The organism is Achromobacter sp. K91 (assembly GCF_003576205.1).
GTDB lineage: Bacteria > Pseudomonadota > Gammaproteobacteria > Burkholderiales > Burkholderiaceae_B > Achromobacter > Achromobacter aegrifaciens.
This window is the reverse complement of sequence record NZ_QWFB01000010.1, coordinates 1-47,529: the sequence shown is the minus strand read 5'-3', so window position 1 is coordinate 47,529 and position 47,529 is coordinate 1. Positions and strand designations below refer to the sequence as shown.

Below are 47,529 nucleotides of genomic sequence, written 5' to 3'. Positions count from 1 at the left end.
AGATGTGTATAAGAGACAGACAAACAACTTTACAAATACCCTACAAATATCGGCGGACTGCCCGGCGGCATGCGCCTAGCATCGCGAGTCCTCATCCGGCCGTATCCCCCATGTTCAAGTTCGCGATCCGCATCTTCGTCGTCGCCGCCATCGGTTATGTCGCGGGGTCGCAGCTGGTGGAACGCAGCTTGATGTATCTGCTGGATTCGGTCAGCGCGGATCTGTCGTACCAGGCTGTCCGGGGACAGATGCATGTGCTGCGCACGGAACTCGACAGCATTGCGCCGGCCGCTCGCGCCGAGCGCCTGCGCGACGACATCCAGCCGCTTTACGGCCTGGGCCTGGGTCTGCTGGCCGATGCCGACGTCACGCCCAGCACAGAGGAACAGCGGCAATTGGCCACGCTGGGCATCATCATGCGCGACGATTACAACGTCTATCTCGCGCCCTTGGCGGGCCAGCCCCGGCAGTGGCTGGAAGTCCGCCTGCCGCGCGCGCCGGTGCTGGAGCGATGGGTCACCGTTGGCGTCTGGACTGCGTTGAGCCTGATCGTGGGCATCATCCTGCTGCTGCTGTGGGCCCTGCCCCTGTGGCGCGACCTGGACCGGCTGCGCAACGCCACGCTGCGCATGGGCCAGGGAGACCTGGGCGCGCGGGTGCGGCTGTCGCGCCTGGCCGGCATGCGGCACGTGGGCGAAAGCTTCAACCAGATGGCCGAGCGCATTTCGGCGCTGGTCGAAAACCAGCGCAGCCTGACCAACGCGGTCTCCCACGAATTGCGCACGCCGCTGGCGCGACTGTCCTTCGAGGTCGCCATGCTGGGCCAGGACCAGCACCTGCCCAAGCGGCACCAGATACTGCGCGACATGCAGGCCGACATCTGCGAACTGGAAACGCTGGTGGCCGAACTGCTGGTCTATGCGCGGCTGGAACGCCCCACCGACGACACCGTCCGGCTGGAAACCGTGGACACCTGCGACTGGCTGGGCGAAGCGCTGGCGCAGGTGGCGCACCAGGCCGAGGCGCGTGCGATCCAGTGCCATGTGCATCGCGACTACCCGCCGCGCGTGCGGCTGCATCCGCGCTACATGAGCCGGGCCTTGCTGAACCTGGTGCAGAACGCGGTGCGCTACGCCAGCCGCCACGTGGAGGTCAAGCTCACCCAGTGCCCGTCGGGCGGCTTCGAGCTGATCGTGGACGACGACGGCGGCGGCATCGCGCCCGCCGACCGGACACGCGTGTTCGAACCCTTCATCCGCCTGGACGAAAGCCGGGACCGCGGCACCGGCGGCGCCGGCCTGGGCCTGGCCATCGTCTGGCGAGTGGCCGCCAGCCACGGCGGCGGTATCGAAATCCACGACAGCCCCCTGGGCGGCGCACGCTTCGTGTTGCGCTGGCCGGCCTGAGCATGGCCCAGGCGAAAACTCCATTTATGGCACTACCTTCCTGGTCCAAGCCGCGGCATCCTGTGGACACGAGATTCCGCTCGGCAACACGCATCGAAAAGGTAGGAACATGACCCAGCGTTTGAATTATTTCCAGGTATCCGAGGAACAGTCCAGGAAGTACCTGGAATTCAGCATGTCGCTGAAGAAGACCCCCATCGTGCAGGAGGTCGGCGAACTGGTGGATATCCGCGCGTCGCAAATCAACGGCTGCGGCTTTTGCCTGGACATGCACGTCAAGCAGGCCCGCATCGCCGGCGAGCGCGAACTGCGCCTGCATCACATCGCCATCTGGCGCGAGTCCACACTGTTCTCGCCGCGCGAGCGCGCCGCGCTGGCCTGGACCGAGGCGGTCACCACCCTGTCGGCGCAGGGCGTATCGGATGCGGTCTATGAGGACGTGCGCGCGCAGCTGTCCGAAAAGGAAATTTCCGACCTGACCCTGCTGGTGGTCGGGATCAACGGCTGGAACCGGCTGAACGTGGCATTGCGCACCGTGCCGGGTTCGGCCGACGCGGCCTACGGCCTGGACAAGGCCGGGCTGAACTAGGACTGCATCAGCTGCAGTATGCGCAGACCCAGTTCACGGGCCTGCGCCTGCGTGGCGATATTGGTGAAGCTGAGCAGCAGCGCCGATTGCCCCTGTGGGGCGGCGTGCCAGCGCGACAATACGCCCGCATACATGCCCTGCTCTTCCATCCGCCCGGCCAACGCCACGTCGCTCTGGCCGTCTTCCAGGCGCGCCACCAGATGCATGCCGCCGGGCTGCGGCTCGATCCGCAGGCGCTGCCCCAGCGCATCATTCAGGCCCGCCACGGTCGCGGCGCGCCGTTCCGCGTACAGCTTGCGCATGCGCTGGATGTGGCGGCCGAAATGGCCTTCGGCCATGAAGGCGCTCAATATGGCCTGGGTCAGGCCAGGCGCAGCGCCCGCCTGCAAGCGCGCGGACTGCGCGAAGCGTCCAGCCTGCGCCTCGGGCACCACCAGATAGGCCAGCCGCAGGCCGGGGAACAACACCTTGCTGAAGGTGCCCGCATACAACACCCGCCCCTGCGTATCCAGGCTCTTCAAGGCCGGCAGCGGACGGCCGACGTAGCGGTATTCGCCGTCGTAATCGTCTTCCACGATCCAGGCCCCGCAGCGTTCGGCCCAGTCCAGCAAGGCCTGCCGGCGCGGCAATGACAAGGACATGCTCAAGGGGCTTTGATGGGCAGGCGTCACCACCGCGCCGCGCGCCCGCCCCGCCCGCTCGATGCCGGCGCCGACCATGATGCCGTCCTGGTCCACCGGCACGGGCACGGGCTTCAAGCGCGCCTGCTCCAGCAGCGCGCGGGTTGGCGGATAGCCTGGATCTTCCATCCAGACCTGGTCGCCGGCTTCGAACAGCGTCTGCAGGATCAGCGCCATCGTGCTGTTGTAGCCGGCGGTGATGAACACCTGCGAGGGCTGGCAATGGATGCCGCGCGCCACCTGCAGATAGGCGGCGGTCGCGCTGCGCAGGGCTGGCAGGCCGCCGCTGGGCGGATAGGCCAGGTCCCCGGCCTGCAGGCCGCGCAGTTGCCGCGCGCCCAGGCGGGCCCAGAGCTTGCGGGGAAATTCATCCAGCGCCGGCAAGCCCATCTGGAACGGCCGCAGGCCCGAGGGTTCGCGCCAGCCCGGGCCGTCGCCGGGCGTCTCGGCAGGAATGGCCACGGCGGGGGGCGGCGCGTGCTGGGGCTGCAGGTCGGGCGCTACCACCGTACCGGCCTGGCCGCGCGCCTGGATATAGCCTTCCGATGCCAGCAGTGAATACGCGACCTCCACCGTGCCGCGCGCCACGCCCATCTCCTTGGCCAGCGCCCGCGCCGATGGAATGCGGTCGCCTGGCTTGAGCGTGCCCTGCGCGATGGCGCCGCGAAAGCGCTCGTAGACCTGGCGGTACAGAGGCTCGGCGCCGTCCGGCGGCATGGGCTGGTCCTGGGGCTGCGGGTTGATCATGGCATAGTCCAGAATTCAATTTATGGCCCTTCTAATTATGGCATGCGGCTCCTAAGATGACTGCACTTGAACCCTGACACCGCCAGTGCATCCATGACCGACGCCACTATGCAACACCTCGAAAGCCCGCAGGACCTGAGGGCCTGCCTGCCGCTCATGCGCGAGCTCAGGCCCCATCTGAAAAACGAAGCCGATTTCGTCGAACGCGTGAGCCGCATGCGCGCCGACGGCTACCGGCTGCTGGCCGCCATGGACCATGGCCAAGCCGTCGCGCTGGCCGGCTACCGCGTGCAGGAAAACCTGATCTACGGCCGCTTTCTGTACGTGGACGACCTGGTGGTGGCGGACGGCCGCCGCGGCGAACGCTGGGGCGCCCGGCTCCTGCAAGCCCTGGACGCCGCCGCGCGCGGCCACGGCTGCGCCCGCCTGGTGCTCGACACCGGCCTGGGCAACGCCCTGGCCCAACGCTTCTATTTCCGCGCCGGTCTGTTGACCAGCGCTATCCGATTCAGCAAATCCCTGGAAACCTCCGCCTCATGAATATCCTGCGCATCATCTGCAGCCCGCGTGGCCGCGCCTCCGAAAGCTATCGCCTGTCGCAAGCCATCGTTGACCAACTCACCGCCGCCGCGCCCGACGCGGCCGTGGTCGACGTCGACGCGACCGCCCTGTCCCTGGTCGACTCCGACTACGCCGCCACGCTGAGTGCGCGCCAGGACCCCACGGACGGACGCGAGAATCGGGGCGCGCTGGGCCGCTCAACCGAACTGATCCAGTCCCTGCAGGCCGCGACCCACGTCGTCATCGCGACTCCGATGCACAACTTCACCGTGCCGGCATCGTTGAAAACCTGGATCGACCACGTGGTGCGGGTGCGCAGCACCTTCCAGATCACGGCGCGCGGCAAGGAAGGCAGCCTGGAGGACCGTCCGGTATACGTGGCGATCTCGTCCGGCGGCGACTTCGGCTGCGACGGGCAAAGCCAGCCGGACTTTCTCACGCCTTATCTTAGGCACGTGCTGGGCACGATGGGCCTGAAGAACGTGATGTTCTTTTCGGTGCAGGGCACGGCGCGGGGCGCGGAGGCGTTGCAGGCGGCCCGCGCGCAGGCGCAATCGGAGATCGTCGCGCATCCGTTCGCGGCGGGTCTGCATCCGGAATTCGCGGCAGCTTGATCGCGCCGGGGCTGGTGCCCGCGCATCATGGCGCGCGCACCAAGCCGCCTCATGCTTAGGAATAGCGCCGGCGCCGAGCCCGCTTACGCAAGAAGTATTAGGCAATCGGGCTGCGTTGACACCCCCAAATAGCCGGCACTACGCTCTTGGCCAGAACCCTCTCGCCTGACCAGACTACGCCGTACTTCCTCATTCGGGCATGGGTGCAGGAGGCGTGCAATGACACTGACCAGTCCCGGTATTTTCCTGGCGGCCGCGCTTGCGCTGTGGGTCCTCGCCGCGCCGCGCGCCGAGGCGGCCTGCAGCGACAAGAAGATCGTGGCGATGGCCAACGACGGCCGCACGGTCAATGCCATTGCCAAAGCCTGCAGCATGCCGACGGCCAAGGTCCGGGGCGTGATCGAGCGCGCCGATGCGAACGACGAAGCGCCGCCGCCCGCGCCCAAGGCCAAGGCCGAACGCGCCGCTGTGCCGGAACTGCCCAAGAAGCTGCCGTCCGGCGCCGGCCTTGCCTCATGCGATTGCCAGGGCATGGTGCCCTATGGCGAACGGGCGCCGGACCTGCGCTGCCAGAGCGGCATGTCGATGGCGACGCCCTGCGCGGGCTATTGCTCGCCCCACGGGGTCGCGCCATGGCGTCGCATATGTAGTTAGCCCTACTGCCTGGCGCTGGGCATGAACCAGCGGTAGTAGGCGTTGTCGCCATCATCGCGCGCCAGCTTGTTCATTTCCCTGCCCCAGGTTTCACGATCCCCCACATAGGCCGCCAGCGACGCCCGGTAGAACGTGTCGAGCCGCGCCCGCTCCAGTTCCATGTCGGTGCGCAGCACGTCGGACGCGCCGGTCAGCGGCGGTTCGCTGCGCAGGGCCAGCAGCGCGGGCAGGACGCGCGCCACTTCGCGCGGGCGGACCCAGGTCGCGTACTCGATGCCCGGGCGGTCGTCGGTCACGGCCGGGGTATCGCCGGCAAAGCGCGCCAGGCCTTCCCGGTCCGTGACCCAGGTGGACAACAAGGCGGCGGCGGATGGCACGCCCACAGCCTGCAACGCGGCGGCGGTGTCGGGCTGGCCGTAGCGCGCCTGGATGCGGGCCGCGTCCAGCGTCAGCGGCTGCATGGAACCCAGCAGCAGCATTTCATGCAGTTCGCTGGTCCAGAGCTGGGCATGCGGAAACACCTGGATGAAGCTGGCGATGAGCGCGCGGGTGTCGTCTTCGTTCTGCGTGGGCAGCGGCAGCCATTGCGCCACGATGCCTTGCGGCGCCAGCCGGCTTGCGGCCAGTTGGTAGAAGTCGCGGGAATACAGATTCACCACGCCCGCGGCGGAAGGCGGCGGCGGCTCCAGCGTGATCAGGTCCCAGCGTTCGGCGCTGGCCTGCAGCTCGCGGCGTCCGTCGCGCAGCCGCTTGTCCAGGCCAGGATCGGTGGCGGCCTGGAACGTACCCTGGAAGTGCGGCGCGGCGCGCAGCACGGCTGGCAGCAGCTCGGCGACCGCCCGCTTTTCCAGCCCGCGGTATTGCGACAAGGCGCCCGCCGTGATGCCGGTGCCGTAGCCCACGACCAGCGCGGACTTGGGTTCGCCCGCATGCACGATCAAGGGCAGCAGCGCCTGCAGCCGCATGTAGCGCAGCGAAGGCATGGCGTCGCCCGAATTCGATACGCCCTGGATATAGAGCCGGTGGAAGCGGTTGCCGTTGCCGGCGCGCTCGACCACGGCCACGGTGCCGCCATGGCTTTCCTCGTAGAACACCAGGCCCGCGCCGCTCGCCCCCGGCAGTAGCCGCGCAAACTGGTCTGCCGGCAGCGTGGCGATCAGCGCCAGGGTGGCGAGGCCCGCGATGCCGGTGGCCCACCCGGTGGCGGCGCGGCCGTCCGCACGCCCGCGCCAGGCGGCAACGGCGCCCACCGCCGCGGCGATGGCCGCCAGCATGCTCAGCGTGCGTACCAGCCCCAGGGCGGGCAACAGCAGGAATCCCGTCAACAAGGTGCCCGCGATGCCGCCCAGCGTGTTGCAGGCGAGCACGGCCCCGGCTTCCCGCCCCACCTGCCGGTCGCCCACCGCGATACGCAGCACGGCGGGAAACGCCGCGCCCAGCAGCAGCGTGGGCGCCAACACCAGGCTGGCCGCCGCTACCGCGAAGCGCGCGCACATGCCGGCAAAGCCGCTGCCCGTCCATTGGTAGACCGCCGCTTCCGCCTGCGTCTGGGCCACGATCAGCCATTTGCCCAGCAAGGCCACCTCCAGCACCGCGATCAGGCCTGCGCCAGCGATCAGGAAGCCGAACACCGGCCAGGGATTGCGCACGCGATGGGCCCAGCGCGCATAGAGCGCCGCGCCGATGGCCAGCCCGGCCAGATAGGTGGCCAGCACGATGGCGAAGGCGAAGGCGCGTGTGCTCATGAAGGGCACGATCATCTGCGACCAGATCACTTCGTAGCCCAGCGCCACCGCGCCAGCCACCGCGTACAGCGCCACGGCCAGGCGCGCCTCGCCCGACAAGGGCGCCGCAGCGGCCTGCGGATTGTCGGCGGGCGTCGCGCTGTCGCCTGCCCTGCGGTCCAGCATCCAGGCGCCCAGCGCCGCCAGCACGTTGAGCGAGGCCGCGGCCAGCGCCGCACCTTGCACGCCGAAGCGCGGAATCAGGAAGAACGCGGGCAGCAATGCGCCCAGGATGGCGCCGCAGGTATTCGCGGCATACATCGCCCCGCCAGAGCGGCTCACGTCCGCGCCCTGCTGCCGGCTCACGGCGCGCAGCAGCACCGGCAAGGTGCCGCCCATCAAGAATGCGGGGACGGCCAGCAGCAGCCCTACCGCCAGCCAGGCCGCCAGGCTGCTATGGGCCTCGACCGCGACAAAGGCGGCGGCGCTGCGCGCCAGCAGCCATGTCACGGCGACGCAGGACAGCGCCACGCCCGCTTCCAGCATGGCGTAGAAGCGTACCGGGCGCCGCAACTGGTCCGCCTTGCGGCCCAACAGCCAGCCGCCCAGCGCCAGGCCCAGGAAGAATGCGCTGACAGCGCCGGCGATGGCGCTGACCTCCACGCCCACCACCAGCGACAACTGCTTGATCCACAGCACCTGGAACACCAGGGCCGCCGTTCCGGACAGGAACAGCAGCGCGGCCGGCCGGACCGCCGTCAGGGCGCGCCCTTGCGCCGCCTTGTCGTCCACATCATGTCCCTGCATCGCTGCCTCGCTTGCCCCCATGCCCATCATGCTGCTCCTGCTGCGTTGCCGGGCGGCGCGACAGGCGCCGCCCGGTACTGTCCCGGCTTGCGCCGGAACCGGCTACTTCGACTTCTGTTTCTCCATATCTTCGAAGTGTTTCTCCATAGCCTTGTTCACCCGCTCCTGCACCTGGTCCACACTGAAGCTGGCCGGCCGCTGGCTGGGCGGATAGGTAATGAAGGTCTCCAGGAACGCTGACGCCTTCATGGTGGCGATGGCCGTCAGGTAGGAGTTTTTGGCCAGCCAGTCGTTGTACTGATCCGAGGTGATGTCGGCACGCTCATACGGATCCATGCGCAGGTTGAAGATTTTCGGCACGCGCAGGCAGACGAAGGGATCCTGCCAGACGTTGAAGTTCCCCGGCGCGCGCTGTTCGCAAAACACGGCCTTCCAATCGCCCCAACGCATGCCTACCAGCAAGCCGTCGTCGTTGAAGTAGAAGAACTCGTCGCGCGCACTCTTGTCCTGCTTGCCAGTCAAATAGCCCAGCTGGTTGTAGCCGTCCAGATGCACCTTGAACTTGGTGCCGCCGGCCTGCGGCGCCCAGCCGTCCAGCAGCCGTTCCTTCACGTTGGCGTCGCCGGTGGCGGCCAGCAGGGTCGGGAACCAGTCCATGCCGGATACCATGCCGCGCTTGACTTCCCCGGCGGGAATCTTGCCAGGCCAACGGACCATGGCTGGCACGCGGAACGCGCCTTCCCAGTTGGAGTCCTTTTCGCTGCGGAATGGCGTAGTGGCGGCATCCGGCCAGGTGAAGGCGTTGGGTCCGTTGTCGGTGGTGTAGACGACGATGGTGTTGTCGGCGATGCCCATGTCGTCCAGCTTCTTCAAAAGCTTGCCCACGTCCTGGTCATGCTCCCACATGCCATCGGCGTAGTCATTGCCGGGCATGCCGCTCTTGCCCTTGTGTTCGGGCCGGATATGCGTATAGATGTGCATGCGCGTGGTGTTCATCCACACGAAGAACGGCTTGTCTTCCTTGCCGTGCTTGTCGATGTACTCGATAGCGGCGCCAACGGTTTCGTCGTCGATGGTCTCCATGCGCTTGGTGGTCAAGGCGCCCGTGTCCTGTACCTTGCCGTCGGCCGTGGCCTTGATCACGCCGCGCGGAGAAAAGTTCTTCACGTAGGGATCGTTGGGGTCCTTGGGCCAGTACGGACGCTCGGGCTCTTCTTCGGCATTCAAGTGATACAGGTTGCCAAAGAACTCGTCGAAGCCATGGCGCGTCGGCAAGTATTCGTCGCGGTCGCCAAGATGGTTCTTACCAAACTGCGCGGTGTTGTAGCCCTGCGACTTCAAGGCCTCGGCTATGGTGATGTCGCCCTTCTGCAACCCGACCGTCGCGCCGGGTGCGCCGACCTTGGACAAGCCGGTACGCAGTGGCGATTGACCCGTGATGAAGGACGAGCGGCCTGCCGTGCAGCTGTTCTCGGCGTAGTAATCCGTGAACATCGCGCCTTCCTTGGCGATGCGGTCGATATTGGGCGTCTGATAGCCGACCACGCCGTGCGCATAGGCGCTGATATTCGCCTGCCCGATGTCGTCGCCGAAGATCACCAGGATGTTCGGCTTCTTGCCCGATGCCGCCGCCTGGCCCTGATTGGCCACAGGCGCCTGGGTCTGCGCCTGCGCGCTTGCCAGTGCCATAAGGCCTGTTGCGGCGAAGAGCGCCGCGCTCAACAGTTTTCTTGCGTTCATCGCTATCTCCTGACCCTCGCGGGCGGTTCCCAATCACGTAAACGAATCACTGTGTTTCAAATGCGTATACCCTTCTCCACTCCTTTGCCATGTCTACGATTACCCAACCTTTTTGTTGCGCTTCATCCAGCGCGCGGTCCAGCCTGCCGATCTTGGAATCCCGGTCATAGGCCCATTCGCGCCGGGCGTCGGTGTGATGCACCAGGCCCGCGAAGCGCTTGCCGCTGCCCGCCGCTGTCCACTGCAGCATCTGCAGGTCGCCGTCCGAATTGCCGAAGGCGAATATGGGCTGGCGGCCGATGAACTTGTTGATGGCCACGGGCTTGCCCGGGCCGTCGTCGTTGAAGTCGAGCTTGGGCGTGCGCATCAGCACGGGCTTGCCGTCCTGCATCTGGAACTCGGTGACGAACGTGGTGCCTATCACCTGTTCGGGCGGAATGCCGTAGACGTCCTGCGCCCAGGCCCGCATGAATTCCACTTCGCCGCCCGACACGATGTAAGTCTTGAAGCCGTTGCCGCGCAGATAGTCCAGCAACTCCAGCATCGGCGCATAGATCATGCTGGTGTAAGGCTGCTTGAAGCGCGGATGGCGCGCGGTCTTGATCCATTGCCGGACCTCCGCGCCGAAGGCCTGCGTCGTCATGTTGGTATGGGTGGCGCCCACGATCTTCAGCAGTCCTTCGGTGCCCGAGGCGGCAAGCGCCTGGCGGTCGCCTTCGATCGCGGCCTTGTAGGGTTGCTCGGTCGACCATTCGGGATGCTGCGGCGCCATGGCCTTGACCTGGTCCAGCGCGAAGATCAGCTGGAAGTACAGAGGTTGCTCGCTCCATAGCGTGCCGTCGTTGTCGAACACCGCGATGCGGTCGGCCGGCGCTACATAGTCCGGGCTGCCCTCCGTCGTGACGGCTTGCACGAATCCAAGAATGGCCTGGCGCGAAGGCCCTTCGTTCCAGGAAGGCAGCGGCGTCTGCGCGTGCGCCAGCCCGGCCAGGAGCACCAGGAGCAGCAGCGCGAACCAGCGGCGGGCAAGCAAAGGCGTCGTCATGGGAGATCTCCTGGAATTTCGGCGGGCGGCAAGCCCGCAAGTCCGCGCGATGTTGCGGCCGGACGGGGATTCAGCGTAGGCAGGTCTTGCGCGCCGCCCTCTCGTACCGGTGCGCGCAAGGCACGGCGCCAACGCGGGAACATCCCGCTCAATCCGCGCCAGCCGCGCGCCGCGTCCGGCTCCCCGCCATAGCAGGCTCGCAGCGCATCGTCTGCGGATTGGCGCAGCGCCGGGTCCAGGCCGGCCGTCCCCTGCGCGATCGTGGCTGCGCCGCAAGCTCGGCGCAGCCATGCGTATAGCGCGTCCATGCGCGGCTGGGGCTGCGCCAACAAGCGTCGCAAGGTCATTGCCGCATAGGGTTCGGAGGCGTGCCATTGTTCGCGCCGCGCCCGCAGTCCGGCCCGCAGGCGGGCCAATGTCCGCCGCAACCAGGGCGCACCCAGCCACCAGGCCAACGCCGCCAGCGCCGCGCCCGCGGCCAGCGCCAGCCATCCTCCCGGAACGCGCACCTGCACTTGCCGGCCCATGTCGCGCAGGTCCTGTTCGACCGAGAATGGCGCCTGGTAGGCGGCGCCCGCCCGCGCTTCGAAGCGTTGCGCGGGCAGCGTGACGCGCTCTTCCTTGTTGGCCGCGACGTTCCACCAGCGGATTTCCACCGCCGGCAGTTCATGGGCGCCGCCGCTTTCGATCACATAGTCCAGGCGGTCGATGCGCTGTCCGCCGAGGAAACCGCCGCGGCTGTCGGACATCTGCGTCAATTCGGGTTCGGACGGGTACAGCTTGAGGCCCTGCACGGCGGCCGCGGCAGGCGGCGGGATCAGCATGGCCTGGGCGCCCTGGGCCTGCACGGTGATGACGCGGCTGACGTGGTCGCCGACGGCGGGAGGCTCGGCCGAATAGCGGATCTGCTGGGTCGCCTGGACCGAGTTTGCCGCCAGGACATGACCGGCCACCCCGCCTGGCGGTCCGGCGGCGCGCGCCTCGAACGGGCGCGTCTGCGCAACCAGGGGCGCAGTCGCCTGCCCCACCTGCGCGCTGACCCGGATGGCCGGCACGCGCAGGTCGCCCGCCGCCTCGGGACTGACCAGATAGGCGTAGCGCAATCCGCTGTAGGCCACGCCGCCGATGGTGGCGCGGATGATGGTGGCCTGCCCTGACGGCCCCGACACCAGCGCGCCAGGGATGTCCAGGGCCGGCATCTGCGGGGGCTGGGTGAACCAGGTCGACGTCAACACGTCCACCTGCAGGATGGCGGTGGCGCCAGCCATCAGGTCGCCCGATGCCGCTATGCGCGCCTCGGCGTGCAGCTGCGGCCCGCCATCCGCCTGCTGGGCTCGCGCCACGCCGACGCACAGGCCCAGTTGCAGCAACAGCAGCAGGCCCAGGCAACGCAGCAGCGCGGCATGGCGGTGCATCATGGCTGCCTCCCCTGCGCCGGCGCGGCCTTGCGTGCGTCTTCGATCGCGAATTTCTGCTTCAGAAAGCCGGCCGGCGACAGGCTCAGGTTGCGCAGCCAGACCTCGTCGGACGCGGCTTGCGGCGCCTGCGTGCGGATCATCTTGCCCGCGCCCTTGTCGCTGTCCACGCGGGTCTCGTCCGGTTTCTCCGAGTCGTCGTCCTGTTGCTCGCTTTCGGCGGCGGCGATCAATCTGGCGACCAGTTCGCGGTTTTCGCGCGCCTCGGGAAAATCCGGCCGCAGGCGCAGCGCCTGGTCGTACGCCGCCAGCGCGGCGTCGTAGCTGCGCAGACGGACCTGGGTATTGCCCAGATAGAAGTCGCCTTCGGGCGTTTCCAGTTTGGCGAATGCGGCCAGCGCCGCCTGATAGTCGCCGGCGTCATAGGCGGCGCGACCCTTCCAGTAAGGATCGGCATACAAGGCGGCAGCCTCGGCATAGCGCTCGTGTTCATAGGCCCAGCGGCCCTGCTGGTCGGGCGTGAAAAAGGCGTCGGCCAGCGCGCCTGCTTCCGCGCGCGGGGTATGCAGCGTAGCCGTGGCGGCGAGCAGCAGGCAGGCCGTCCAGTTGATGTTCCAGCCGCGCCGCAGCGCCAGCAATGCCAGCAGCGCCAGCGGCCAGCACAACCAATAGCCGGCGTCCTTCCAGTGCAGCGGCTTGTCCGCGTCCTGCACCTCCTGGAAGTGCCGTTCGGCATGCAGCGTCACCCAGTCCAGGTCGTCGTCGTTCAGGGTCAGGCTGCCCAGCGGCGCGCGGGCGGCTTGCGCCAGCTGTTTCAGCGCATCCTCGTCGAAACTGCCCAGCAAGGGCCGGCCCTGCGCGTCGAGGCGCGGCTGGCCGCGGGCGTCGCGCACCACGCCGCCATCGCGCGTGCCTGCCGCCCACACCAGGATCTGGAAGGAATTGGCCCGCGCCAGGCGCTCGACTTCGGCCAGCTGGCCGGTGTCCGCACCGTCCGTCACCAGCAGCAGGGTGCCGCCCGCCTCGCCCGATTGCAGCAGGCTCGCGGCCAGCGAGATCGCGCCCGCTGCATCCTTGCCGGGCGCGGCGATGAGCCCGGTGGACAGGGCCTGCACGAACATGTCGGGCAAGGCAGGGTCGTCGGTCGGCGGCAACACCAGATGCGCCGAGCCGGCATAGGCGATCAGGCCGGTCTTGGCGCCTGCGCGCCGTTTCAGCAGATCGCGCAGCTTGCGTTTGGCGGCCTCCAGCCGGCTGGGCGGCAGATCCGCCGCGTCCATCGAGGGCGACAGGTCGACCGCCGCGATCAGGGGCGCAAGATTGTCCAGGAAGGCCGGGCGGTCCTGCTGCCACGTCGGCCCGGCAGCGGCGATGCCGCCCAGCGCCAGCAAGGCGGCCAGCAGTTGCGCGGGCCGCGGCCCGCGGCTGCCCTGCGTGCGCACCGTCAGGTATGGCAGCAGCGCCGGCGCGATGTTGCTGCGCCAGCCGAGCCGGCCGTCCTCGTCGCGCCGCCGCCAAAGCACAAAGGCCGCGGCCGCGACCGCCAGCAGCCACCAGGGGCGCAGGAAATGGAAGGCGCTCAGGTCGATTTCCATCCGCCCTCCTCCACGCGCGCATCCCCTTGCGGCCGGGCGTCGCGCCGCCGGCCGCGCAGCGCCGCGGCCAAGTGCCAGCCAGCCAGCAGCAACAGCGCAAGGCCCAGCGGCACCCAGAAGAAATCCTGCTTCGGCTGGTGGCGCAATTCGCGCACCTCATGCGGCGTGATGCGGTCCAGTTCGGCGTAGACCTGCCGTAGCGACGTCTGGTCTTGCGCCTGGAAAAAGCGGCCCCCGGTCTTGGCTGCGATCGCGCGCAAGGCGTCGAAATCGACCTTCTCCTCGCCCTGCGCCTGCGGATCGCCTATGCCCACGGTATGCACGACGATATGGCGCGCGGCCGCCATGGCCGCGGCGCGGTCCGGCGGCACGTCGCTGCCGGTATCGTTGCCGTCCGTCAGCAGGATCAGGACCTGGTCGTGTTCGCCGGCATGCTCGAACTGCTTGATCGCCACGCCGATGGCATCGCCGATGGCGGTATTGGGCCCGGCCATGCGCGTGCTTACCTGGCCGAGCAGCAGCTTGAGCGTGGCATGGTCCTGGGTCAGCGGCGCCTGGGGATAGGCGGCGGTGCCGAACACGATCAGTCCAAGCCGGTCGTCCTTGCGGCGGTCGATGAAATCGGCCACCACGGCCTTGACGCCGCTCAAGCGGTCCTCGCGGCGGCCGTCCGGCGCCACGAAGTCCTCGGTCTCCATGGATTGCGAGATATCGATGGCCAGCAGCAGGTCGCGCACCGGCTGGCGATGCTCCAGCGGCGGCTCGACCCGTTCGGGCCGCGCCAGCGCCAGGATCAGCAGCAGCCACACCAGCGCGTTCAAGGCCAGTTGCCAGCGGTCGCCGCGCACGCCGGGGCGCTGCGGCGTCTGGCCGGTGCTGCGCGCCACCGATTCGAAGAATGGAATGCGTACGGCGCTACGCCGCTGCACATACGGCGGCAGATAGCGGTACGCCAGCCAGCCCAGCGGCAGCAGCGCCAGCAGCCAGGGATATTCAAGCCGCCACATGGTGACGCTCCATCCATTGCCGGCTGGCGGCGAACAAGGTCCGCACGCGCGCGGGGTCGATGGCCCGCAAGGTCTCGGGCGGCGCATACGCCAGCGCGCGCAGCAGCACGGCCGCGTCGGGCGGAAACACGGCCACGCCGGCATCCATGAAGGCGACCCACTCCGCGCCTTGCAGCGCGCCGACCCGGTCGCGGTCCGCTGCCGCCACCGACGACAGGCCGACGCGCTTGAGCAGATCCGGCAAGGCGCGTGCGGCCAGGGGATCCGCCTGTGTTTCGCGCCGCAGCGCTTCCAGCATGCGCAGCCCTGCGCGGCGGTAGCCATTGCGTCGGTGGCGGCGCGCCATCCGCCACGCGGCCCATGTGGCCAGCGCCAGCACCACGGCCAGCACGACCAGCCAGCCCCAGGTCTGCGGCCAGTAGCTGACCGGCTCGGGCAGCGGCAACTGACGCAGCTGTTCGATGGAAGGAGCGGCGTCGGCGTTCATGTCCGGCCCCTGGTTTGCGCGCGGCTGGCCTGGCGGCCGAGCTCGCGGCGCAACTGCGCCACGGTGTCGTCCGCCGTATCGATGGACAAGAGCGGCACGCGGCTGCGGCGCAGCAGCTCGGCCACGTCGTGCAGGCGTCCTGAAAAGAAGTCCGACAGCGGCTCGCGTACCTGCTTGCGATCCGCGGCGACTTCGACCTGCAGCTCGCCCTGCGTCACCACCAGCCGGCCGCTCAGGGGAATGCGCAACGCCAGCGGGTCATACACCAGCGTTGCGACCACATCGTTATGCGCGGCCAGCGTGCGCAAGAGGCGCAAGGTAGCGTCATCGGCGCCGGCAAAATCGCTGATCAGGCAGACCAGGCAATCGTGCGGCGCGTGCGCCAGCGCCCCTTGCAGCGCTTCGTTCAGCCGTCCGGACGCGTCCACATCGGGTTGGTCCGCGCCCATGGACTGGCTGCGCCGCGCAATGGCGGCGAACAGGGCCTGGATGCGTTCGCGGCTGCGCAGCGGACGCACGTTGTCGATGCCCGCATCGCTGAACACCAGGCCGCCCACGCGGTCCCCCGCCAGATAGGCCATCCAGGCCGACAGCGCCGCGATGCGCGCGGCCACGACAGACTTGAAGCTGCGCACCGAACCGAAATACATGCCCATGCGCTGATCCACCACCACCAGCGCCGGCCGGTCGCGCTCCTCGCTGTAGGTGCGCACATAGGGCTTGCCCAACCGCTGCGAGGCGCGCCAGTCCAGCTGGCGCAGATCGTCTCCGGGCAGATAGCGGCGCAGCTCCTCGAAGTCCAGGCCGCGCCCGCGCAGGCGCGAGCCATGCTGGCCGGCCAGTATGCTGCGCACCGGCTGGCGGCTGAAGAACCCCAGGCCGCGCGCGGCAGGTTCCAGCGCCATCAGGTCCTTGATGTGGACCTGGACTTCCGGGGAAGGAGCGGCGGAAGGCATGGCGGGCTCAGACCGGCACGGCGACCGTGTCCAGCAGCTTGTCTATCACCTGGTCCGCCGAGACGCCGTCGGCGACCGCGTCATACGACAGGTGCAGGCGATGCCGCAGCACCGGCCGGGCCACGCTGCGCACATCATCGGGCGAGACATAGTCCTGCCCCGCCAGCCAGGCGTGGGCGCGCGCCACCTTGTCCAACGCGATCGCGCCGCGCGGGCTGGCGCCGACCTGGATCCAGCGCGCCAGGTCGGCGTCATGCCCGCCCGGGTGGCGGGTGGCGTTGACCAGGTCCACCAGGTACTGGTCCAGCGCTTCGGACACGTGCACCCGGTCGACCTCGGCGCGGCAGGCGAACAGGTCCTCCTGGCTCAGCGGCGCGCCGGCGGGTTCCGCGTCCTGGCGCGACTCGCCGCGCAGCATGGCCAGCATCTGCCTTTCGCTGGCGGGGTCGGGGTAGTCCAGCACGATCTTCATGATGAAGCGGTCCATCTGCGCTTCGGGCAAGGGATAGGTGCCCTCCTGCTCTATCGGGTTCTGGGTGGCCAGCACCATGAACAGCTGCGGCATGCGGTGGGTCGTGCCAGCCACGGTGATCTGGCGTTCCTCCATGGCTTCCAGCAGCGCGGCCTGCACCTTGGCGGGCGCGCGGTTGATCTCGTCGGCCAGGATCAGGTTGCCGAACAGCGGCCCCTGCTGGAACTGGATGCGGCTGGCGCCCTGCGCGTCCTGCTGCAGCACCTCTGCGCCCGTGATGTCCGAAGGCAGCAGGTCGGGCGTGAACTGGATGCGGCTCATTGCCGCGGCCAGATGCTGCGCCAGCGTCTTGACGGTGCGCGTCTTGGCCAGCCCCGGCAGGCTTTCCAGCAGCAGGTGGCCGTCGGCCAACAGGCCCAGCAGCACCTCGCGGATGACGGCGGCCTGCCCCAGCACCGCGCGCGCCATGGCGCGCTCCAGTTCCAGAATGCTGTCGCGCTTGCTCATCGGCATTTCCTCTCCTGCGTGATGCCGGCTAGCGGCTGGCGATGCCGTTCCTGGCGGTCTGGGCCAGTTTCCATTGCGCGGGCGTCATGACGGTGCGGAATCCCAGGTGCGACATGCCGTTCATCGGATCCGTGCCGCGCCGGGCGCTGGTGCGGTAGCTGATGCAATAGGTGTCGCTGCACAGGAACGAGCCGCCGCGCGTCACGCGCTTGGGCGCGGCCGGCGGCACGATGCCGTCGTCGGGGTCGTAGCTGTCGGCCGGCCCCGCCGGATCCGCGGGCGGCTGGCGGTACTGCGCCTGGATCTTGAAGGCGTCGGCGCGGTACCAGTCGGCGGTCCATTGCCAGACGTTGCCGGCCATGTCGTACAGCCCATAGCCATTGGGCGAGAAGCTGCCCACCGGCATGGTGCCGACCTGTACCTTTTCATCCTTCACCACCGGAAACGGCTGCTGTTGCTGCGTGTCCCAGATATTGGCCATGGCCTTGCCCTGCGGCAGCAGCTCCTCGCCCCAGGCATAGGTGGCCTGCTCCAGCCCGCCGCGCGCGGCCATTTCCCATTCGGATTCCGTCGGCAGGCGCTTGCCCGCCCATTTGGCATAGGCCATGGCGTCCTGGTACGACACCTGCACCACCGGGTGGTCGTCCTTGCCGGCGATGGAGCTGCCCGGTCCTTGCGGATGGCGCCAGTTCGCGCCGGGCACATAGCGCCACCAGCGCGAATAGTCGCGCAGCGAGACCTCGCTTTCGGTGCCGACGAACACCATGGCGCCGGGCACCAGCAGGCTGTCGTCCGGGCGCGGCGTGCCAGGCGGCAACTGCACCTTCAAGTCTTCCCACCGCGGCTTCTGCTCGGCCGTCGTGACGTAGCCGGTGGCCTCGACGAAGCGGCGGAACTGCGCGTTGGTCACGTCGTTCACGTCCATCCAGAAGCCGCTGACGGATACCTTGTGCGCCGGCATTTCATTGGGCTGGGCCAGTTTGTGGCTGCTGCCCATCAGGAACTCGCGCCCGGGTACCCAGGCCATGCCCGCCGGGCCGCTCTTGCCGTCGCCCAGCACCACCTTCACCGCTTCGGGCGGCCCGTCCTTGCCCATGACCACATAGGCGGTGCTGGCGCCCGCGCCCAGCACCACGCCGGCCAGCAGCAATGCGCTGGCGTAGCGTGTCTTTCCTGTTGTCTGCTTTGCCATTTCAATCACCCGAAAGCTGATGGTTCAGGCGTGGCGGTGCCGCGCCCGGGGCTGGCAGCCCCTTGAAATCGTGCTGACGTTCAGAACACCAGCGTCGCGGTCGCCATGACCGTATCGTTGCTGTCCAGACGCTTCGTGCTGCTGATCGTGGGTACCCAGCGCAGGCTGAGGGACAAGGAGCGCTTGTCCGCCAGCTTCGTGTCATAGGTCAGGATCGGGCCCAGCGCCCAGTCGCGCCCCTTGAAGCCGTTGAGCCGGTCGGCCGTCGGTCCCGAATCGCTGCCCAGTTGCTGGATGGTGCCCAGGATCAAGCCCGCGCTCACCCCGTTGCTGAAGATCTTGCGGCCCATCACGTCCATGCTGAACAGCGGCGCGTTGCGATAGTCCGTGGCGTTGTTGCGGGTGTAGAACTGGACGCCGGCCACGGTGTCCAGTTGAAAACCGGATTCCGGAAATATCTTGGTGTAGGCCACCTGAGGAATGAAGGTCCAGTTGTTCAGGCTGGGGTTGGCCATGTCGTCGGCGTTGTACTTGCCGGTGGGCGCCCAGATGTTCAGGCTGAGCGCCATGTGCGACGTTTCGGAAAAGTGATAGCCCGCGATGATGGGCGAGAAGTACAGGTCGAACAGGTTCGAGGCGGTATCGCTTTGGTCTATGCTGCGCCCGCCTGGTCCCGTCACGGTGGAATTCACCTTGGTCCAGACGTAGGGCAAGGTGAAGCTGGACGCGAAGTTCCAGCGCCCTGGCCCGGTGTCCCAGGTCTTGAGGACCGTAGCCAGGGTGAACGCGACTTTCGCGTCCAGGCCCAGCGAAGTACGGCCTCCTACCGGCACTTCGCGGCTGCCGCCCACGGTGCCGTCCAGGTAGATCTGCGACAGGTTGACGGCCCAGATAGGCTCGGGAGACACGATGCCGGCGTTGGGCTGCACGTTGGTGCCGGTGATCTGGCGGCCCAGCGCCCCTTCAGTGGCCCAGGCGGCAGACGGCAGGACCAATCCGGCCAGAACCGCCAACAACCCTGCAACTGCCGCAATCGCGCTCCGCATCCCTACACTCCGAAAGACCAGAAAAACGCTGACGGGATCAATTCCCGAAGGTGATGTTCAAGCCGGCGAACAGGGTGAACTGAGGCAGGCCCTCCCCCTTGTGCGCAACCGTCCATTGCGGTTCCGCGAACACGTTGAAGATGTTCTTCCCGACGCGCCAGGCCTTGCCCGCGCCCAGCCCCAAGGGAATGTAGTAGTCGTTCTTCTGCAGGTCGAAGGTCCAGGTTGCGGTGGACCTCAAATACCAGCCTTGCGGCAGATTGCGTATCAGGAACGGCTGGAAGGTGGCGGTGTGCACCGTGTCGCGCGCATTCTGGCCGGCGAAGGAATGCTGCCATTGCACCAGCGCGCCCAGCAGCCCTTCCTTGCTGGCATGCACCGCCACGCCGGCCAGCCCGGCGGACCATTTGCCCGCTCCCAGCTCGCTGCTGGTCGCGCTGGGCATGGTCAGCATCGGCCCAACGCCCAGGTCCACCGCGCCCTGCTGCAACAGGAAAATGTCGAACACATTGATGTCGCCCAGGCCGGTCTTGTAGCTGCCGTCGGCCTCGGGGCGCGTACTGACTGGGGCCGTGATGCGAAATATCTGCGGCACGCCGACGAGCTCGCCCGGCGCGACAGGGATCGTCGGCCGGATCAGGAAGTCGTTGGTGTGGGCGTTGCTGCCGAACAACTTCGGCGTGTAGTAATTCTGGAAATTCAACGACGCCGCCAGGTTCAGCGGGTTGTTGCTTTTGTTGGCGTCATCCGCCGACTGGGACTGGGCATGCGCAGGCTGCGCAAAGCACAGCGGCGCAGCCACCATCAGCCACGCCGCGATTCCTCTTCCACTGATTTCCTTGAATGCAGACTGCGTACTGCCCATGCGGTGTACCCCGGAAAGAGATAACAAAATGCAAAGACGCGCCGTACGGAAATGCTGATTTCGGCAAACCGCGCCGAGATCCAAAGTCGTGAAATCTGTCGCAATCTTCGCACAGAGTTTTACTTTCACCAATACTGGCCATAGGCTGTGATCTATTGCTTTCAAGGCGAAGAACGGATAAGGCGCAACACACAGACAAAAAAATGGGGATGCCTTCAGGCATCCCCATCGTGGTGCAGGCGCCGGTCGAGCGATATCAGCCGGCTTGCGGCGCCTCTGCGCGCATCAGGCTGGCGCGCACCTGGTCGATGCGCAGGCCGTCGCGGCGGGTGACCTCGAAGCGCCAATCGCGCCACTCGATCGCGTCCCCGGCGTCAGGGATCCGGCCGCCGGCGCGCAACAAGCAGCCCGCCAGCGTCGCGTCCGGGTATTCCTCGGCCAGGTCCGGCGCGTCCAGCAGGCGCGCGGCTTCAGCGACGGCCAGGCGGCCTTCCAGCAGCCAGGTTCCGTCCGCCAGTTGCAAGGCTTCGGGCTGGTCTTCCTGATGCTCGGGCAGGTCGCCCGCAACGGCGGTCAGCACGTCCATGGGCGTGATCAGGCCCTCGCACACGCCGTGCTCGTCGACCACGATCAGCATGTGCTCGCGCGAACCGCGCAGCTCGTCCAGCACCTTCAGCACCGGCATGGTTTCCATCACGTAGCGCGGCTCGCGCGCCAGCTCCACCAGGTCGATCGGGCCAGGGTTCTGCAGCAGCGGCAGCAGGTCCTTGAAGTGCAGCACGCCCAGCACATTGGACGGATCGCCGGCGCACAGCGGCAGGCGGGAATGGCCGCTGCCGAACTTGCGCACGATGGCCTCCGGCGTATCGGCCACGTCCAGCCAGACCATGTCGCCGCGCGCCACCATGATGGAGCGCACGTCCCGCCCGCCGATGGACAGCACGCGTTCGATCATGGTGCTTTCCTCGGGCGCGAAAGCTGGTTCGCCGTCCGCGCCGTCGACCAGCGCGGCCACCTCGTCGGCCTGGCCGGCGGACTGCCCGGCGCGGCCGGCGCGCAGCAGGCGCAACACGGCCTGCGCGGTGCGCTGGCGGCGGCCCAGGGCGTGCGTGCCTTTCACGCGATTGCGGCGCGCCAGCTGATTGCACAGCTCGATCAGGATCGAGAAGCCGATCGCGGCATACAGATAGCCCTTGGGCACGTGGAAGCCCAGGCCTTCGGCCACCAGGCTGAAGCCGATCATCAGCAAGAGGCCCAGGCACAGGATCACCACGGTCGGGTGGCGGCCCACGAAAGCCATCAGCGGGCGGCTGGCCAGCATCATCACGGCCATGGCCACGATCACCGCGATCATCATGATGCTGAGGTCCTGCACCATGCCCACGGCGGTAATCACCGAGTCCAGCGAGAACACCGCATCCAGCACCACGATCTGCAGGATCACCTGCCAGAACACGGCATGCTGCGGCTTCTGGCCTTGCTCGTGGCTGGCGCTGCCTTCCACGCGTTCATGCAGCTCCATGGTGCCCTTGAAGAGCAGGAACAGGCCGCCCAGTATCAGGATCAGGTCGCGTCCGGAGATCTCAGCGCCCAGCAGCGTGAACATGGGTTCGGTCAGCGTGACCACCCATGCGATGCTCGCCAACAGGCCCAGGCGCATCACCATCGCCAGCGTCAGGCCGATCAGCCGTGCGCGGTTGCGCTGTTCGGGCGGCAGCTTGTCGGCCAGGATGGCGATGAACACCAGGTTGTCGATACCCAGCACAATTTCAAGTACGACCAGGGTCGCCAGGCCCAGCCAGGCGGTGGGGTCGGACATCCAATCGAAAATCATCGAGATTCCATGCAAATCGGGACCGTGCGCCACGCGGCGCCGGACAGGATCAAGGGGAATGCGCCGCGGATGCGGACACGAGACTCAGTGCGGGCGCGAACGGCCCCAGGGACGGCCGGCGGAGCGCGGCCGCCCAGGCGCGGCGTGGCCGCGGCGGCGAACATGGAATCGGCTTGCGGGCTGCGCGCCCGGGCCGTGGCGGGAAGATTGGGCACCGGGCGCCGGCTTGCTTGCGGCGCCCTGCTAGAGGGTGGGTCTTCAGTCATAGATGGCGGACGGCTCAGGCTGCCGGGGCAGCAAACGGATAGAGCGCCCGCCTTGCTCTCTTTCTTACGGGAAACTGAATACTACATGAATCCGGACTCTCCCGCATCCGAGGATCCCCAGGCAATGCCATGCTGCGGACTCGCTTCTTTGCGGCATTTTTACTGGTGTTTACCCTAGGTCGACGATATACTGCGGGCACCTTCAACTCACCAGAGATCAATGTGGACAACGACGGATGTAGTCGGAACACGACTGCAAGCGCCGCTTGACGCAGGATCCGCGGAAATAGTCCGCGCCGGTCCTGCCTGAAAGCCAGGACCCGGCTCTTCGGTCCCCGACGCGGGACCGCCAGCCCTCTCCCCTACTGCTTGCCGACGCGATGCGTTGCGCCTTGGTGCGCGCGCCTGCGCATCGGCCACGCGGCGCATGCATGTGGACCTTCCACCGTACTCCCCGCTAAGGAGACGATCATGCGTATCAAGCAATTCCTGCCCTTCCCGGACCGGACCGGCGCGGCCGCGCCCATGGCGGCAGCGCCCAAGACGGCCTCTTCCACTTACCAATTCACCATCGTGAGCCTGGGCGACACGCTCAACGCGCTGCGCAAGCAGCTCTATTACGAACTGCGCGACCTGGACCTGCGCGTGCAGGCGGTGCGGATATCGCGCGCCGAATCGGGTCAGTTGGCGTCCACCGTCGTCACGCTGCAATGCCCGCCGCATCTGCGCAATCTGCTGGGCGCGGTCGCCTTGCGGCTGGGCCAGAGCCCGGACGTGCGCCGGGTGCACTGGGAATGCGAGTCCGGCGCGGCCATCGCCGTGCTGCCCGCCTGACGCCAACGCGGCCGGGAGGCTGTCATGAAAGATCCGTACAAAACCCTGATGATTGCGCGCGTCGTCCTGCTGGCGCTGATCTGGCTGGCCGGACTGCTGCTGGTCCTGGCGTCGGTCTGGCGCCTGCCCTGAGCCCGTCCGCGGCCATCCATAACATGCTGTAGAAGAAGAGAGAAGAAAATGAAGAACTTCGAAAACATCCAATTCATCACGCTGGCCAATACCCTGGTCAGCCTGTTGACCGCGTTCGTGCTGGGCTCCGTGGTGGGCTTTGAGCGCCAGTTCCGCCAGCGCACGGCCGGCCTGCGCACCAATGTGCTGGTGGCGGTGGGCGCCGCCATCTTCGTGGACCTGGCGTTTCGCGTGGGCGGCGCCGATGGCGGCTCGCGCGTCATTTCCTACGTGGTCTCGGGCGTGGGGTTCCTGGGCGCCGGCGCCATCATGCGCGAAGGCGGCAGCATCCGCGGCCTGAACACCGCCGCCACGCTGTGGGGCTCCGCCGCCATCGGCGCCTGCGCGGGGGCATCGTTGATCCTGGAAGCGGTCGCCGCTACCGCCTTCGTGCTGGCGGCGAACACCTTGCTGCGCCCGGTCGTCAGCTACGTCAACCGCCAGCCGGTCGACTCGCAGACCACGGAAGTCACGACCGTGATACATGTAATTGCGAACGTGGAACAGCGGCAGGCGGCCATGACAGTGCTGGAGGACGTGCTCGAAACCGAACAGCTGCCCCTGTCCGAACTGAAGATAGACCAGTTCGGCGAGAACGAAGTCGAAATCGAAGCGGCATTGAGCGAAGCCTCGGTCGACGAGCTGGACCTGGACCGCGTGACCGCCAGCATCGCGGCCTCGCCCGCCGTGCGCACCGCCTTCTGGGCCGCCCGCACGGTATAGCGTTGCGCGGCTCAGGCCGCCTGACGCAACGCCGCCGAGGCTGGATCCCAGCGCCGACCCGGCACGGCGGCAAGCAGCGCCTGCGTGTAGGGATGCGCGGGCTGGCCGAAGACCTGGGCGCAGGCCCCCGCTTCCACCACCCGTCCATTCTGCATCACCGCGATATCGTCGCAGACCTGCGCGGCCACGCGCAGATCGTGCGTGATGAAGAGGACGGACAGGCCCAATTGCTCGCGCAGCCGCGCCAGCAGCGCCAGCACCTGCGCCTGCACCGACACGTCCAGCGCCGATACGGGCTCGTCCGCAATCAGCACGCGCGGCCGCATGGCCAGCGCGCGCGCCAGTCCGATGCGCTGACGCTGCCCGCCCGAGAACTCATGCGGATAGCGCCGCACGGCGTCCGGCGACAAGCCCACTAGTTCAAACAGCTCCTGTGCGCGCGCCAGCGCTTCCCGCCTGGGCGTGCCGTGCACGATCGGGCCGCGCGCCACAATTTCGCCGACGCGCTGGCGCGGATTCAATGAACCATAGGGATCCTGGAACACCATCTGCACCCGCCGCGCATGCTCGCGCCGTGCTGCGCCGCCATGGAGCGCCAAGGGCGCCCCGGCCAGCGAGATGCGACCCGCGTCCGGCGGCGCCAGGCCCAGCAAGGCGCGCGCCAGCGTGGATTTGCCCGACCCGCTTTCGCCCACGATGCCCAGCGTGCCGCCCTCCTTCAGTGCCAGCGTCACGTCGTCCAGCGCCCGCGTTTCGCGCCCCGGGCGGCCGAACCAGCCGCGCTTGCGGTAGGTCTTGGAGACGGCTTGCGCGCTCAGGATGATGGGCGCATCGCCCCGCAGTTCCGGCCGGACCGCGGCCGGCGCCAGCGGCGGCACCGCTGCGATCAAGGCGCGCGTGTAGGGATGCCGCGGATGCTCCAGCACCTGCCGCGCCGCGCCGCTTTCCACCAGCACGCCGCGCTGCATCACCGCGACGCGGTCGGCAATCTCGGCGACCACGCCGAAGTCGTGCGTAATGAACAGCACGGCCGTGCCCTTGCGGCGCTGCAGGTCGTGGATCAGATGCAGGATCTGCGCCTGCGTGGTGACGTCCAGCGCGGTGGTCGGTTCATCGGCGATCAGCAAGGCGGGTTCCAGGGCCAGCGCCATGGCGATCATGGCGCGTTGGCGCTGGCCGCCTGACAATTCATGCGGATACGCGCCCAGCGCCCGTTGCGGGTCCGGCAGCCGCACGGACTCCAGCAGGTCCAGCGTGCGGCGCCGGATCTCGGTGCGTCCCAGGCGGGTATGGGTGCGGAACACTTCCGCGATCTGGTCGCCGATGGTGCGCAGCGGATTGAGCGCCGTCATCGGTTCCTGGAAGATCATGCCGATGCGCTGGCCGCGCAGCCGGCGCAAGGCCTCGGGCGCCAGCCGCAGCAGATCCTGCCCTTCCCACAGCACCTGGCCGGCGCTGGCGCGCACGTCCTGGGGCAGCAGCCCCAGGACCGCGCCGGCCGTCAGCGATTTGCCGGAGCCGCTTTCACCCACCACACAGACGATTTCGCCCGCGCTGATGTTCAGCGACAAGTCCTGCAGCGCATGCGGCCGGTCGGCGCCGGGCGGCAGGTCCACGGTCAGGTTCTGGATGCGCAGCAGTTCGGTCATGGGTCGTCCACCAGGAAGAAGCTTCGGATCGTAGGCCTGGCCTGCACGGATGAGAACTGCGCATTTCGCATTTGCTCATTCGGTTTGTGACGCAACAAGCCTGGCGCCACCCCGGCGGTTACGCCTCTTTACGTTTTGGGAACGCGGATTGCTCCGCTGTGCGGATCGACCCATCCGGAGCATCCATGCCCTCCTCCCGCTACATCGATGCCACCACGCTGACCGTGTTGACCGTGAACACGCACAAGGGCTTCACCAGCTTCAACCGCCGCTTCATGCTGCACGAACTGCGCGAGGCGCTGAGGATGGCGAGCCCCGACATCGTCTTCCTGCAGGAAGTGCTGGGAGAACACCAGGGGCACGCGGAACGGCACCAGGGCTGGCCCGCCTTGTCCCAGTACGAATTCCTGGCTGACTCGCTGTGGACGGATTTTGCCTACGGCCGCAACGCGGTCTACCCGGCGGGACATCATGGCAATGCGCTGCTGTCGAGGTATCCCATTGAACAGCACGAGAACCATGACGTGACGGTGCATGGACACGAAGGCCGCGGACTATTGCACTGCGTGCTGCGGGTGCCCTCGCTGGATATGCCCGTCCATGCCATATGCGTGCACCTGGGCCTGCTGGAAGGCCACCGGGGCAAGCAGCTGCGTCGCCTGTGCGAGCTGGTGGCGCAAGGCGTGCCCGCTGGCGAACCGCTGCTGATCGCGGGCGACTTCAACGACTGGCGCCTGCGCGCCGACGCGCTGATGCGGGATTGCGGCACACGCGAGGTCTTCACGTCGCGCCTGGGCCGCCCCGCCCGCACGTTTCCGGCGCGCTGGCCCCTGTTGCGGCTGGACCGCATCTACGTGCGCAACGTCCGGGATTGGCAACCCGTGCCGCTGGCCTCGCGGGTCTGGTCGCGCCTGTCCGACCATGTGCCGATCTGCGCGGAGATCTCGCTATGAACCTGCGCTGGCGCGAGAACAACCGCTACACGCTGCTGGAGAATGGCACGGGCTACTTTCCGGCCGTGCTCGATGCGATCGCCGCGGCGCGCGGCGAAGTGCTGGTGGAAACCTTCATCCTGTTCGACGACGCCGTGGGGCAGGAATTCCAGCGCGCCCTGATCGCCGCGGCCCGCCGCGGCGTCAGCGTGGACCTGACGGTGGACGGCTATGGCTCGGACGAGCTGGACGGCGCCTTTGTCGGCGCCATGACCGAAAGCGGCATCCGCGTCCACGTATTCGATCCCCGCCCGCGCTTTCTCGGCGTGCGCACCAATGTGTTCAGGCGCATGCACCGCAAGATCGTGGCGGTGGATCGTCAGATGGCCTTTGTCGGCGGCATCAATTTTTCCGCTGATCACCTGCCGGACTACGGGCCCCAAGCCAAGCAGGACTATGCGGTGCTGGTGGAGGGACCGCTGGCCGCGGACATCGCGGACTACGCGCGCGAGGCGCTCGCGGTGGATGCGTGGACCCGCAAGCGGCGGCGGCCGGCGCGTCTGGATCCCATGCCGGAGGGCGACGGCGGCGGCCGTCTGGTGGTGCGCGACAACATCGAGCACCAGACGGACATCGAACGTTATTACCGTGCCGGCGTGCGCGCCGCGCGCGAAGACGTGCTGATCGCCAACGCCTACTTTTTCCCTGGTTATCAGTTGCTGCACGATCTGGCCAACGCCGCTCGCCGCGGCGTGCGCGTACGGTTGCTGCTGCAAGGCGAACCCGACGTGCTGGTCGCGCGGCTGGCGGCGTCCATGCTGTATGACTATCTGATCGATGCAGGCGTGGAGATCTATGAGTACTGCAAGCGTCCGCTGCACGGCAAGGTGGCATGCGTGGACCGCGACTGGAGCACCATCGGATCCAGCAACCTGGACCCGCTCAGCCTGGCGCTGAACCTGGAGGCCAACGTGGTGGCGCGCGACGCCGGTTTGAACGCCGCGCTGCGCCGCAGCCTGGACCGGCTCATCGAACAGGATTGCCGGCGCATCGAGCTGCCCGAGGGATCCAGGCGGCGCTTGCGGCGGCTGTGGATCGGCGTGGTGGTATTCCATTTCCTGCGGCGCTTTCCCGCCTGGGCCGGCAGCCTGCCCGCGCACAAGCCCCGCCTGAAGTCGCTGCCCATCGCGGCGCAAGAGGAGTCGGCATGAGAGTGTTCCGCTCCACGCTGACGCGCGCCTGGCGCCACCGCTGGCCGCGAGTCAAGCGTGCCTTGCCTGTGATCGTATTGGCGTTGGTGGCGGCGCTGCTGTACTACTTTGGCCGCTCGATCGACTGGGCCCAGGTCTGGGTCGCCATGCGCAGGATACCGCCGGGGACGATAGCCATCGCCGCCGCGCTGGTCGTGGCGGGCTACCTGGCGTATGGCGCCCTGGATCTGCTGGGCAAGCGCTACACCCGCCATACCCTGCCCTGGGCCAAGGCCCTGGGGGTGGCCATGATGAGCTACGCCCTGAACCTGAGCCTGGGCGTCCTGCTCGGAGGCCTGGGCGCGCGCCTCAGGCTGTACGCCCGGCTGGGCTGCCGCAAGTCGGTGGCGACCCGGGTGGCCCTGTTTTCCGCGGTCTCCAACTGGGTAGGTTACGCGTGGGTTGCTGGCGCGCTGTTCGTCGCGGGCGCCGTGCCCGTGCCGCAGGGGTGGGCCATCGGTTCGAATCTGCTGCGCGTGCTGGGTGCGGCGCTGTTGTTGCTGGCGGCCGGCTACGTGGCAGTATGTGCGCGGGCCACGCGGCGGTCCTGGACCTTGATGGGACAGCACGCCGTGTTGCCCCGCGCCGGCATGGCGGCGGCGCAGAGCGCGGTTGCGGCATTGTCGTGGGTGATCATGGGCGCCATCATCCACCTGCTGCTGCAGGGCAAGGCCAGTTATCCCGCGGTGCTCGGCATCCTGCTGTGCGCCAGCTTCGCGGCCTTGATCATCCGCGTGCCGGGCGGGCTGGGCACGACAGAAGCCATCTTCGTGGCCACGCTCGCGCCAGGAATCCCGGCCCCCGAGGTGCTGGGCGCGGTATTGGCCTACCGCGCGCTATATGCGTTCGCGCCTTTGTTCCTGGCGCTGGCAGCCTTTGGCGTGATGGAGGTGAAGCTCAGGCGCCGGCGCGCGCACGCGGGGGGCCACGCTCAGCCCGCCGCGGACGGCGGCCGCGGCAACAACACGGGCCAGTCGTTCAAGGTTTAGGCGTGAGCAGGTCCGACAAGGCATTGCCCAATTCCTTCACCGCGCCGGTGACGCCTTCGGCCGCGCCCTCGGCGCCCACCCCGATCGCATGGCTGAAGCCCTGAGCCACCTGGGCGGCAAAGCCGCGCGTGACGGAAAACTTGGGATTGTCCAGGTCGCCCGCCAGGGCAAAGTCGAAGCGCAGCGTGCCGCTTTGGTCCTTCAGCGCCGCCAGCACCGCCTTGCGCGGCAAGGAAAACAGGTCGCCGTTGCCGCCAAAGCGCAAGCCGCGCAGGGCCACGGTACCCGTGGCCTGCAGTTGCCGCTTGGCGATGGCGGTACGCATGTCCAGGTCCATGGCGCCCGCAGCCAAGGACGTGGCGCCGTTGTCCGCAAGGTACGGCGCGGCATGCTGGATGTCCATGTTGCGCACCGCCACCTTGATGTCGGCATCCGTGCTGCCCAGCACCAGCCAACCTTGCGCCCGTACCGTGGCCGCGCCGTTGCGGTTGCCTTCGACATTGCCGGAGAATTCCATCTCGCTGCGCGCGCCGTCGCCGGGGAGGGTCAGCGGACGCAGGCTCGCCTGGACGCCAGAAAACGGGATCCGATGCGCGGGCCGGGAGACCGCCGCGTCCTCGAAATCCAGCCGGCCGTCGCGCAGGATCAGTTGCGCGATGCGGATCGGAGTATTGCGCCGGGATTGGCCGTCATTGCCTGCGCCGGCCCGCAAGGAAGACTGCAAGGCGGGCGCGATGTCCATGTCGCCATTCGCCCTGCGCACCACGGTGAAGTCGAAGCCTTCGATGATGACGGTCTTGAAGACGGTCTCGTGCCGCAGAAAGGCAGACCACTCCGGCTCCAGGATCACGTGCCGCGCGCGGGCGCTGGCCTGCCCCGTGCCGCCCGATATCGTCACGTCCTTCAGGATCACCTGCCGGTAGCCGATATCCACCTGTCCCACCTCGCCGCGCGGCCCCAGCATGTTGGCGATGCGCTGCTCGGCGATGCGCAGGGCGGCGAACGCCAGCACGACGGCCACGGCCGCGATCAGGGTTACGACCGCGAAGGCTTTCCCCCATAGCGATCTGCGGCGTGGCGCGGCTGGGTCGAGGTTCATCGTGGATTCCGGTGTTGCGGCGCAATCCGAGCATGGTCCTGGAAACGCCCCGCCCCATCAATGGGCAAAAAGGATTAGGCGCTCAGCGGCGCTTATGGTCGGACATGAGGCACACCCCCGCCAGTACGCCGATCAGCGCCGCGCCCGCCAGGCTCTTCCAGGCGTTTTCGTGGACGTACTCGTCGGCGGCATGGGAGGCATGCCTGGCGCGGTCCCAGGCCGCCCGTTCCCAGCCCTTGGCGTGTTCGCGGGCAGCCTCCAGTTGGTGCTTGAGGCTGTCGCGCGCCGATTCGATCTCGGATCCGCCGTAGCTAGCCGTGCTGCGCAAGAGCGCCTCGGTGCCGGAGATCAGCTCGCGCATCGTGCGCGTGGCGTTGTCGGCCGGTTGAAACATGTCCCGCAATCCATGGTGCTTGTTCATACGTGCTCCTCGTGAAAAAAACTGTGCCGCGGAAGGCCGCGGTCCGTCAAAGCCTGTCGATTCCCGGCGTCTGCTGGGGATCCAGTCCCGGCATGGGGTTGGGCAGGCTGTCGGGCGGCCAACGGCCGTGCCGGTCGGTCTCATGTCCGCCAGGGTCGGGGTTGGACTGTTCGGCGGGATGCTGCTCCGGACCCGGTTGCTTGGGGTCCGCGGGCCGGGCGGGCCCGGAAGGTTTGGACTTGGTCATGGCATGCTCCTGAACGACGGAATGCGATCGATGCGGCCGCGGCCTCAACCGGCCCACCATTGCTTGATGGTCGCGCGCAAGGCCGCGCCCGCCGCGCCGCCCTCTTCCTTGCGCAGCGCCTGGAAGTACGCGGCCACCTGCCTGGCCGGGATGTGCGGCGGCAAGGGCGGCACCTCGGGGTCGGTCACCATTTCCAGCACGACCGGACGGGTTGCCGCCAGGGCTTGATCCCAGGCGTCTCCCACGGCGTCCGGGCTGTCCACCCGTATGCCCTCCAGGCCTAACAGGCGGCCGTACTCCGCATAGGAAAGCTGGGGCAGCCATTGCGAATCCGCGAACCTGGGGTCGCCGCCCATGACGCGCTGCTCCCAGGTGACCAGATTCAGGTCGCCGTTGTTCAGGACCATGACGATCAAGGTCGGGTTGGCCCAGTCCTTCCAGCGGTGGGCGATGGTGATCAGCTCGTTCATGCCCAGCATCTGCATGGCGCCGTCGCCGACCAGCGCAATGACGGGCCGATCCGGATGCGCCAGCTTGGCGGCAAGCGCATAAGGCACGCCGCAGCCCATGGTGGCCAGGCCGCCCGATACCGAGCCCATCATCCCTTCGCGCAGCGCGATGTCGCGCGCGTACCAGTTCGCCGCCGAGCCCGAGTCGCAGGTCAGAATGCTGCGCGGCGGCAGCCGTTTCGACAGTTCCAGGAAGGGTCGTTGCGGATTCAGCGGCTTGGCCTGCACCATTGCGCGGGCCTCCACGGTTTCGTGCCAGCGCGCGACCTTGGCCTCGATGCGTTCGCGCCAGCGGCGCGCGGTCTTGGGCTGCAATAAGGGAATCAGCGCCTGCAGGGTCAGCCGGCTGTCGCCGACCAGGCCAAGTTCCACGGGATAGCGCAGGCTGAGCTTGCGGCCGTCCAGATCGATCTGCACCGCCCTCGCCTGTCCCGGCGGCGGCAGGAATTCCGAATACGGGAACGACGTGCCCACCATCAGCAAGGTGTCGCACTCGTTCATCATGTCCCAGCTGGGCTGCGTGCCCAGCAATCCGATGCAGCCCGTGACGTACGGCAGGCTGTCGGGCACCGCCGCCTTGCCCAGCAGCGCCTTGGCCACGCCAGCGCCCAGCAGTTCAGCGGTCTGGCGCACTTCCGCGCCGGCCTGCAGCGCGCCCGCCCCGACCAGCATGGCGACCCGTTCGCCGCGGTTGAGGATGTCGGCGGCATTGCGCAACGCAGCCTCGCCGGGTACGCCGGCATGCGAGGTCAAGCCTATGCCCGTCGGCACGGTGCCATGTTCGCGGGCGGGCTTTTCCACCGCCGGCAAATCCTGCACATCGTTTGGAAAAATGACGCAGGTCACGCTGCGCCGCTCCAGGGCGATGCGCATGGCGCGGTCGATCATGTGGCGCGCCTGTTCGGCGGTCGCGGCCATCTGCACGTAATCGTGCGCCACGTCATTGAACAGGCTGATCAGGTCGACCTCCTGCTGGTAGTCGCCGCCCAGGGCGCTGCGGGCTTGCTGGCCGACCAGGGCCACGACAGGCTGATGGTCCAGCTTGGCGTCGTACAGGCCGTTCAATAAGTGAATGGCGCCTGGACCGGAGGTCGCCAGGCAGACCCCGGCCTGGCCGGTGAACTTGGCGTGGGCGCAGGCCATGAACGCGGCGGCCTCTTCGTGGCGGGCCTGGACGAACTCCAACGGCTCCTGGGTGCGGCCGAATGCGCCGATCAGGCCATTGATGCCGTCCCCTGGGTAGCCGTAGATCCTCCTGACCCCCCATTGCGACAGCCGTTCCAGCACAAAGTCCGCCACAGTCTTCATTCGATGCTCCCGCGTTTGCCTGCATTCCGACAGAACGCCTGAATCAGCAATTGCCGTTCCCGGCGTTCTAACGCCTGCGACGGTGCCGGCGCGGGCACGGCGCTTGCGGATGAAATCCCTGCGGCGGACGCGCTCGACGATCCGCCTAAAAGGGAGTTGGCATGACAAAGATTCGAACCCTGGTAGTGGCGGGTGAAGCGTTTCCCCTGGCGAAGACGGGCGGCCTGGGGGACGCCATAACGGGCATGGCGCGCGGGCTGTGCGAAGCCGGCGTGCCCGTGACGGTGCTGCTTCCGGCCTACCGCGGCGTGCGCCAGCGGCTGGAGCGCTTGCGGGTAGTGGCGCCGCTGCACAACCTGCCGGGCGGCGAAGCGCAGCTCCTGGCGGGGCATTGCCCGCAGTCGGGGTTGGACTTCCTGCTGCTGGAAAACGACGCGCTTTATGACCGGCCTGGCATCTATCTGAACGAAGACAACCGCGAGCACGCCGACAATGCGCTGCGCTACGCGGCGCTGGCCCATGCGGCGGTGCGCGTGGCGGGCGGCCTGCCCGGCATCGCGCGGCCTCAACTGCTGCATGCGCACGACTGGCACGCCGGACTCGTGCCGCTGTTGCTGCGGGAATATGGCCCGGGCGACGTCAAAAGCATCATGACCATCCACAACCTGGCGTTCCAGGGACAGTTCCCGATGGAATGCGCCGCCGCCCTGGGCATCCCTGAACGCTACCGTAACGACGAAGCCGCCGGCGCCTGGGGCCGCTTGAATTTTCTCAAGACCGGCATCCGCTACGCCGACCGCGTCACCACCGTCAGCCATACCTACGCCCGGGAAATCCTGACGCCCGCCTTCGGCTGCGGGCTGGAGGGGCTGCTGCGGCGGCGCGCCGCCGATCTGGTGGCCATCCCCAACGGCATCGACAACATGGTGTGGAATCCGGTGCGCGATCCGCATCTGGGCTCATTGCGGTTCTCGGCGCGCGACCTGGGCCGCAAGGCTCGCTGCAAGGCGGCCCTGCAGCGCGAGTTCGAGTTGCATGAGGACGCCGAAGCCGTGCTCCTGGCGATGGGCAGCCGGCTGACGGAACAGAAGATGGCGGACGTCGCCGCGCAGGCCTTGCCGCAGGCGCTGGAACGCCACCCGCGCCTGCAGGTCGCGATTCTTGGCCAGGGCGACCGTCGCCTGGAAGAGGCCCTGAAACTGTTGTGCGCGCGCTTTCCCGGGCGCTGCGCCACCCGCATCGGCTATGACGAGGCAGTGGCGCACCGGCTGCACGCGGGCTCCGACATGCTGTTGCACGGCAGCCGCTTCGAGCCGTTCGGCCTGACGCCTCTGTACGCGATGCGCTACGGCTCCATCCCGATAGGCTCGCGGGTGGGCGGCATGGCCGACACGATCGACGATCCCGGGCCGCGCGCGCCGCTCTCGGCAATGGCCGGTTCCAACGGCTTGCTGTTCGACGGCGACGACCCTGCGGCCATGGCCGCGGCCATCGCCCGCGCCCTGAGCTTGCGCGAGGACGCCATGCTCTGGCGCACCATGCAGCGCAACGCCATGAGCGCGGATTTCAGCTGGCGCGCCGCCGCGGCGCCCTACGCCGAGCTCTATCGCGCGCTGGCCGATACCGGCAGGAAGCCCCGCGTGCCAACCGTGGCCGAGGTGGCCACCCTGCGCGCTGGCCAGCGTTCTGGCGGGCCGCTGCCCGCGCCCGCGGTCTAGGCTCGCCCACAGGAGGAACCGCAGGTGCCCACAGCCCCGCCTATCCATCCCCACGCTCCCCTGCGCCTCTACCACGCCCGTGGCGGCGCAACCGGGGACGTCCGCGCCCGTGGCGGCGAGCTGGGGCCGGCCCTTTATTCACGCCTGCGGCAACGCGGATTCAATGCCTTGCTGATGCCGGCGCCCTGGCTGTCGGGGCCGGAAGGCGCTTCGCCCGCCCCGCTGGATGCCGACAGCGCGCTTTTGGCAGGCAAGCGCGTGGCCATGGCCGACTGGATCGCGCACGCAGCCGGGCAGCTTGCCGAACATGGCCTGGCGCTGTATCTCGATATCGTCATGGACCGCTGCGCCATTGGCGCCGTAGCCGACACGGCGGGCCCCGGCTGGTATCAACCGCCCGCCGAAAACCCCGCGCGCGATCCGCGCATGAGCATCGACGTGCGCGAGGCGCTGCACTTGCGCCCGGGGCCGCCACCGCCCGGCTTTGTGCAGGCCTGGAGCACGCGGCTGAAGCGCTGGACCGAACGCGGCGCCGCAGGCTACGTCTTTCACGCGCCGCAATGCCTGCCGGCCCAGGATTGGGCGGCATTGGCAGCGGCAGTGGGCGGCCCGGATCGCACCGCGCAATTTTTTGCCTGGGCGCAGGGACTGACGCCCGAGTCGCTGGCGGCCCTGCGCGGCGCGGGTCTGGACGGCCTGTGCTCGTCCTTGCCCTGGTGGGACTACAAGTCCGGCTGGCTGGCGGAGGAAGATGGCAGGCTGCGCGCCATCGCACCCGTCATCGCTTCGCCGCCGCGCGTGGCCCCGGACAAGCGCGGCGCCTGGGCCGCGGCGCTATCCGCGGATGTCCTCATGTTCGACGACGAGGACGATGCCCGGTTGCCCGACGTAGCCGAGGCCAATCGCTGGTTTGGACAAGCCGGATTGCGCGGCCCGCTGCGTCTGGCCGGCGGGCGCGACGGCCACTGCACCCTGCTGCTGCGCGACTGCGCGGCCGGCACGGTCGTACTGGCGCTCAATCCTTCGGATACGGAGGAGGCTAGCGTGGATTGGGGCGCGTTGGCGCCGCTGCTGCCGCCGGCCGATTTCCTGTCCGAAGGCGTGCCGGACGGCCTGGCGCTGCAAGGCAATGCCATTGCGCCCGCCGGTTGCGCCATGTATCTGCTCGAACCTACGCATCCGGTGCGCGAAGCCTCGCGCCACGTGGCGCGCCGCATGGATGGCGCCATCAGCCAGCGCATCGTGGTCGAGCAGGTCAGTCCGACCGTGGATAGTGGCGCCTTCCCCATCAAGAGCATCCCGCATGAGCGGATTCCCGTCAGCGCCGACATCTACATGGACGGCCATGAACTGCTGGCCGCAGAACTGCGCTGGCGCGCGGCGGATGAAAGTTCGTGGCGCGCCGCGCCCTTCACGCGCGGCTTGAACGACCGCTGGGAAGCCTCGTTCCGTCCGCGCCGCATCGGGCCGCACGAGTTCGTGGTGCACGCCTGGCTCGACGCCTGGCAGACTTTCCGCCATGACCTGGAGGTGAAACACCAGGCCGGCGTGGACCTGCGCCTGGAAGTGGAGGAAGGCCTGCTGATGCTGCGCGCAGCGCTGGCGCGCGCCCGCAACGCGTCGCACCCCGGCGCCATGAGGTTGCGCGAGACCCTGCAAAAGTTCTCCAAGGCCACCGAAGGCGAGCTGGCTGCGCCCACACCGCAACAGATCGATGCACTGCTGGACGAAGACCTGGCCGGCACCATGCGCGAACTGGACGACCGCCCTTTCGAATACGTCAGCCCCGCGCCCTATCCGGTCTGGGTGGATCGCAGCCAGGCCTGCCACGCCAGCTGGTATGAGCTGTTTCCGCGCTCGCAATCCATGCAGCCCGGCCAGCACGGCACCTTCGACGATGTGATCGCACGGCTGCCAGATGTGCGCGAGATGGGATTCGACGTGCTGTATCTCCCGCCCATACACCCCATCGGGCAACGCAACCGCAAGGGCCGCAACAACAGCCTGCGCACCGAGCCCGGCGACGTGGGCAGCCCCTATGCCATCGGTTCGGCCGAAGGCGGGCACGACGCGGTTGAACCGCTGCTGGGCGGACTGGACGGGTTCCTTAGGCTGGTGGATGCCGCCCGCGCCCACGGCATGGAAGTGGCGCTGGACTTCGCAATCCAGTGCTCGCCGGACCACCCGTGGCTGGCGCGGCACACGGACTGGTTCTCCTGGCGTCCGGATGGTTCGCTGCGCTATGCGGAAAATCCGCCGAAGAAGTACCAGGACATCGTCAATGTCGCCTTCTACGGCGCCGCCGCGCGCCGCGCGCGCAAGCTGACCCTGTGGCGCGCGCTGCGCGACGTGGTGCTGTTCTGGGTGCAGCATGGCGTGCGCACCTTCCGGGTCGACAACCCGCATACCAAGCCGCTGCCATTCTGGCAGTGGCTGATCGCCGAGGTCCATGCCCAGCATCCCGACGTGATTTTCCTGTCGGAAGCTTTCACCCGGCCCAAGATGATGTACCGGCTGGCGAAGATCGGCTTTACCCAGTCCTACACCTACTTCACCTGGCGCAATGACAAGGCGGAACTGGAATCCTATCTGGAGGAAGTCTCCACGCCGCCCGCCGCCGATTTCTTCCGCCCGCACTTCTTCGTCAACACGCCGGACATCAATCCCTACTTCCTGCAGTCCTCGGGCCGCCCGGGCTTTCTGATACGCGCCGCGCTGGCGGCGCTGGGATCCGGCCTGTGGGGCATGTACAGCGGCTTCGAGCTGTGCGAGTCGGCGGCCTTGCCGGGCAAGGAGGAATACCTGGACTCCGAAAAGTACGAATTGCGCCAGCGCGACTGGTTTGCGCCGGGCAACATCCGCGCGGAGATCACCCGCCTGAACCAGATCCGGCGGACCAACCCGGCGCTGCAGAGCCATCGGGGCCTGACCTTGGTGCATAGCGGCAACGACCGCGTGCTGGCGTTCTGCAAGTCCACGCCTGGCCGCGGCAATTTCATCCTCGCGGCCATCAGCCTGGATCCTTTCCAGCAGCAGGCGGCGCGCATCGAGGCGCCCTTCTGGCTGTTCGGCGAGGCCGACACGGGCCGGCTGATCGCCGAAGACCTGTTGGCCGAACGCAGCGAGCCCTGGCAGGGGCAGATCCGCGAACTGACCCTGCATCCCGATCAACCCTATCGCGTGTGGCGCTTGTCGCTGCATGGATGACACCGCACGCCCATTGCCATGATCAGTGAAACCCAACCTCTCCAGGACGACGGCCTTTGGTACAAGGATGCGGTCATCTATCAGCTGCACGTCAAGTCATTCTTCGACTCGAATGGCGACGGCGTGGGCGATCTGCCCGGCCTGATCTCCAAGCTGGATTACATCTCCAGCCTGGGGGTCAACACGATCTGGCTGCTGCCCTTCTATCCCTCGCCGCGCCGCGACGACGGCTATGACATCGCCGACTACCGCGGGGTGCACGCGGATTATGGCACCGTGGCCGACGTGAGGAAGCTGATCCGCGCGGCCCACGCGCGCGGCCTGCGCGTCATCACCGAGCTGGTGGTCAACCATACCTCGGACCAGCATCCCTGGTTCCGCCGCGCACGCGCGGCCAAACCCGGATCGGCCGCGCGCAACTTCTACGTCTGGTCGGACAACGACAAGGCCTACGCCGGCACGCGCGTCATTTTCTGCGATACCGAGAAATCCAACTGGACCTGGGACCCCGAGGCCGGCGCCTACTTCTGGCACCGCTTCTATTCGCACCAGCCCGACCTGAACTACGACAATCCGCAGGTGCTCAAGGAAGTGCTCGCCGTGATGCGCTATTGGCTGGACATGGGCGTGGACGGCCTGCGCCTGGACGCGGTGCCGTACCTGGTCGAGCGCGAAGGCACCAACAACGAAAACCTGCCCGAGACGCACGAGGTGCTCAAGCGCATCCGGGCCGTGATCGACGCCGAGTATCCCAACCGCTTGCTGCTGGCCGAGGCCAACCAGTGGCCGGAGGATGCGCAGGAATACTTCGGCGCGGGCGACGAATGCCATATGTCCTTCCATTTCCCGCTGATGCCGCGCATGTACATGGCGATCGCGCAGGAGGACCGTTTCCCGATTATCGACATCATGCGCCAGACGCCGGACATTCCCGCGTCCTGCCAATGGGCGATCTTCCTGCGCAACCATGATGAACTGACGCTGGAAATGGTCACCAGCCGCGAACGCGACTATCTCTGGAACGTGTACGCGGCGGACCCGCGCGCCCGCATCAACCTGGGCATCCGGCGCCGTCTGGCGCCGCTGCTGGAGCGCGACCGGCGCAGGGTCGAGCTGATGAACAGCCTGCTCCTGTCCATGCCGGGCACGCCCGTCCTGTACTACGGCGACGAGCTCGGCATGGGCGACAACGTGCACCTGGGCGACCGCGACGGCGTGCGCACGCCGATGCAGTGGTCGCCCGACCGCAATGGCGGCTTTTCGCGCGCCGACCCCGAACAGCTGCCGCTGCCGGTGCTGATGGGCCCCTTGTACGGCTATGAAGCGGTGAACGTGGAGGCGCAGCAGCGCGATCCGCATTCCCTCCTGAACTGGACCCGACGCCTGTTGGCGCAGCGCCGGCAAAGCCATGCATTCGGGCGCGGCACGCTGCGCTTCATCTTCGCAGGCAACCGGAAGATCCTGGCTTATCTGCGCCAATGGCAGGACACCACCATCCTGTGCGTGGCCAACCTGTCCAACGCCGCCCAGCCCGTGGAACTGCAGCTGCAGGAATTCAATGGCCGCGTGCCAGTCGAAATGCTGGGCGGTACGCCCTTCCCGGCCGTGGGTGAACTGCCGTATCTGCTGACCCTGCCGCCCTACGCGTTTTACTGGCTGGACCTGAGCAACGAAGCCGCGCCGCCAGACTGGCATGCGAGCGCTCCCGCGCAGATGCCGGAACTCACCACGCTGGTGCTGCGCGCCCACGGCGGCGCCGCGCTGACCGACGTCTCCCGCGCTACGCTGGAGCGCGAGGTCCTGCCCCAGTACCTGGCGCGCCAGCGCTGGTATCCGGCCAAACAGCCGCCCGCCCGCGCACGCCTGGCGTACGCCACGCCGTTCACGGCGGCCGATGGCGAGTATTACTGGGCCGAGGTCGAGCCCGAGGACGGCGTCACGGGCCTGCGCGCGCAAGCGCCCTTCGTGCTGGTGTGGGACGAGACGGCAGCGGTGCATTATGCGATCGCGCGGGTGCGGCGCGGGGCCGAGGTCGGCATTCTGGCGGACGCCTTTCTGCAGCCCGGCTTCGTGCGCGGCATCGTCCAGGCCATGCAAGAGGGCCGCGAGCTCGACGGCCGCAGCGGCGGCAAGCCTGGCGACAAGCCGGGCGTGATCCGCTTCCTGCCCGAAGCTGGCCTGGCCGCCCTGGAGGTCGCCGGGGACGGCGAACTGCAGTGGCTGACGGGCGAGCAATCCAACAGCTCGGTCGTCGTCGATGGCAAGCTGATACTGAAGCTGATCCGCGCCGTCCAGCCCGGCGGATCGCCCGAGTTGGAAATGACCCGCTATCTGACGCGCGCCGGCTACGCCAACATGCCGGCGCTGCTGGGCGAGGTCCAACGTGAGGATGCCGACGGCGTGGTCCATACGCTGGCGGTGGCGCACCGCTACGTCGCCAACGAAGGCGACGCCTGGAGCTGGACGCTGGATCTGCTCAAGCGCACGCTGGACAACGCGCTGCTGGTGAACCAGAGTCCGGACGAATTCGCCCAGGACCTGCAGGGCTACGCCGCAATGGCCGCCACCATGGGCGAACGTCTGGCGCAGATGCACAACCTGCTGTCGCAGGCCTCCGACGACCCCGCGTTCCAGCCGCGCGCCGCCAGCCAGGCGGACGCCGATGCGCGCACGCGCCGCGTCCAGGACCTGCTCGAACGCGCGGAAAAGGACTTGCGCGCGCAGCTCGGTGAACTGGAAGCCCCTTCGCGCGCCTGCGCCGAATGGTATTTCGAGCACCGCGCCCGGCTGGCGGCGCGCGTGGCGGCGATGGCGCAGGCCGAGACCGGCGTCCTTTGCCTGCGCGTGCACGGCGACTTCCATCTTGGGCAGGTGCTGGTGGCGCAGGCGGACGCCTATCTGATCGACTTCGAAGGCGAACCGGTCATCAGCGTGGACGCGCGCCGCGCCCTCGCCTCGCCCTACAAGGATGTGGCGGGCATGCTGCGTTCGTTCGACTATGCCGCCGCCTCGATCGCCCGCACCGACATCATCGGCGGCGCGCCGACCGACGCCAATGCCGGCGCGGGCGAAACGCCGGGCGCGCCTGTCGCGCCAGCAGAACTGCGCGACCTGCTATTGGCGCGCTTTCGCCAGACCGCCAGCCAGGCCTTCCTGCAAGGCTACCGCGATGCGCGCGCGTCGGCGCTTATCCCGCCTGCGGATGAAGACGCGCTGCTGGCCCTGGCCCAACTGGAGAAGGCTGCCTATGAAGTGAGCTATGAAGCCGCGCATCGCCCAGACTGGATTTCGATACCGCTGTGCGCCCTGGCGGAACTGGCGCGCAGCCTGCTGCTGTCGGCCGCCGTGGACGAAGAGGATGCACGATCATGAGCCAGGACATGCCCGCAGGCGGCAGCATCAGCCCCATAGCGCCCGTCGAACTGGCCGCCTTGGCCAGCGGCCTGCACAGCGACCCCTATGCCTTCCTGGGGCCGCACGACGGCGAAGTGCGGGTGTATGCCCCGGGCGCGCGGGCCGTGGCGGCGCTGGACGGCGACGGCGCGCGCATCCCCTTGCGCGAACAGGGCCAGGGACTGTTTCTTGGACGCGTTCCTTACGCCCGCCCCGGCGACGGCGCCTCGTACCGTCTGGCGATCCAATGGCCCGACGCCGAACAGATCACCGCCGACCCCTATGCCTTCGGCACCCTGCTGGAAGACGGCACGCTGGAGGAGCTGGCGCAAGGCGCATGGCGCAGCGTGGGAACGGCCCTGGGCGCGCGCCTGATGGAAGTCGACGGCCTGGCCGGCCTGCGCTGCGCGGTATGGGCGCCGAACGCGCAACGCGTGGCGGTGGTGGGCGATTTCAACGCCTGGGACAGCCGCCGGCACGGCATGCGGCTGCGGCACCGCGCCGGCGTCTGGGAGATCTTCATCCCGGACGTGCAGGCCGGCGAACGCTACAAGTTCGCAATCACCGACCGCGCCGGCAACCTACGGCTCAAGGCCGATCCGCTGGCGCGACGCAGCGAAGCGCCGCCTGCCACCGCCTCGGTGGTGGAAGACGGCGCCGACTATCCGTGGCAAGACCAGGCCTGGATGGCGCAGCGGCGCACGCGCCAGTCCACGGACGCGCCGCTGTCCATCTACGAAGTGCACGCCGGGTCCTGGCTGCCTGACGAACCGGAATCGCACGCCTGCATCTGGGACCGGCTGGCCGACAAGCTGCCGGCCTATGCCTGCGCCATGGGGTTCAGCCATGTGGAGCTGCTGCCCGTCATGGAGCATCCTTTCGGCGGGTCCTGGGGTTATCAGCCGCTGGGCATGTTCGCGCCCGCGGCCCGCTATGGTCCGCCCGCCGCATTCGCCCGTTTCGTCGACCGCTGCCACCACGCAGGCATCGGCGTCATCCTGGACTGGGTGCCTGCGCACTTCCCGGACGATGCGCACGGCCTGGCCCGCTTTGACGGCACGGCGCTCTACGAGTACGAGGATCCGCGCGAAGGCTATCACCCGGACTGGCACACCATGGTCTACAACCTGGGCCGCACGGAGGTGCAGGCCTTCATGATCGCCAGCGCGCTGCATTGGCTGCAGCGCTTCCATGTCGACGGCCTGAGGGTGGACGCGGTCGCGTCCATGCTCTATCGCGACTACAGCCGCCAGCCCGGCCAATGGATCCCCAACCGCTACGGCGGCCGGGAAAACCTGGAGGCGGTGCAGTTCCTGCAGGCGCTCAACGGCACCGTGCGCCACGAAGTGCCGGACGCCATCATGGTCGCCGAGGAATCGACGGCCTGGCCCGGCGTTACCGCGCCGATCGCCGACGGCGGGCTGGGCTTTCACTACAAATGGAACATGGGCTGGATGCACGACACCTTGCGCTACCTGTCCGAGGACCCCGTGCACCGCAAGCATCACCACCACGACATCACCTTCAGCATGGTGTATGCGTACAGCGAGCGCTTCATCCTGCCTCTATCGCACGACGAAGTGGTGCACGGCAAAGGATCGCTGCTGGCCAAGATGCCGGGCGACGCGGCCGCCAGGCTCGCCAACCTGCGCGCCTACCTCGGCTTCATGTGGGCTCATCCCGGCAAGAAGCTGCTCTTCATGGGCGGGGAAATGGCCCAGCCACGGGAATGGAACCACGACGTACCTCTGGATTGGGACCTGCTGGACCGTCCCGGCCATCTGGGCATACAGCGGCTGGTTGCCGACTTGAATGGCCTGTACCGCGGGGTGCCGGCGCTGCATGCGCTGGATGCCGACCCGGCGGGCTTCGCCTGGACGATCCTGGACGACCGCGACAACAGCGTGGTCGCATTCATCCGCAGCGACGGCGTCCATCACGTGCTCGCGGTCGCCAATTTCACGCCGGTGGCGCGGCACGACTACCGCATCGGCGTGCCGCGGGCTGGCCGCTGGGCGGAAAAGCTGAATACCGACGCCACGCACTATGGCGGATCCGGCCAGGGCAACCAGGGCGGCGCCAGCACCGGCGTCAGCGCGTCCCATGGCCAGCCCCAGGCCTTGTCCCTGACCTTGCCGCCGCTGTCCACCCTCTTCCTGCTCTACGAAGGCTGAATCCATATGGATCCCTCCCAATTCACGCGCATCGCCGGGGGCCAGCCCCATCCGCTGGGCGCGGTCAGCGATGGCCTGGGCGTGAACTTCGCCGTGTTCTCGGCCAACGCCACGCGTATCGAGCTATGCCTGTTCGATCCCAAGGGCCGCAAGGAACTACGCCGCTTCGACCTGCCCGAATGCACCGACGAGATCTGGCACGGCTACCTGCCGGACGCGCATCCCGGACTGGTGTACGGCTATCGCGCCCACGGCCCGCACGATCCGCGCAATGGGCACCGTTTCAATCCCCATAAGCTGTTGCTCGATCCCTACGCGCGGCAGTTGACCGGACCGCTGCATTGGAGCGACGCGCTGTTCGGCTATCGCATGAAGCATGCGCGCGCCGACCTCAGCATCGACCGGCGCGACAGCGCGCCCGCCATGCCCAAGGCCATCGTGGCCGAAGAAGCGCCTTTCACCTGGGGCAACAGCCGGCCGCCGGCCACGGCGTGGAACGATACGGTGATCTACGAGGTGCACGTGCGCGGCGCCTCCATGCTGCGCGAAGACCTGCGCCAGCCCCTGCGCGGCACCTGCTCCGCGCTGGCCGACCCGCGTTTCATCGAACACCTGCAGCGGCTGGGCGTCACCGCCGTGGAGTTGCTGCCGGTGCATGCGTTCCTGCAGGACCGCTTCCTGACCGAACGCGGCCTGCGCAACTACTGGGGCTACAGCACGTTGTCGTACTTTGCGCCGGAGCCCTCCTACCTGCAGCACAATCCGAACGAACTGCGCCAGGCCATACGCCGGCTGCATGCCGCCGGCATCGAAGTGATTCTGGACGTGGTCTACAACCACACTTGCGAGGGCAGCGAATTGGGACCCACGCTGTCCTGGCGCGGACTGGACAACGCCAGCTACTACCGCCTGGTGCCGGGCGACGAACGCTATTACATCAACGACACCGGCTGCGGCAACACGGTCAATCTGTCACATCCGCGCGTCCTGCAAATGGTCACGGATTCGCTGCGCTATTGGGCGCAATCCTATGGCGTCGACGGCTTCCGCTTCGACCTGGGCGTGACCCTGGGACGCGAAGGCACCGGCTATGACCCGGGTTCGGGCTTTTTCGACGCCGTGCTGCAGGACCCTGCCCTTGCCCGCCTGAAACTGATTTCCGAACCCTGGGACGTGGGGCCGGATGGCTACCAGCTGGGCAACCATCCACCGGGCTTCGCCGAGTGGAACGACAAATTCCGCGACGCGACGCGCCGCTATTGGCGCGGGGATCCCGCCATGCGCGGCGAGATGGCGGCGCGCTTGTGCGGATCGCGCGACCTGTTCGACCGCCGCCACCGTCGGCCCTGGAGCAGCGTCAACTACGTGGCCTCGCACGACGGTTTCACGCTGGCCGACATCGTCAGCTACGACGCCAGCCACAACGAGGCCAACGGCGAAGGCGGCAACGACGGCCACGGCGAGAACTACAGCCACAACTGGGGCGCCGAAGGCCCGACCGAGGACGCCGCCATCCTGGACACCCGGAAACGGGTGCAACGGGCCCAGCTCGCCTGCGTGTTCCTGGCGGATGGCACGCCGATGCTGCTGGCCGGAGACGAATTCGGCAATAGCCAGGAAGGCAATAACAACGCCTATTGCCAGGACAACGCCCTGTCGTGGCTGGACTGGACGCAGGCGCAGTCCGATGACGGCCGTGAGCTATCCCGCTACGCGGCGCGCCTGATCGCACTGCGCCGCGCCCACCCCAGCACGCGCGCCGCGCGCTACGGCGATGCGGGGCAGAAGCTCGCGCCTGGCGTACAAGCCATCTCCTGGTTCGATCCGGCGGGCGCTGAACTGGACGCGGCGGCCTGGGAATCGGAGGCCAATGCCATGGTCCTGCGCCGCGCCGCCTGCCGCGAAGACGGCAGCGTCGACGTGACGCTGCTGCTATTGAATCCCGGCGCGGAGGACACGGTTTTCCAGATGCCGTCGCCCGCGCTGGCGTGGATTCGCGAGCTGGATTCCGCCACGCAGGCGCCTGCCGCGCCACTGGCGGATGCCGCCGTCACGGTGGCGGCGCGCAGCGTGGCGCTGCTGGCGGCGACCTACGTGCCGGGAGATCCGCCATGACACATGACTATGCTTCAGGCGCAATCCCGCTGGAGAGCGGCGTCACGCGCTTTCGCCTGTGGGCGCCGACCGCGCCGGCGGGCTTCGCCCTCGAGGTCGAAGGCCATCCTCCCATCGCCCTGAGCCCCGGCCCGGACGGCTACGTGCAGGCCGACGTGGACTGCCCCATCGGCGCCCGCTATCACTACCGCCTGGACGCGGACACGGTCGCGCCCGATCCCGCCTCGCGCCTGCAGCACGGAGACGTGCACGACGACAGCGTCGTGGTCGCGCCGGACTCCTACCCCTGGCGCTACGGCACCTGGCGCGGACGGCCTTGGGAAGACGCCGTGCTGTACGAAACCCATGCCGGCCTGGAGGGCGGCTATGCGGGCCTGCTGGCGCGGCTGCCGGAGCTGGCGGCGCTGGGCGTGACCTTGCTGGAGCTGATGCCCATTGCCGACTTCCCCGGGCCACGCAACTGGGGCTATGACGGCGTGCTGCCCTACGCGCCCGACACGGCCTACGGCACGCCCGATGAGCTCAAGCGCCTGATCGACGAGGCCCATGGGCTGGAAATGGGCGTGATGCTGGACGTGGTCTACAACCATTTCGGCCCCGACGGCAATTACCTGCCGCGCTATGCCGCGCCGTTCTTCAGGAAAGACGTCGCCACGCCTTGGGGCGACGCCATCGACTTCCGCCAGCCGGCGGTCAGCCAGTTCTTCAAGGACAACGCGCTGTACTGGCTGACCGAGTACCGCTTCGACGGGCTGCGTCTGGACGCCGTGCACGCGATTGCGGGCCATGAATGGCTGCATGAATTGGCCCAGTACCTGCGGCAGCATATTCCTGCCGAACGCCATGTGCATCTGGTGCTGGAGAACGACGACAACCGCGCCAGCCTGCTGCAAGGTGACTTCGATGCGCAATGGAATGACGACGCGCATCATGCCCTGCATTGCCTCCTGACCGGCGAGAGCCACGGCTACTACGCCGATTACAGCGCCCAGCCGGCCCAGGCGCTGGCGCGCTGCCTGGCCGAAGGCTGGCTGTACCAGGGGCAGCGTTCGCCCTACCGCGGCGGACAACCGCGGGGCGAACCCAGCGCGGAACTGCCGCCAAGCGCCTTCGTGCTGTTCCTGCAGAACCATGACCAGACCGGCAACCGTGCGGGCGGCGAACGCCTGGCCAGCCTGGTGGACAGTCCCGCCCGGCTGCGCGCCGCGGTCGCGTTGCAGCTGCTGGCGCCACAGATCCCGCTGATCTTCATGGGCGAGGAACGCGGCGCGCGCACGCCGTTCCACTACTTCACCAGCCATGCCGACCCGGCTTTGGCGCAAGCGGTGCGCGACGGCCGGCGGCGCGAGTTCTCGCGCTTTCCCGAATTCCAGGGCGCGGGCGCGTTGTCCGACCCGAACGATCCCGCAACCTACGTGGCCAGCAAACCACGGGCCAGCGCCGCCGACGCGCATGCCTGGATGCGGGACTACGCGGTCCTGCTGCATCTGCGCGCCCGCCTGATCGCGCCCCGGCTGGCCGGCGCGGTCAGCCTGGGTGCGGCCGCGATCGGCGAACGCGGCGTGTTCGCGCGCTGGGAACTGGCAGGCGGCGCGCGCCTGACGGTCTATGCGAACTTCGGCCCCGATCGCGTGGCGCTGCCCGAGGCCTTGCAGGCGGGCGCCGAGGCCTATGCCACGCTGCTCTTTGAATCCGTGGCCGGCGCCCGCGACGCCCTGGTCCACGGCGAGGTGTGCGGCGACAGCACCGTGTGGCTGCTGGAGGAACCGGCATGACCGCAACGTCCGCCGGCGATCCGGCCTTGTCCGCGCTGGCCGCCAAAGCCGGCATCGCCGAACACTGGACCGACGCGCGCCAGCGTCCGCAGCAAGTGTCGCCGGATACTTTACGGCTGCTGCTGGAGGGCATGGGCTTGCCGGCGGGCAACGCCCATGACATCCGCGACAGCGACCATCGCCTGGGCGTGGAGCTTGGGGCCCGGCTGCCGCCCCTGCTGGTCGCGCGCAGCGGCATGGCCGCGTTTCTGCCCGCTTGCGCGCGCGGCCGCTACCGCATCGTGTGCGAGTCAGGCCAGACCAGCGACGGCGAGGTCGCGGACGACGGCAGCCTGATCGCACCGCAGGAGCCCGGATACCACACGCTGCACCTGGCATGCGGCCAGACCGTGCTTGCGGTGGCGCCCCGCCAAGCGCCTGGCCTTGATGATCTGACCGACGGCGTGCGGCCGCGCGGCTGGGGACTATGCGCGCAGGTCTACAGTCTCAGGCGCGATGCCGACCAACCTGGCGACGGCGGCTACGGCGACTTTGGCGCCGTGCGCGAACTGGCTGTCGCCGCCGCGGCCCAGGGCGCGGACGCGCTCGCCATCAGCCCGGTGCACGCCATGTTCGCCGCGCAACCGCAGCGTTGCAGTCCTTACGCCCCATCCAGCCGCTTGTTCCTGAACACCCTGTACGCAGATCCCGCCGCCATCGTCGGTGACGATGTCTTGCGCCGGGCGCTGGCCGAATTGGCCGCCCAGCCGCGCCCAACGGCGTTGATAGATTGGCCATCGGCCGGGATCTGTCTCTTATACACATCT

Annotated in this window: 36 protein-coding genes; 17 read left to right on the top strand and 19 right to left on the bottom strand. The window is 68.1% G+C overall.

Translation table 11 applies throughout. From position 1 onward, the window contains the following. Window positions 1-110 precede the first annotated feature (110 nt). On the top strand, window positions 111-1,406 hold the full coding sequence (locus DXK93_RS01945; protein WP_119449221.1) for an ATP-binding protein: 1,296 nt from the start codon (window positions 111-113) through the stop codon (window positions 1,404-1,406). 109 nt (window positions 1,407-1,515) lie between these two features. Continuing rightward, window positions 1,516-1,995 (top strand): carboxymuconolactone decarboxylase family protein, encoded by a 480-nt coding sequence (locus DXK93_RS01940; RefSeq protein WP_119449220.1) that lies wholly within the window; start codon window positions 1,516-1,518, stop codon window positions 1,993-1,995. Here the strand turns inward: DXK93_RS01940 and DXK93_RS01935 are convergent. Then, the gene (locus DXK93_RS01935; RefSeq protein WP_119449219.1) at window positions 1,992-3,422 is read right to left on the bottom strand and encodes a PLP-dependent aminotransferase family protein; all 1,431 of its coding nucleotides are present in this window, start codon (window positions 3,420-3,422) and stop codon (window positions 1,992-1,994) included. The two genes, DXK93_RS01940 and DXK93_RS01935, sit on opposite strands and share 4 nt — an antisense overlap. A 93-nt stretch (window positions 3,423-3,515) precedes the next feature. On the opposite strand from DXK93_RS01935, the gene DXK93_RS01930 reads away from it, so the two are divergent. The 3 genes from DXK93_RS01930 to DXK93_RS01920 all read left to right on the top strand — a co-directional run bounded on the left by DXK93_RS01930 (window position 3,516) and on the right by DXK93_RS01920 (window position 5,251). Then, window positions 3,516-3,962, top strand: coding sequence for a GNAT family N-acetyltransferase (locus DXK93_RS01930; protein WP_054454331.1), 447 nt, complete (start codon window positions 3,516-3,518; stop codon window positions 3,960-3,962). Next, complete coding sequence (locus DXK93_RS01925; RefSeq protein ID WP_119449218.1) at window positions 3,959-4,597, top strand: FMN-dependent NADH-azoreductase; 639 nt, start codon at window positions 3,959-3,961, stop codon at window positions 4,595-4,597. Before DXK93_RS01930 ends, DXK93_RS01925 begins: the two co-directional genes overlap by 4 nt. A 219-nt stretch (window positions 4,598-4,816) precedes the next feature. Next, entirely contained in the window at window positions 4,817-5,251 is a 435-nt protein-coding gene (locus DXK93_RS01920; RefSeq protein WP_119449217.1) for a hypothetical protein, read from the top strand. A gap of 2 nt (window positions 5,252-5,253) precedes the next feature. Here the strand turns inward: DXK93_RS01920 and DXK93_RS01915 are convergent, their stop codons facing one another. The 13 genes from DXK93_RS01915 to DXK93_RS01855 all read right to left on the bottom strand — a co-directional run bounded on the left by DXK93_RS01915 (window position 5,254) and on the right by DXK93_RS01855 (window position 21,943). Then, complete coding sequence (locus DXK93_RS01915; RefSeq protein WP_119449216.1) at window positions 5,254-7,809, bottom strand: fused MFS/spermidine synthase; 2,556 nt, start codon at window positions 7,807-7,809, stop codon at window positions 5,254-5,256. 75 nt (window positions 7,810-7,884) lie between these two features. Continuing rightward, window positions 7,885-9,522 (bottom strand): arylsulfatase, encoded by a 1,638-nt coding sequence (locus DXK93_RS01910; protein WP_119449215.1) that lies wholly within the window; start codon window positions 9,520-9,522, stop codon window positions 7,885-7,887. Window positions 9,523-9,568: 46 nt separating this feature from the next. Further along, a complete protein-coding gene (locus DXK93_RS01905; RefSeq protein WP_119449214.1) occupies window positions 9,569-10,567 on the bottom strand; it encodes an HAD family phosphatase in 999 nt (332 codons plus the stop codon). Beyond that, window positions 10,564-11,985 carry a BatD family protein gene (locus DXK93_RS01900; RefSeq protein WP_119449213.1) on the bottom strand — a complete coding sequence of 474 codons (1,422 nt, stop codon included), beginning with the start codon at window positions 11,983-11,985 and terminating at the stop codon, window positions 10,564-10,566. The genes DXK93_RS01905 and DXK93_RS01900 overlap by 4 nt, the downstream gene beginning before the upstream one ends. Further along, window positions 11,982-13,577, bottom strand: coding sequence for a VWA domain-containing protein (locus DXK93_RS01895; RefSeq protein WP_119449212.1), 1,596 nt, complete (start codon window positions 13,575-13,577; stop codon window positions 11,982-11,984). The genes DXK93_RS01900 and DXK93_RS01895 overlap by 4 nt, the downstream gene beginning before the upstream one ends. Next, window positions 13,562-14,584, bottom strand: a complete 1,023-nt coding sequence (locus tag DXK93_RS01890; protein WP_119449211.1) for a VWA domain-containing protein — start codon at window positions 14,582-14,584, stop codon at window positions 13,562-13,564. The genes DXK93_RS01895 and DXK93_RS01890 overlap by 16 nt, the downstream gene beginning before the upstream one ends. After that, a complete protein-coding gene (locus DXK93_RS01885) occupies window positions 14,571-15,071 on the bottom strand; it encodes a DUF4381 domain-containing protein (protein ID WP_054454312.1) in 501 nt (166 codons plus the stop codon). Before DXK93_RS01885 ends, DXK93_RS01890 begins: the two co-directional genes overlap by 14 nt. Next, window positions 15,068-16,027, bottom strand: coding sequence for a DUF58 domain-containing protein (locus tag DXK93_RS01880; RefSeq protein WP_119449210.1), 960 nt, complete (start codon window positions 16,025-16,027; stop codon window positions 15,068-15,070). Before DXK93_RS01880 ends, DXK93_RS01885 begins: the two co-directional genes overlap by 4 nt. A 7-nt stretch (window positions 16,028-16,034) precedes the next feature. After that, entirely contained in the window at window positions 16,035-17,006 is a 972-nt protein-coding gene (locus tag DXK93_RS01875; protein WP_054454308.1) for a MoxR family ATPase, read from the bottom strand. Window positions 17,007-17,034: 28 nt separating this feature from the next. Beyond that, the gene (locus DXK93_RS01870; protein ID WP_054454307.1) at window positions 17,035-18,198 is read right to left on the bottom strand and encodes a formylglycine-generating enzyme family protein; all 1,164 of its coding nucleotides are present in this window, start codon (window positions 18,196-18,198) and stop codon (window positions 17,035-17,037) included. A gap of 80 nt (window positions 18,199-18,278) precedes the next feature. Then, window positions 18,279-19,244 carry a transporter gene (locus tag DXK93_RS01865; RefSeq protein WP_119449209.1) on the bottom strand — a complete coding sequence of 322 codons (966 nt, stop codon included), beginning with the start codon at window positions 19,242-19,244 and terminating at the stop codon, window positions 18,279-18,281. A gap of 37 nt (window positions 19,245-19,281) precedes the next feature. Beyond that, entirely contained in the window at window positions 19,282-20,109 is an 828-nt protein-coding gene (locus DXK93_RS01860; RefSeq protein WP_225591366.1) for a hypothetical protein, read from the bottom strand. A gap of 256 nt (window positions 20,110-20,365) precedes the next feature. Further along, window positions 20,366-21,943 carry a TerC family protein gene (locus tag DXK93_RS01855; RefSeq protein WP_119449207.1) on the bottom strand — a complete coding sequence of 526 codons (1,578 nt, stop codon included), beginning with the start codon at window positions 21,941-21,943 and terminating at the stop codon, window positions 20,366-20,368. Window positions 21,944-22,680: 737 nt separating this feature from the next. Here DXK93_RS01855 and DXK93_RS01850 point away from each other — a divergent pair. Both DXK93_RS01850 and DXK93_RS01845 read left to right on the top strand, forming a co-directional pair. Further along, window positions 22,681-23,043 (top strand): hypothetical protein, encoded by a 363-nt coding sequence (locus DXK93_RS01850; protein ID WP_054454299.1) that lies wholly within the window; start codon window positions 22,681-22,683, stop codon window positions 23,041-23,043. Between the two features lie 180 nt (window positions 23,044-23,223). Continuing rightward, a complete protein-coding gene (locus DXK93_RS01845) occupies window positions 23,224-23,937 on the top strand; it encodes an MgtC/SapB family protein (protein WP_119449206.1) in 714 nt (237 codons plus the stop codon). Between the two features lie 11 nt (window positions 23,938-23,948). Here the strand turns inward: DXK93_RS01845 and DXK93_RS01840 are convergent, their stop codons facing one another. Beyond that, window positions 23,949-25,586 carry an ABC transporter ATP-binding protein gene (locus DXK93_RS01840; protein ID WP_119449205.1) on the bottom strand — a complete coding sequence of 546 codons (1,638 nt, stop codon included), beginning with the start codon at window positions 25,584-25,586 and terminating at the stop codon, window positions 23,949-23,951. A 185-nt stretch (window positions 25,587-25,771) separates the two neighbouring features. Here DXK93_RS01840 and DXK93_RS01835 point away from each other — a divergent pair, with 185 nt between their 5' ends. From DXK93_RS01835 to DXK93_RS01825, 3 genes are read left to right on the top strand one after another with little or no spacing between them, the layout of a single operon-like run. Beyond that, on the top strand, window positions 25,772-26,539 hold the full coding sequence (locus DXK93_RS01835; RefSeq protein WP_054454294.1) for an endonuclease/exonuclease/phosphatase family protein: 768 nt from the start codon (window positions 25,772-25,774) through the stop codon (window positions 26,537-26,539). Continuing rightward, on the top strand, window positions 26,536-27,729 hold the full coding sequence (clsB, locus tag DXK93_RS01830) for a cardiolipin synthase ClsB (RefSeq protein WP_119449204.1): 1,194 nt from the start codon (window positions 26,536-26,538) through the stop codon (window positions 27,727-27,729). Before DXK93_RS01835 ends, clsB begins: the two co-directional genes overlap by 4 nt. Further along, window positions 27,726-28,757 (top strand): lysylphosphatidylglycerol synthase domain-containing protein, encoded by a 1,032-nt coding sequence (locus DXK93_RS01825; protein ID WP_054454290.1) that lies wholly within the window; start codon window positions 27,726-27,728, stop codon window positions 28,755-28,757. Before clsB ends, DXK93_RS01825 begins: the two co-directional genes overlap by 4 nt. On the opposite strand, the gene DXK93_RS01820 is transcribed toward DXK93_RS01825, so the two are convergent. The 4 genes from DXK93_RS01820 to DXK93_RS01805 form a co-directional block, all read right to left on the bottom strand. Then, a complete protein-coding gene (locus DXK93_RS01820; RefSeq protein ID WP_119449203.1) occupies window positions 28,747-29,856 on the bottom strand; it encodes a DUF748 domain-containing protein in 1,110 nt (369 codons plus the stop codon). The genes DXK93_RS01825 and DXK93_RS01820 overlap by 11 nt on opposite strands. Before the next feature lie 82 nt (window positions 29,857-29,938). Beyond that, window positions 29,939-30,277: a YqjD family protein gene (locus DXK93_RS01815; protein WP_054454286.1), complete on the bottom strand. Its 339-nt coding sequence runs from the start codon at window positions 30,275-30,277 to the stop codon at window positions 29,939-29,941. Window positions 30,278-30,323: 46 nt separating this feature from the next. Beyond that, window positions 30,324-30,524, bottom strand: coding sequence for a hypothetical protein (locus DXK93_RS01810; RefSeq protein WP_054454284.1), 201 nt, complete (start codon window positions 30,522-30,524; stop codon window positions 30,324-30,326). Between the two features lie 44 nt (window positions 30,525-30,568). Then, a complete protein-coding gene (locus tag DXK93_RS01805) occupies window positions 30,569-32,341 on the bottom strand; it encodes a thiamine pyrophosphate-requiring protein (RefSeq protein WP_119449202.1) in 1,773 nt (590 codons plus the stop codon). A 161-nt stretch (window positions 32,342-32,502) separates the two neighbouring features. On the opposite strand from DXK93_RS01805, the gene glgA reads away from it, so the two are divergent. The 7 genes from glgA to DXK93_RS01770 form a co-directional block, all read left to right on the top strand. Next, on the top strand, window positions 32,503-34,059 hold the full coding sequence (glgA, locus tag DXK93_RS01800; RefSeq protein WP_119449201.1) for a glycogen synthase GlgA: 1,557 nt from the start codon (window positions 32,503-32,505) through the stop codon (window positions 34,057-34,059). A gap of 174 nt (window positions 34,060-34,233) precedes the next feature. Further along, window positions 34,234-37,266 (top strand): alpha-1,4-glucan--maltose-1-phosphate maltosyltransferase, encoded by a 3,033-nt coding sequence (locus DXK93_RS01795; RefSeq protein WP_233564490.1) that lies wholly within the window; start codon window positions 34,234-34,236, stop codon window positions 37,264-37,266. An 18-nt stretch (window positions 37,267-37,284) separates the two neighbouring features. After that, on the top strand, window positions 37,285-40,638 hold the full coding sequence (treS, locus tag DXK93_RS01790; protein ID WP_119449199.1) for a maltose alpha-D-glucosyltransferase: 3,354 nt from the start codon (window positions 37,285-37,287) through the stop codon (window positions 40,636-40,638). Continuing rightward, complete coding sequence (gene glgB, locus DXK93_RS01785; protein ID WP_119449198.1) at window positions 40,635-42,833, top strand: 1,4-alpha-glucan branching protein GlgB; 2,199 nt, start codon at window positions 40,635-40,637, stop codon at window positions 42,831-42,833. The genes treS and glgB overlap by 4 nt, the downstream gene beginning before the upstream one ends. A 6-nt stretch (window positions 42,834-42,839) precedes the next feature. Beyond that, entirely contained in the window at window positions 42,840-44,948 is a 2,109-nt protein-coding gene (gene glgX, locus DXK93_RS01780; RefSeq protein WP_119449197.1) for a glycogen debranching protein GlgX, read from the top strand. Next, window positions 44,945-46,723 (top strand): malto-oligosyltrehalose trehalohydrolase, encoded by a 1,779-nt coding sequence (gene treZ / locus DXK93_RS01775; RefSeq protein WP_054454269.1) that lies wholly within the window; start codon window positions 44,945-44,947, stop codon window positions 46,721-46,723. Before glgX ends, treZ begins: the two co-directional genes overlap by 4 nt. Then, window positions 46,720-47,529 (top strand): 4-alpha-glucanotransferase (locus tag DXK93_RS01770; protein WP_199728268.1); only part of this gene is annotated, 810 nt, incomplete at its 3' end. The genes treZ and DXK93_RS01770, both read left to right, overlap by 4 nt.

Coding starts and splice junctions, on each gene's coding strand:
- clsB (WP_119449204.1), top strand. CDS start 26,536: ATGAACCTGCGCTGGCGCGAGAACAACCGCTACACGCTGCTGGAGAAT.
- glgB (WP_119449198.1), top strand. CDS start 40,635: ATGAGCCAGGACATGCCCGCAGGCGGCAGCATCAGCCCCATAGCGCCC.
- DXK93_RS01865 (WP_119449209.1), bottom strand. CDS start 19,244: ATGCGGAGCGCGATTGCGGCAGTTGCAGGGTTGTTGGCGGTTCTGGCC.
- DXK93_RS01895 (WP_119449212.1), bottom strand. CDS start 13,577: ATGGAAATCGACCTGAGCGCCTTCCATTTCCTGCGCCCCTGGTGGCTG.
- DXK93_RS01920 (WP_119449217.1), top strand. CDS start 4,817: ATGACACTGACCAGTCCCGGTATTTTCCTGGCGGCCGCGCTTGCGCTG.
- DXK93_RS01840 (WP_119449205.1), bottom strand. CDS start 25,586: ATGACCGAACTGCTGCGCATCCAGAACCTGACCGTGGACCTGCCGCCC.
- DXK93_RS01905 (WP_119449214.1), bottom strand. CDS start 10,567: ATGACGACGCCTTTGCTTGCCCGCCGCTGGTTCGCGCTGCTGCTCCTG.
- DXK93_RS01885 (WP_054454312.1), bottom strand. CDS start 15,071: ATGAACGCCGACGCCGCTCCTTCCATCGAACAGCTGCGTCAGTTGCCG.
- DXK93_RS01925 (WP_119449218.1), top strand. CDS start 3,959: ATGAATATCCTGCGCATCATCTGCAGCCCGCGTGGCCGCGCCTCCGAA.
- DXK93_RS01810 (WP_054454284.1), bottom strand. CDS start 30,524: ATGACCAAGTCCAAACCTTCCGGGCCCGCCCGGCCCGCGGACCCCAAG.
- DXK93_RS01805 (WP_119449202.1), bottom strand. CDS start 32,341: ATGAAGACTGTGGCGGACTTTGTGCTGGAACGGCTGTCGCAATGGGGG.
- DXK93_RS01875 (WP_054454308.1), bottom strand. CDS start 17,006: ATGAGCAAGCGCGACAGCATTCTGGAACTGGAGCGCGCCATGGCGCGC.
- DXK93_RS01835 (WP_054454294.1), top strand. CDS start 25,772: ATGCCCTCCTCCCGCTACATCGATGCCACCACGCTGACCGTGTTGACC.
- DXK93_RS01930 (WP_054454331.1), top strand. CDS start 3,516: ATGACCGACGCCACTATGCAACACCTCGAAAGCCCGCAGGACCTGAGG.
- DXK93_RS01870 (WP_054454307.1), bottom strand. CDS start 18,198: ATGGCAAAGCAGACAACAGGAAAGACACGCTACGCCAGCGCATTGCTG.
- DXK93_RS01915 (WP_119449216.1), bottom strand. CDS start 7,809: ATGGGCATGGGGGCAAGCGAGGCAGCGATGCAGGGACATGATGTGGAC.
- DXK93_RS01795 (WP_233564490.1), top strand. CDS start 34,234: ATGCCGGCGCCCTGGCTGTCGGGGCCGGAAGGCGCTTCGCCCGCCCCG.
- DXK93_RS01815 (WP_054454286.1), bottom strand. CDS start 30,277: ATGAACAAGCACCATGGATTGCGGGACATGTTTCAACCGGCCGACAAC.
- DXK93_RS01890 (WP_119449211.1), bottom strand. CDS start 14,584: ATGTGGCGGCTTGAATATCCCTGGCTGCTGGCGCTGCTGCCGCTGGGC.
- DXK93_RS01900 (WP_119449213.1), bottom strand. CDS start 11,985: ATGATGCACCGCCATGCCGCGCTGCTGCGTTGCCTGGGCCTGCTGCTG.
- treS (WP_119449199.1), top strand. CDS start 37,285: ATGATCAGTGAAACCCAACCTCTCCAGGACGACGGCCTTTGGTACAAG.
- DXK93_RS01825 (WP_054454290.1), top strand. CDS start 27,726: ATGAGAGTGTTCCGCTCCACGCTGACGCGCGCCTGGCGCCACCGCTGG.
- DXK93_RS01945 (WP_119449221.1), top strand. CDS start 111: ATGTTCAAGTTCGCGATCCGCATCTTCGTCGTCGCCGCCATCGGTTAT.
- glgX (WP_119449197.1), top strand. CDS start 42,840: ATGGATCCCTCCCAATTCACGCGCATCGCCGGGGGCCAGCCCCATCCG.
- DXK93_RS01855 (WP_119449207.1), bottom strand. CDS start 21,943: ATGATTTTCGATTGGATGTCCGACCCCACCGCCTGGCTGGGCCTGGCG.
- DXK93_RS01940 (WP_119449220.1), top strand. CDS start 1,516: ATGACCCAGCGTTTGAATTATTTCCAGGTATCCGAGGAACAGTCCAGG.
- DXK93_RS01845 (WP_119449206.1), top strand. CDS start 23,224: ATGAAGAACTTCGAAAACATCCAATTCATCACGCTGGCCAATACCCTG.
- DXK93_RS01820 (WP_119449203.1), bottom strand. CDS start 29,856: ATGAACCTCGACCCAGCCGCGCCACGCCGCAGATCGCTATGGGGGAAA.
- DXK93_RS01910 (WP_119449215.1), bottom strand. CDS start 9,522: ATGAACGCAAGAAAACTGTTGAGCGCGGCGCTCTTCGCCGCAACAGGC.
- DXK93_RS01850 (WP_054454299.1), top strand. CDS start 22,681: ATGCGTATCAAGCAATTCCTGCCCTTCCCGGACCGGACCGGCGCGGCC.
- glgA (WP_119449201.1), top strand. CDS start 32,503: ATGACAAAGATTCGAACCCTGGTAGTGGCGGGTGAAGCGTTTCCCCTG.
- DXK93_RS01880 (WP_119449210.1), bottom strand. CDS start 16,027: ATGCCTTCCGCCGCTCCTTCCCCGGAAGTCCAGGTCCACATCAAGGAC.
- DXK93_RS01935 (WP_119449219.1), bottom strand. CDS start 3,422: ATGATCAACCCGCAGCCCCAGGACCAGCCCATGCCGCCGGACGGCGCC.
- treZ (WP_054454269.1), top strand. CDS start 44,945: ATGACACATGACTATGCTTCAGGCGCAATCCCGCTGGAGAGCGGCGTC.
- DXK93_RS01860 (WP_225591366.1), bottom strand. CDS start 20,109: ATGGGCAGTACGCAGTCTGCATTCAAGGAAATCAGTGGAAGAGGAATC.